The sequence below is a fragment of the Alkalispirochaeta alkalica DSM 8900 genome (genome assembly GCF_000373545.1).
Lineage (GTDB): Bacteria > Spirochaetota > Spirochaetia > DSM-27196 > Alkalispirochaetaceae > Alkalispirochaeta > Alkalispirochaeta alkalica.
The window spans coordinates 1-57,671 of sequence record NZ_KB891698.1 but is presented as its reverse complement, the minus strand read 5'-3'; the positions used below and the strand labels follow the sequence as shown (position 1 = coordinate 57,671).

45 protein-coding genes and 1 pseudogene are annotated in these 57,671 nt (G+C 58.5%); 13 read left to right on the top strand and 33 right to left on the bottom strand.

Features of this window, described 5'->3' with window-relative positions; genetic code table 11:
* Positions 1–59: 59 nt before the first annotated feature.
* Positions 60–881 carry an amino acid ABC transporter permease gene (locus tag B071_RS0105180; RefSeq protein WP_438829586.1) on the top strand — a complete coding sequence of 274 codons (822 nt, stop codon included), beginning with the start codon at positions 60–62 and terminating at the stop codon, positions 879–881.
* Here B071_RS0105180 and B071_RS0105175 read toward each other — a convergent pair.
* Together B071_RS0105175 and B071_RS18275 are read right to left on the bottom strand one after the other, a co-directional pair.
* The gene (locus tag B071_RS0105175; RefSeq protein ID WP_018526044.1) at positions 852–2,333 is read right to left on the bottom strand and encodes an MATE family efflux transporter; all 1,482 of its coding nucleotides are present in this window, start codon (positions 2,331–2,333) and stop codon (positions 852–854) included. The genes B071_RS0105180 and B071_RS0105175 overlap by 30 nt on opposite strands.
* Positions 2,334–2,340: 7 nt before the next feature.
* On the bottom strand, positions 2,341–2,742 hold the full coding sequence (locus B071_RS18275; protein WP_438829585.1) for a MarR family winged helix-turn-helix transcriptional regulator: 402 nt from the start codon (positions 2,740–2,742) through the stop codon (positions 2,341–2,343).
* A gap of 205 nt (positions 2,743–2,947) precedes the next feature.
* On the opposite strand from B071_RS18275, the gene B071_RS18965 reads away from it, so the two are divergent.
* The 6 genes from B071_RS18965 (at position 2,948) to B071_RS0105130 (ending at position 9,404) form a co-directional block, all read left to right on the top strand.
* The gene (locus B071_RS18965) at positions 2,948–3,295 is read left to right on the top strand and encodes a helix-turn-helix transcriptional regulator (RefSeq protein ID WP_245534052.1); all 348 of its coding nucleotides are present in this window, start codon (positions 2,948–2,950) and stop codon (positions 3,293–3,295) included.
* 64 nt (positions 3,296–3,359) lie between these two features.
* Complete coding sequence (locus B071_RS0105150) at positions 3,360–4,832, top strand: Acg family FMN-binding oxidoreductase (protein WP_438829574.1); 1,473 nt, start codon at positions 3,360–3,362, stop codon at positions 4,830–4,832.
* Positions 4,833–5,088: 256 nt separating this feature from the next.
* Entirely contained in the window at positions 5,089–6,360 is a 1,272-nt protein-coding gene (locus B071_RS0105145; protein ID WP_018526039.1) for an ABC transporter substrate-binding protein, read from the top strand.
* Between the two features lie 141 nt (positions 6,361–6,501).
* Positions 6,502–7,419: a carbohydrate ABC transporter permease gene (locus B071_RS0105140; RefSeq protein WP_018526038.1), complete on the top strand. Its 918-nt coding sequence runs from the start codon at positions 6,502–6,504 to the stop codon at positions 7,417–7,419.
* Positions 7,416–8,276, top strand: coding sequence for a carbohydrate ABC transporter permease (locus tag B071_RS0105135; protein WP_018526037.1), 861 nt, complete (start codon positions 7,416–7,418; stop codon positions 8,274–8,276). The genes B071_RS0105140 and B071_RS0105135 overlap by 4 nt, the downstream gene beginning before the upstream one ends.
* Before the next feature lie 54 nt (positions 8,277–8,330).
* Positions 8,331–9,404 carry a LacI family DNA-binding transcriptional regulator gene (locus B071_RS0105130; protein ID WP_018526036.1) on the top strand — a complete coding sequence of 358 codons (1,074 nt, stop codon included), beginning with the start codon at positions 8,331–8,333 and terminating at the stop codon, positions 9,402–9,404.
* Between the two features lie 14 nt (positions 9,405–9,418).
* Here the strand turns inward: B071_RS0105130 and B071_RS0105125 are convergent, their stop codons facing one another.
* Positions 9,419–9,874: a GNAT family N-acetyltransferase gene (locus B071_RS0105125; RefSeq protein ID WP_438829584.1), complete on the bottom strand. Its 456-nt coding sequence runs from the start codon at positions 9,872–9,874 to the stop codon at positions 9,419–9,421.
* A gap of 215 nt (positions 9,875–10,089) precedes the next feature.
* Between B071_RS0105125 and B071_RS0105120 the strand changes: the two genes are divergently transcribed.
* A complete protein-coding gene (locus tag B071_RS0105120) occupies positions 10,090–10,482 on the top strand; it encodes a VOC family protein (RefSeq protein WP_018526034.1) in 393 nt (130 codons plus the stop codon).
* On the opposite strand, the gene B071_RS16030 is transcribed toward B071_RS0105120, so the two are convergent.
* Positions 10,422–10,952: a helix-turn-helix transcriptional regulator gene (locus B071_RS16030; RefSeq protein WP_438829583.1), complete on the bottom strand. Its 531-nt coding sequence runs from the start codon at positions 10,950–10,952 to the stop codon at positions 10,422–10,424. The two genes, B071_RS0105120 and B071_RS16030, sit on opposite strands and share 61 nt — an antisense overlap.
* A gap of 307 nt (positions 10,953–11,259) precedes the next feature.
* On the opposite strand from B071_RS16030, the gene B071_RS18270 reads away from it, so the two are divergent.
* Positions 11,260–13,479 carry a methyl-accepting chemotaxis protein gene (locus B071_RS18270; protein ID WP_083914515.1) on the top strand — a complete coding sequence of 740 codons (2,220 nt, stop codon included), beginning with the start codon at positions 11,260–11,262 and terminating at the stop codon, positions 13,477–13,479.
* 145 nt (positions 13,480–13,624) lie between these two features.
* Entirely contained in the window at positions 13,625–14,413 is a 789-nt protein-coding gene (locus tag B071_RS0105105) for an EFR1 family ferrodoxin (RefSeq protein ID WP_018526031.1), read from the top strand.
* A gap of 18 nt (positions 14,414–14,431) precedes the next feature.
* Here the strand turns inward: B071_RS0105105 and B071_RS0105100 are convergent, their stop codons facing one another.
* From B071_RS0105100 to B071_RS0105035, 12 genes are all read right to left on the bottom strand, one after another.
* Positions 14,432–15,430 carry an aldo/keto reductase gene (locus B071_RS0105100; protein ID WP_026244997.1) on the bottom strand — a complete coding sequence of 333 codons (999 nt, stop codon included), beginning with the start codon at positions 15,428–15,430 and terminating at the stop codon, positions 14,432–14,434.
* 21 nt (positions 15,431–15,451) lie between these two features.
* The gene (locus tag B071_RS16020) at positions 15,452–17,461 is read right to left on the bottom strand and encodes a methyl-accepting chemotaxis protein (RefSeq protein ID WP_051075262.1); all 2,010 of its coding nucleotides are present in this window, start codon (positions 17,459–17,461) and stop codon (positions 15,452–15,454) included.
* 81 nt (positions 17,462–17,542) lie between these two features.
* The gene (locus B071_RS0105090) at positions 17,543–19,114 is read right to left on the bottom strand and encodes an LpoB-related protein (RefSeq protein ID WP_018526029.1); all 1,572 of its coding nucleotides are present in this window, start codon (positions 19,112–19,114) and stop codon (positions 17,543–17,545) included.
* A 92-nt stretch (positions 19,115–19,206) separates the two neighbouring features.
* On the bottom strand, positions 19,207–20,739 hold the full coding sequence (locus B071_RS0105085) for a tripartite tricarboxylate transporter permease (RefSeq protein ID WP_018526028.1): 1,533 nt from the start codon (positions 20,737–20,739) through the stop codon (positions 19,207–19,209).
* Between the two features lie 12 nt (positions 20,740–20,751).
* The gene (locus B071_RS0105080) at positions 20,752–21,225 is read right to left on the bottom strand and encodes a tripartite tricarboxylate transporter TctB family protein (RefSeq protein ID WP_438829582.1); all 474 of its coding nucleotides are present in this window, start codon (positions 21,223–21,225) and stop codon (positions 20,752–20,754) included.
* A gap of 116 nt (positions 21,226–21,341) precedes the next feature.
* Positions 21,342–22,166, bottom strand: a complete 825-nt coding sequence (locus B071_RS0105075; RefSeq protein WP_438829581.1) for a tripartite tricarboxylate transporter substrate binding protein — start codon at positions 22,164–22,166, stop codon at positions 21,342–21,344.
* Positions 22,167–22,467: 301 nt separating this feature from the next.
* On the bottom strand, positions 22,468–23,325 hold the full coding sequence (locus B071_RS0105070) for a tripartite tricarboxylate transporter substrate binding protein (RefSeq protein WP_438829580.1): 858 nt from the start codon (positions 23,323–23,325) through the stop codon (positions 22,468–22,470).
* A 293-nt stretch (positions 23,326–23,618) separates the two neighbouring features.
* Positions 23,619–24,872 carry a HAMP domain-containing sensor histidine kinase gene (locus B071_RS0105065; protein ID WP_438829579.1) on the bottom strand — a complete coding sequence of 418 codons (1,254 nt, stop codon included), beginning with the start codon at positions 24,870–24,872 and terminating at the stop codon, positions 23,619–23,621.
* 527 nt (positions 24,873–25,399) lie between these two features.
* Positions 25,400–26,152, bottom strand: a complete 753-nt coding sequence (locus B071_RS0105060; RefSeq protein ID WP_018526023.1) for a response regulator transcription factor — start codon at positions 26,150–26,152, stop codon at positions 25,400–25,402.
* 1,881 nt (positions 26,153–28,033) lie between these two features.
* Complete coding sequence (locus B071_RS0105050; protein ID WP_169336305.1) at positions 28,034–28,654, bottom strand: ankyrin repeat domain-containing protein; 621 nt, start codon at positions 28,652–28,654, stop codon at positions 28,034–28,036.
* 894 nt (positions 28,655–29,548) lie between these two features.
* Complete coding sequence (locus tag B071_RS20465) at positions 29,549–30,541, bottom strand: sensor histidine kinase (protein ID WP_438829578.1); 993 nt, start codon at positions 30,539–30,541, stop codon at positions 29,549–29,551.
* A 1,428-nt stretch (positions 30,542–31,969) separates the two neighbouring features.
* A complete protein-coding gene (locus tag B071_RS0105035; RefSeq protein WP_018526018.1) occupies positions 31,970–33,001 on the bottom strand; it encodes an alpha/beta fold hydrolase in 1,032 nt (343 codons plus the stop codon).
* A gap of 190 nt (positions 33,002–33,191) precedes the next feature.
* Between B071_RS0105035 and B071_RS18265 the strand changes: the two genes are divergently transcribed.
* Both B071_RS18265 and B071_RS20595 read left to right on the top strand, forming a co-directional pair.
* Positions 33,192–33,701, top strand: a complete 510-nt coding sequence (locus B071_RS18265) for a protein-tyrosine phosphatase family protein (RefSeq protein ID WP_083914511.1) — start codon at positions 33,192–33,194, stop codon at positions 33,699–33,701.
* Positions 33,702–33,795: 94 nt separating this feature from the next.
* A pseudogene (locus B071_RS20595) lies at positions 33,796–34,854 on the top strand (class I SAM-dependent methyltransferase); the annotation flags it as partial.
* Positions 34,855–35,217: 363 nt separating this feature from the next.
* Here B071_RS20595 and B071_RS0105015 read toward each other — a convergent pair.
* From B071_RS0105015 to B071_RS0104980, 7 genes are all read right to left on the bottom strand, one after another.
* Positions 35,218–36,720: a cryptochrome/photolyase family protein gene (locus B071_RS0105015; RefSeq protein ID WP_018526014.1), complete on the bottom strand. Its 1,503-nt coding sequence runs from the start codon at positions 36,718–36,720 to the stop codon at positions 35,218–35,220.
* Between the two features lie 732 nt (positions 36,721–37,452).
* On the bottom strand, positions 37,453–38,553 hold the full coding sequence (locus B071_RS0105005) for an ABC transporter ATP-binding protein (protein ID WP_018526012.1): 1,101 nt from the start codon (positions 38,551–38,553) through the stop codon (positions 37,453–37,455).
* Between the two features lie 9 nt (positions 38,554–38,562).
* Complete coding sequence (locus B071_RS16010; protein WP_094354938.1) at positions 38,563–40,242, bottom strand: ABC transporter permease; 1,680 nt, start codon at positions 40,240–40,242, stop codon at positions 38,563–38,565.
* 146 nt (positions 40,243–40,388) lie between these two features.
* A complete protein-coding gene (locus B071_RS0104995; RefSeq protein ID WP_026244995.1) occupies positions 40,389–41,405 on the bottom strand; it encodes an ABC transporter substrate-binding protein in 1,017 nt (338 codons plus the stop codon).
* Positions 41,406–41,558: 153 nt separating this feature from the next.
* Complete coding sequence (locus B071_RS0104990; protein WP_018526009.1) at positions 41,559–42,908, bottom strand: sigma-54-dependent transcriptional regulator; 1,350 nt, start codon at positions 42,906–42,908, stop codon at positions 41,559–41,561.
* The gene (locus B071_RS0104985; protein ID WP_215730276.1) at positions 42,905–44,302 is read right to left on the bottom strand and encodes an ATP-binding protein; all 1,398 of its coding nucleotides are present in this window, start codon (positions 44,300–44,302) and stop codon (positions 42,905–42,907) included. The genes B071_RS0104990 and B071_RS0104985 overlap by 4 nt, the downstream gene beginning before the upstream one ends.
* Complete coding sequence (locus B071_RS0104980; RefSeq protein ID WP_083914507.1) at positions 44,286–45,206, bottom strand: PhnD/SsuA/transferrin family substrate-binding protein; 921 nt, start codon at positions 45,204–45,206, stop codon at positions 44,286–44,288. Before B071_RS0104980 ends, B071_RS0104985 begins: the two co-directional genes overlap by 17 nt.
* Positions 45,207–45,318: 112 nt before the next feature.
* Between B071_RS0104980 and B071_RS0104975 the strand changes: the two genes are divergently transcribed.
* On the top strand, positions 45,319–45,963 hold the full coding sequence (locus B071_RS0104975; protein ID WP_018526006.1) for a D-sedoheptulose-7-phosphate isomerase: 645 nt from the start codon (positions 45,319–45,321) through the stop codon (positions 45,961–45,963).
* Between the two features lie 142 nt (positions 45,964–46,105).
* On the opposite strand, the gene iolG is transcribed toward B071_RS0104975, so the two are convergent.
* The 10 genes from iolG to B071_RS0104920 form a co-directional block, all read right to left on the bottom strand.
* Positions 46,106–47,119, bottom strand: a complete 1,014-nt coding sequence (gene iolG, locus B071_RS0104970; RefSeq protein ID WP_018526005.1) for an inositol 2-dehydrogenase — start codon at positions 47,117–47,119, stop codon at positions 46,106–46,108.
* A 92-nt stretch (positions 47,120–47,211) separates the two neighbouring features.
* Positions 47,212–48,207 carry an ABC transporter permease gene (locus B071_RS0104965; protein WP_018526004.1) on the bottom strand — a complete coding sequence of 332 codons (996 nt, stop codon included), beginning with the start codon at positions 48,205–48,207 and terminating at the stop codon, positions 47,212–47,214.
* Between the two features lie 46 nt (positions 48,208–48,253).
* Complete coding sequence (locus tag B071_RS0104960; protein WP_018526003.1) at positions 48,254–49,771, bottom strand: sugar ABC transporter ATP-binding protein; 1,518 nt, start codon at positions 49,769–49,771, stop codon at positions 48,254–48,256.
* Between the two features lie 54 nt (positions 49,772–49,825).
* Positions 49,826–50,773 carry a sugar ABC transporter substrate-binding protein gene (locus B071_RS0104955; protein ID WP_026244992.1) on the bottom strand — a complete coding sequence of 316 codons (948 nt, stop codon included), beginning with the start codon at positions 50,771–50,773 and terminating at the stop codon, positions 49,826–49,828.
* Positions 50,774–51,149: 376 nt separating this feature from the next.
* On the bottom strand, positions 51,150–51,998 hold the full coding sequence (locus B071_RS0104950; RefSeq protein ID WP_438829577.1) for a PfkB family carbohydrate kinase: 849 nt from the start codon (positions 51,996–51,998) through the stop codon (positions 51,150–51,152).
* A gap of 130 nt (positions 51,999–52,128) precedes the next feature.
* Entirely contained in the window at positions 52,129–53,220 is a 1,092-nt protein-coding gene (locus tag B071_RS0104945) for an ABC transporter ATP-binding protein (protein ID WP_018526000.1), read from the bottom strand.
* A 60-nt stretch (positions 53,221–53,280) separates the two neighbouring features.
* Complete coding sequence (locus B071_RS0104940) at positions 53,281–53,991, bottom strand: carbohydrate ABC transporter permease (protein ID WP_438829576.1); 711 nt, start codon at positions 53,989–53,991, stop codon at positions 53,281–53,283.
* A 176-nt stretch (positions 53,992–54,167) separates the two neighbouring features.
* A complete protein-coding gene (locus B071_RS0104935; RefSeq protein WP_018525998.1) occupies positions 54,168–55,022 on the bottom strand; it encodes a carbohydrate ABC transporter permease in 855 nt (284 codons plus the stop codon).
* Positions 55,023–55,230: 208 nt separating this feature from the next.
* The gene (locus tag B071_RS0104925) at positions 55,231–56,433 is read right to left on the bottom strand and encodes an ABC transporter substrate-binding protein (RefSeq protein WP_438829575.1); all 1,203 of its coding nucleotides are present in this window, start codon (positions 56,431–56,433) and stop codon (positions 55,231–55,233) included.
* A gap of 360 nt (positions 56,434–56,793) precedes the next feature.
* Positions 56,794–57,633, bottom strand: coding sequence for a sodium ion-translocating decarboxylase subunit beta (locus B071_RS0104920; protein ID WP_083914519.1), 840 nt, complete (start codon positions 57,631–57,633; stop codon positions 56,794–56,796).
* Positions 57,634–57,671: the final 38 nt, after the last annotated feature.

The following is a 57,671-nucleotide window of genomic DNA, read 5'->3' as shown; positions in this document are numbered from 1 at the left end:
GGACTCCCCGGCGGNTCTCTGCCCTGGATCTGCTGCTCCTGTCGTTGCTGGCAGTTGCGGTGGTGCGGATCGGCCTCCCCCTCATTAACGGCGGGGGGNNCTACCGCTGGGACTGGTCCGTGATCGGCCGCTACTCCCTGCGGCGCGATGCCGCAGGGCGACTGGTCCCCGGCGTGCTGCTCCAGGGGCTCTTTACAACCCTGCGCCTCTCGATCTGGTCGGCCCTCCTGGCCGTTGTGATCGGTCTCGCCATGGGAATCGTGGCAACCCGAAGGCGTCTCCTGGCACAGATGGTCACCCGGACCTACGTAGAGTTTGCACGAAACACCCCGCCCCTGGTGCTGGTCTTCCTCTTTTACTTTTTCCTGGGAGAGCAAATTAACGCCATTCTGGGGATCGAACAGTGGGCATCGCGCCTCACCCCCGCAGGAGCACGGGCGGTGAGCATCCTGGCCGCGCCGCCCCGGCAGCTTCCAGCCTTTGTTTCGGCCGTGGTTACCCTGGGGATTTTTGAGGGCGCCTATCTCACAGAGATTATCCGCGCCGGAATCCAGTCGGTTCCCCGGGGGCAGAACGAAGCGGCCCAGGCCCTGGGCCTCACCGGGATCGACCGCTACCGCTACGTGGTGCTTCCCCAGGCCTGGCGCGTGGTTCTGCCCGCCGCGGTGGGGCAGTTTATCTCGGTCATCAAGGACTCCAGCATCGTGGCGGTCATCTCGATCCCGGAACTCACCTTCCAGGGGCTCGAAGTAATGGCCGGAACCTACCGAACCTTCGAGATCTGGATCACCATCGCCGTGATGTACTTTCTTCTGAGTTCCCTCTGCTCCTGGGCAGCCCGGCACACGGAACTACGCCTGAACCGCACCGACTCGGCCTGAGCAGCCCTTGCCCGAGCCATCTCCAGAGGTATCACCACCGGAGGACCTCCCGGAGTGGCCCATGAGCCACACCACGAGCACACAGGCAACAACTTCGGCGATAACCGGGGTAAGCCAGACTCCCGAAACACCCAGCCACAGGGGAAGCAGGAGCACCCCCGCAACCGGCACCACGAGCCCCCGCGCCAGGGCGATCGCCAGGGATTTTCCCGCCTCTTCCCGGGCNGTAAAATAGACCGAAGCGATAATACCCAGGGGCATACACAGCACGACCCAGCGGAAAAAGGAGGCCGCCTCGGCGACAAGTCTCTGAGCCTCGCCGTGACCCGGCAGAAAAAGGGCCGCTATGACCCGGGCGGGAGCACCCAGAGATACCCAGAGGAGAATCCCCACCACAAGAGAGATCGCCAGGGTAGCGTGCAAGGCCCGGCGCACCCGCAGCACCTCCCCCGCCCCGTAGTTATAACTGAAGAGAGGCTGAACCCCGCTCCCCAGGCCGAGTACCACCATCACCCCCAGCATCACGGGATACTGCACAACGGTAAAGGCCGCCACCCCCAGAGCACCAACCACGCCCAGGAGCACCCGGTTAAAAAGAAAGGTCGTAACTCCGCCCGAAAGGGAGTTCAGCAGCTCCGATGAGCCGTTTATGCAAATAATACGCAAGGTCCGGGCCTCCCTCACGGGGCGCCCCAGGGAGAGCCCCGGTTCGCGNCGAAGGGTCTTTACCAGGAANTAGCCCAGAAAGATCAGGGCNGCCCCGGTCTGGGAAATCCCCGTAGCCCANGCAGCCCCGATGATCCCCAGATCCAGGACAAAGAGAAAAAGATAGTCCAGACCGATATTCACCAGAGCACTCCCTGCCATGACCAGGCTCGCCAGGGCGGNCTNGCCGTCGTTCCGCACGGACTGCTCCAGGATAAAGACCAGGATCATTCCCCAGAAGAAGGGAAGCAGCCCCAGGAGATACTCCCTCACGTACCCGGAGAGGACCGGCCCCACCCCCAGAAGCGCCAGCAGTTGGGGAACCAGNGCTGCCGTAATCGCAGCACCCAGAACACCCANAAGAAATCCCAGCAGGAGGATCGTTCCCAGAACCCGCGACGCTCCCCGATGGTCACCCGCCCCCAGAAGGACCGCCGCCCGGGCGTTCCCTCCCGTACCGATCATGACCGCAAGGCCCGCTACGAGCGCTACCAGCGGGTAGAGAACGTTCACCGAGGCCATGGCGTCGGGTCCCAGACTCCGGCCCACCATGATGCCATCCACAATCTGNTAGAGCGCCTGAAAGGCCATGGAGATCACCGCCGGAGAGGCATGGCGAATAATCAGTCTTCCCACGGGCTCGGTGAGAAACTCCCGTCGGGCCGCGCTTTCCTCCCCGGCCGTGGGTCTGGCTGACCCGGCCTGTCTTGCTGGTCCGGCTTGTCTGANTGGTCCGGCCTGAGCCATGCCNTGTCTATCCATCGCTTCCATTGGTCTGATCCATTATTCGCCGCACCAGGCCAACCATCTGCCTGGAGAGAAGAAAGAACTCCCNCCGGGCATCGGAGGGNATCTCCTCAAGATATACCTGAAACCGCGCGGTAAAACGCTCCTCCAGCCGCCCCAGCGTCTCCTGCCCCTTCTCCGTAAGCCCCAGCACCACCCGGCGCCGATCCCGGCCATCTCTGGATCGGGAAACCATTCCCTGCTCTACCAGGGAATGAACCATCACCGACACAGCCGCAGAGGAAACACCGTAAATCCGGGACAGCTCCTTCAGGCTGATATCCTCGCTCAGGGACAGTTCGAAGAGCATCATGTACCGCTCAGCCGTGATTCCCTCCTCCCGGGCCAGGTCCGACGTCCATTTGACCATGGTCTGCCGCGTAAAGAGCGTGAGTGCCGTGACCATTTCCATGATCACCGCAGCCTCACCGGGAGATCCCGAATCATTCATAACAACGCCTCTTTGATAATTAAACTATCTAACTATTAACAAAGCAACTCGATCCTGTCAATCCCCGGGCGTTCGAGAGACCGGAACCCGGGATATGCAAAATATAGTTGCCATAATGCAATACATGAGTTACATTTCTGATATGCACCAGAGGAACAGCCAGGAAAACCGGATCCGCCAGGAGCGGGCTCAACTGGGGATGACCCAGGAAGAGCTGGCCCGAAAGGCAGGAATCACCCGGCAAACCGTGGGTCTCATAGAAAAGGGGGCGTACAATCCGACCCTGGATCTCTGCCTCAAGCTCTGCCGTGCTCTGGAAAAAACACTGGACCAGCTCTTCTGGCCCGGGGATGTTCCCGTCTCCCGGGAAACCCGGGATCTCCCGGAGACCCTCGGGCATCCGGCAGCCCCCCAGGCAAAAATCACCTCTCCCGACCCCAGGGAGGGCTACCCCAGGGAGGAACACCCATGATAACCGATGAACGACTCAAACAGGAAAACCGTCTGATAGAAAGCATCATCTGCCATGTTCTCAAATGGGGGCTCTTCGCCGTACTTCTCTTCCGGTGGACACTACTGGGGCAATCCCTGATCGAGACCCTCGATCTCTTCCTGCTCTGGGCAGGCGCGGGGCTGGCGGAATTCTTTCTCATGGCCCTCCGGGGCATCCCCCTCACCTATCCGGTAGACCTCTCCCGGAGAGAGCAAATTCTCTTCCTGGGGATCGCCCCCCTGGCCTCCGGGGCAATCGCCGTGGGATCGCTCTTCCNCCTGGGAGTCTACCGGGGGGGCTTTCACGCCCTGGGAGTCTTTGGTGTAACGGGGATNGCCGTGCTGATCCTCTTCTGCCTGTACATCTCCATCACCCGCCTGTGGGAAAAGCGCCATATTCAGGAGGAGCACCAGTGACCTACTTCGAAACGGCAGCGGCCCAGCGAAACCCCGCGCTTCTTTCAGCACCCCCAGGGGGGGCACCCTCGTCACGGGGAGAGNCCTCAGGNGAAACTGCCCCGCACTATGCGAGTCTTCTCCGTGCAGCCCTGCTTGCCCCATCGGGACACAATACCCAGTCCTGGAAGTTCCGAACCCATTCGACAGGCATCGATATCCTGCCCGACCTCTCCCGTCGGACACCGGTGGTCGATCCCGATGATCACCACCTCTACGCATCGCTGGGATGCGCAGCAGAGAACATTATGGTGGCCGCAGAAATCCAGGGATTTCGCGGAACCTGCCAGTACGATCCGGAAGCTGACACAGCAACTATTTCTTTTTCCAGGAACTCAACCANCAGTGTTCCCCCGGCCACCACAAGAGAACGCTTTCAGGCAATCCCCCGAAGGCAATGTACCCGTGGCGAATACCTCCCGTCCTTCCCGAGTCCCGACGATCTTCAGGTCCTCCAGGCAGCAGGGAGCGGACCGGGGGTTCATCTGCAACTATTCACGGAAGAGACAGATCGTGAACGAGCGCTGGAATATGTCATCGAAGGCAACACCCGGCAAATTACAAACCCGGCCTTTTGCCGGGAGCTCGAAGAGTGGATTCGCTTTAGCGACCGTGAAGCGATCAGGACTGGCGACGGTCTCCCGGCGCGGGTCACGGGCAACCCTCCCGTTCCCCGCTGGATCGGCACCCCGATATTCCGATTCCTCTTTACCCCTTCCCGGGAGTCAGACCGCCTGGCTCGGCAGATCCGCAGCTCCTGGGGCGTAGCTCTCTTCTCCTGCGATACCGATGATCCATCAGGATGGATAGAAGCGGGGCGCTGCTACCAGAGATTCGCCCTGGCCGCGACAACCCGGGGAATCTCCAGCGCCTTCATCAACCAACCCCTGGAAGAGAGGGCGTTGCGACCCTCCCTGCGTCAGGATTTCTCAGCCCCGGGGATCCGGCCCAACTTTCTTCTCCGCTTTGGCCGTGCCAGGCCCGTCCCTTTTTCGCTCCGCCGACCGCTGGAGTCTCTTCTTCTTCCTCCGGAACCAGAGCGACCTCCGGAACCAGCGTGACCGCCGGAACCAGCGAACGCGCCTGAACCCGAAGATTCCCCAGGGCCTCACTCTCCCCGAAATTACCCTACGGCACGATGCCAGAAGCCGGGATCTCAACGGATCATGACCAAACCTTTTTGTTGACAGCTAAACTAAACCGGTTTAGTTTTGTTTATAAGCGCGTCAGAGAAGACCCGAAGCGGCGGCCTGGCCCCGATCGGCACCACCACACTCGGACGCAGCAAGACCCAGGCGCAACAAGAGGAGGTTTCCCATGAAAAAACAAACAGCCCCGGTGGCACTGGCGCTCCTGTCCATCGCAGCGATCTCGCTTGCGGCACTCTTTTCGGGGTGTTCCCGGGACGACGGAAGAGAAGCAATCACGCTCATGCAGAACAAACCCGAGATCGACGCCATGCTGCAACGCTACGGTTCGGACTGGGCGCAGCGGACCGGAATCGGCGTTACCATAAAATCCGTAGGCGGCGGAACGGGGGCAACCCTCGGGCAACAGCTTCGCGCCGATTACGCAGCAGGGGAGATGCCCGATATCTTCATCATTGCCGGCCCCGAGGACTATCTCGAATGGGAGAGNCTCATTCTGGACCTCTCCGATGAACCCTGGGTAGCCGACACCTCCCTGGCCTTCACCAGAGACGGCCGGGTCTACGGATTTCCCGTGGCCCTCGAGGGGTGGGGCATGGCCTACAACGCCGACATTCTCCAGAANGCAGGGATCGATCCCGAGGAGCTCGTCAATTACGATGCCTACCAGCGGGCCTTCCGGCGCCTGGACTCAATGAAAGCAGACCTGGGGATCGATTCGGTAGTCTCCATGGCCGCCTCAGCTGACATGGGCTGGGTTACCGCGCACCATAACTTCAACTCCCTCCTCTCCAACGGCCTTCCCTACGGAGATCTCTCGGTTGTGGAGGACCTTCTGAACGGNCGGGTGGACCAGCAACGCCTGAAGGAGTACGCCGACTGGGTAGCCCTTCTCTTTCAGTACGCCGACAGAACCGTCCTCACCACGGGCAACTACGACACCCAGGTCGGAGCCTTCGCCACGGGACGCGCCGCCTTTCTGCATCAGGGCAACTGGGTGGACCCCAATCTGGAATCGGCAGGAGCTGACTTCGCCCGAGCCTTCGCCCCCCACGGCTCGCAGCGCGCTGACACCGAGGGGATCTTTGTCTCGGCACCATCGTTTTACGTGATCAACGCTGAATCACCCAACATTGAGGCAGCAAAGCAGTTTCTGCGCGACAAGGTCTATACCACCGAAGGACAAACCTTCATGGTCAACGAGGCCGGGATGATCCCCGCCTTTTCCAATATCGAGATAGGCCCCGCCGGNCAACTCTCGAGGTCGGTTCAGGAATGGGCCGCCCGGGACCAGGTCTTCTCCTGGAGCCAGTACCATTTCAGCAACGATTTCCGCGATCAGATCCTGGCGCCGATCTACAACCGCTTCGCCACGGGCCAGATCAATCGGGATGAGTTTGTTCGTCAGTTAACCTGGGCCTTCGAGACCCGGGAGCCCTGACCCCGATATCCGGGAGAAACCCCGCCCGGTGCGCGGACAAACCGCACACCGGGCATCACCGATCGATCATCAGCCTTCGCGCTGAGAGAAGAGGGTCAGGGCCTGACCGAACAGGCCCCGAGCCCCCGCTCCGGAGTTACCATGACACGAACCAAACATACCATCACCTTCTGGCTCTTTCTTGCCCCGGTGTTATTCGCCTTTGTGATGATCGTCCTGATTCCCTTTTGCATTGGCGTGTACTACTCCTTCACGGACTGGAACGCCACAGCCCGGGCAGGCCAGGGGATATCCCTCGTGGGAATCACGAACTATCGGAACAGCCTCAGGGACCCGGCGTTCCTCTATTCCTTTCTGATAACTTCGATCTATACCGTGGCCAGCGTGGCCCTCATCAACACCCTTGCAATAATCCTGGCCCTGGCGGTGACCAGCACGCTCAAGCTCCGCAACCTCTACCGGATGGGCTTTTTCATCCCCTACCTCATCGGCGGACTGATTCTGGGGTACCTCTGGCAGTTCATCTTCAATAACGCCCTTCCGGCGGCAGGACGAACCGTGCCATTTCTCTCTGCCCTGGCGAACCCCGACAACCTGCTCCTGGGCGAGGTCCCCACAGCGATCATGGCCATGGTTATCGTGGGGAGCTGGCAGTACGCAGGCTACATCATGATGATCTACGTCGCCGCCATCGAGGGAGTGCCCACCGAACTCTACGAGGCGGCCACGCTGGACGGCGCCTCGGAGTGGCAGCGGTTTCGGGCTATCACCGTTCCCATGATCGCCCAGGCCTTTACGGTCACCATGTTTCTTACCCTGGTGAACTCCTTCAAGCAGTTCGATGTGAACTACTCCCTCACCGCCGGAGGTCCGGCAACAACCTTTATGGGCCGTTCGATCTTNGGAACAGAGCTTCTGGCCATGAACATCTATAACACCGCCTTTGTGGGTAACAACCTGGCAGCGGGACAGGCCCGGGCGGTCATCTTTTTCATCGTGATCGTGGCCGTCTCGGTCTTTCAGGTGCGAATCAACAAACGAAAGGAACTGGAACTATGAGCCGCTGCGACCGAAAACGACAGATCCTCTTCGAGGGGATTATGGTGATGTTCCTCATCCTCTTTCTCTACCCCTTCGCTATCGTCCTGATAAACGCTGCCAAGGACTCCTTCAGTGCCACCCAGTTCCCCNTGGCCCTTCCCCATAACTGGGGACAGCTCTTCGTCAATATGGGAACGATCTGGACAAGTCCGAGCGTCCGCTACCCCTCATCCTTCTTCTCCTCCGTGGTAATCACCGCCTCGTCGCTTCTGGCGGTCACCCTTTTCCCGGCCATGGCAGGATGGGTTCTGGTGCGAACCAGNACGANGCTCTCGCAGATCATTTTCCTCACCTTTGTGGCAGCCATGGTGATTCCCTTTCAGATCGTGATGTTTCCCCTGGTATCGTGGTTTCGCCTGGTCTTCCAGTTCACGGGGCTTCGCCTGCTCCGCAGCTACCAGGGGATCATCCTCTCCTATCTGGGGTTTGGCCTCTCCCTCTCGGTCTTCATGTACCACGGCTTCATCAAGAGCATTCCCCTGGAACTGGAGGAGGCAGCCATCATCGACGGGTGTCCTCTTCACGAGGTTTTCAGAAGGATTATTTTCCCCCTTCTCACACCCCTGCACGCCACCATAGCAATCCTGCACGGCCTGTGGATCTGGAACGATTTCCTCCTGCCCCTGCTCGTGCTGGGACGCGGAAACCGCCTCCAGACCCTCCCCCTGGCGGTAGCCAACTATGCGGGAGCCTTTGTAAAACAATGGGACCTGATACTCACGGCCATTTTGATGGCGATGCTCCCTGCCCTGGTGTTTTTCTTTTTTGCCCAAAAGAAAATTATCCGCGGGATGGTATCGGGGTCGATAAAATAGGATCCCTGCCCTATAATTCCCGTACTACAGGATACAGACAGAAACAGCAAACAGATGGGAAGAATAACGATCCGGGCCGTTGCCGAGGCAACAGGCTTTTCAAAGACCACCGTATCTTTTGCCTTCAACGATCCGGCCCGGATCAGCAGGGAGACGCGGGAAAAAATCCTCACCACCGCAACCGAGATGGGGTACGTACCCAACCCGGGGGCACGCAACCTCAGCAAGGGGAGCTACGGAACGATCGGGTTGCTCCTGCCCCAGGTCATACCAAAAGCCCTGGAAAACCCCTATCTCTCACTCATTATTCAGGGCATCGGCCAGGTCTGCGAGCAGGAAGGCCATACCCTGACCCTGATCCCCCCCATCAAGCAGTCCCTCCTCCTGGGGGTACAGAACGCAGCCGTGGACGGACTCATCACGCTGGGGCTGGAGCCCGAGCACGAGGCAGTGGAGCTTATCCAGCGCCGGTCTCTCCCCTTTGTCTCGATCGACGGGAAAGCGGGCAACGGGTTTCCCGTTGTGGGTATCCGCGATCGCGAACTCGCCCGGGAAGCCATGACGCTTCTGACGGAAAGGGGGCACCGCCGGATCGCCCTGATCTCTCTGGTAGATGCCCGGGAGATGAGCGTTGGTTCCCACGTACGATCCGAGCGGCTCGCAGGGTACCGCGAGGTCTTTGAAGAACGCTTCGGCCCCCCTCGGGAACACCCGGCCGCCGGGGCCCCCGAGCTGATCGAGCTCTCGTGTCAGACCTCGCTTCAGGGCGGAAGAGAGGTGGCCGACACCCTGCACACCCTGGAGACCCNTCCCGATGCCGCAGCGGTGATGAGCGACATCGTGGCCATCGGGATGATGGAGCGGCTCGCCGAGATTGGTATCACCGTTCCTGACCAGTTCAGTCTGGTTGGCTTCGACGATATCCCCGAATCGACCATCACCAGACCCCGGCTCACCACTATCTCCCAGCCCGGGCGAGACAAGGGCCGGGCAGCAGCGGAGACGCTCATGAAGATGATCCGGGGCGAAGCGGTTCACCCCGAGCAGGTCCTCCACGGCCGACTCCTCTTGCGGGAAACGGTGCGGCGAGTCCCTCCCGTGGCCCCCCCCCAGGATCACAGGACGTAGTCACCGGCACCCGATCAGGGTGCTGAAGCCTCCGTGACCCGCCGGGAGAGCACCACGGCATCGCTCCCGTCGCCGTACCAGTCCCTGAGAACCGCCTCCCGGGAGAACCCGTTCTTCTCGTAGAAGGCCAGGGCCTTCACCTCTTCCACCCCGGTATCGACGTATATCTTGCGCCCCCCCTGGGCACGGGTCCATTCGATCATGCGGTTCAGCATCTCCGAGCCGATACTCTGCCCCCGCAGCTCCGGAATCAGGCCAATCCACTCGATGGTNGCGGTATCATTCCAGTCCTCGTAGACCACACCGGCCACCCCCGCAAAGCGGCCACCACCGGTCTCCGCCACGAGAAGAAGGACCTCGTCGTCATCCCAGTCCAGAAAATCTTCAAGATCCTGAACGGTGACCTCCTGGGGCTCGTCCAGAACCCGGGCGATAAAGCTGGCCGCTTCGTCCACGTGCCGCTCTTCCATTCTGATTATTCGGGTCTGTTCCACTGAAATACCTCCTGGGGAACGCACCTTTTGAAGGAAAGGCCTCGAGTCCCGGAAAAAGAATAGAGCCGCCCCACAAGAGCTGTCAAGAAACAAGAAACAGGAGCGCCGGGAGATCTGCTCGAGTCTGTTCCCATACCCTGGTGTCGCAAATTTTCAAGACGGGGGAGATCATCGTCGACGATACTTGAGCCATGAAAGCAAAACTTGCCTACGTGATTTTCTTTGTTGAAGACGTGGCCCGGTCCACGGAGTTCTACTCCCGGGCCTTCGGCCTCGCCACCACCTTCATCGCCGAGGGCGGCGACTTTGGTCAGATGGCCTCGGGGGAGACAGCCCTCTCCTTCTCATCACGAAAACTGATGAAAGAGCTGGGGAAAAATCCGGAACGGCCAGACCCCGCAGCCCCGGTTTTCGAGATCGCCTTCGAGGTAGAGGATGTCCCAGCGGCACTCCACCAGGCTATCCAGGCCGGAGCAACCCTGGTGCAGGAGGTCAGGCAGGAGCCCTGGGGACAAACCACCTCCTACGTCAGCGATCCCGACGGATACCTGGTAGAGATCTGCTCCCCCGTGACCGCATCGTAACCGGGAGAAGCGAGCTGGTTCACCAGATCAGACCGGTGAACCAGCTCCCCGGGACTCACCCCGAACCACCGGCGGACAGAACGGGAGAGATGGGCCTGATCGGCGTAGCCCGCCCGGAGCGCCACCTCAACAAAACGCTCGCCCGCGGCCAGATACCTGGCCGCAGCCCGCACACGAACAAGCTGGGTCCAGAAGACGGGGGTCGCTCCCGTACGCCCCAGAAGGAGACGTTCCAGTGTTCGNGCCGATACGCCAAGAAGGAGCGCAACATCGGCGACGCTCGCCGGAAGCGTGGCCACCGCTGAAAGAGCCTCCTCCACGCGACGATCTCTTCCGATCAGCCCCAGAATCCGGGAAACACTCTCGTCGGGATCATCCCCCGAATGGGCCCCCAGTTCGGACAGAACCCGGTCAGAGACCTCTACCCCCGGCGACAGACGGTACCCCACCAGCCGGGTTTCCCGACCCATGGCAGCTGTCATGGCAGTACGCTGGAGAGGCGAGACGGTCCAGAAAGGATCCCGGCCCGGGATTATCCAGTAGAGCAGATCCCGACACCCGTCGGGAAGAATGGAAAGAGTGGCCTCGGNGTGGCTGTGGTAGGTCCAGCGCTGCAGTATCACCTCACCCTGCCCGGGATTATTCCCTCCGTAACTCCCCATTCCCTGAAATCTATCCCCTTCGGTTCCCCTGAACAAGGTAATTTCTGCAGTTTTTTCTTTCTCCCAAAGACCGAAAGCGGCACACAATACCGCAAAACTTCAGCGGGTCCGCCCTATGGTCTGGACAATCTTTCCCTCGGCGATACACTTTCTGCAGGGGCCCTCCCCGCAATACACAGACTCGCAACGAGGGCCTCGAAACCGGAAGCGAAGAGAACATGAAAACCGGACAGACAAAAGGAGTATCTCTGTGAAACTGAAACGATCGATCCCCGGCATGGTCGTGNTCTCCCTCCTGATAGGGGTGATCGCGGCTCTCCTGATCGGGCTGGTTCCGGCACGGCGGCAATTTGCCGACCAGTCCTACCGGACCTTCCCGATAATTCTGAAGGCATCCCAAGCCGATATTCAAAGCGAACTCGCCCGGGGATGGGATATTGCGCTCTCGATCTCGCGTAGCCCCTTTCTCATAGACTGGATGGAGGGAGCCGAAACGGACCAGGGCCTTGGAGAGNGCATCGAAGCCATGCTCCTGGAGGTAATGAACCGCCCGGGAGTGATGTCGGGATTCACCGCCACGGCCAGCACCGGAAATTTCCGCGTAGGCGACCGGGTTCTGAACGTTCTGGACCCCAACCGTTCCGACGACAGCTGGTTCTTTGACAGCCTCAGGGAAACCCGGGAGGTCATGCTGAATCTCGACTTCAACCCCGAGCTGGGCGAAACCCTCCTCTGGTTTAACGCGGCTGTCATCAGTGAAGGAGACCGGATCGGTATCGCCGGGATCGGTCTCTCCATCGATGAAGCCGTGGAAAGTTTCCAGAACGCTGTCCCCAGCCCCGGAAGTGTCCTCTCTCTTGTAGACACGACCGGGCGAATTCTGGTGTCCTCCGACACCACCGCATTGGACAGCTCGATCTCGGAGTACCTGCCCTCGGAAAGCCAGGTTGTTCCAGGACACCCCGGGATACACAGGTATCACTCTGCCGCTTCGGGTACCATGATCATGGCAGAGTCTGTCCTGGAGGGCACCGGCTACCGGATGATTCTGCTGGCACCGGAGGAAGAGTTCGTTCCCTCCTTTCTGGACTTTGCAGGGCTCTCGCTCCTCTTCATGATCCTCTTTGTCGTGGTTGCCTCGTGGCTCACCTACCTGCTGATTGTGGCCAGGCTTCGTGGTCTGGAAACCCTGCGGGGAATGCTCCAGGATATCGCCCAGGGCGAGGGAGACCTGACAAAGCGCCTGGTAGCGAACCGGACCGACGAGATAGGAGAGCTGGCCGAAGGNTTCAACCAGACCCTCGATACCTTCAGTCACCTGGTGGGAATTATAAAAGTTCAGGCCCACAAGCTCTCCGGTCTGGGAGGGGATCTGGCGTCGAACATGACCCAGACAGCGGCAGCCATAACCGAGGTGATCGCCACCATCCAGAGCGTCAAGAATCAGGTCCTCCGCCAGGCCGCCAGCGTGGAACAGACAAGCCAGACCACGGGGGCCATCACCAGCTCGATCGAGGATCTGAACGCCCGAATCGAGCAACAATCCAGCAACGTTACCCAGTCCTCGGCGGCGATCGAGGAGATGCTCTCCAGCATCCAGTCCGTAACGGGGACACTCGTAAAGAACAGCGCGGCCATCCAGAACCTGACCAGCCTCTCCGAACAGGGCCGCGAGGCCCTGGAAGCGATGGCCTCGGATATCAAGATCGTGGCTCTGGACTCGGACAGTCTGCTGGAGATCAGCCAAGTCATTCACGATATCGCGAGCCAGACCAACCTCCTCTCCATGAACGCCGCCATCGAGGCAGCCCACGCCGGGGAATCGGGCAAGGGTTTTGCCGTGGTAGCCGAGGAGATACGAAAACTCGCCGAAACCTCCGGTGAGGAATCAAAGAAAATTGCCGCCGTGCTTGCCAAAATCAAGACCTCCGTGGACGGCATCACCGCAGCGACCGGGGAAGTCCAGACGCAATTTGAACACATCTATTCCGAGGTAAAGACCGTGTCGCACCANGAATCGATGATAAAAAACGCCATGGAAGAGCAGAATGCCGGGAGCCAGGAGGTCTATACGGCGATCAGCGAGCTCACGGATATCACCGAGTCCGTGAAGGATCGCTCCCGGGACATGCTCCAGGGCAGCACAGAGGTTACCCGGGAAAGCAAGAACCTGAAGACCATAACCGAGGAGATCACCCACAGCATGAACGAGATGAGCCAGGGCGTTCAGGAGATCACCCAGGCCGTTTCCTTCGTGGACGAGATGACCAGGGAAAACCAGGGCAGCATCGATGCGCTCCTGGCCGAGATCGGGCGTTTCAAGATCGAGGAATAACCAGAAAAAACAGGGCCGGCCCCCCGGGCCGGTCTTCACAGAGGCCGTGATTATTGTAGACTCCAGGCGAAGGAGTCGAGAGATCAATGCCACCACACCCAGTTCGTTTGTATTCTCCCCGGAATTTTTCCAGACTGGAAGAGCCATGATCACGCTCTATTTTTCCGGGACGGGTAACTCCCGCTTTGTGGCCGAGACCTTCTCCCGACACGCCGGCGGGGCCTGCCACTCCATAGAGGAACCACTGAATTTCGCCGCCCTCCTGGCCCGGCAGGAGAGGATCTGTTTCTGCTATCCCGTCTACGGATCGTGCGTGCCCCGGATCATGCGCGACTTTGTCCTGCTCCACCGGGAGTACCTGGAGGACAAAAAACTGGTGATCCTGGCCACACAGTTTCTCTTCTCCGGCGATGGAGCCAGGGCCTTCACCGATCTGCTTCAGGCCGGACACTGCCAAGTAGTATGCGCCGATCACATTCGCATGCCCAATAATATTTGCAACTTCCCTCTTTTCCCGGTAAAGGACGCCAGCCGCTGTGCCCGGCGACTGCGGTCGGCACAGAGACAGGTGGTCCGTGCCGTGCGGTGCCTGGAGTCGGGAGTTGTTCGCAGAAGAGGGTTTTCCGCAGCATCACGCCTCCTGGGGTTTCTGACCCAGCGACTGTGGTTCCTGCGGATCGAGGATATGGCGGGCCGCGATGTCCGCGTTACCGAGGCCTGTACCAGCTGCGGCATCTGTGTGCAGACATGCCCCAGGGACAACCTCTTTCTCACCTCTGGCCCGCCAGCCCCGAACTCGTCTGCCCCTGGCTCCGTCAGGGTGGAGCAGCGGGGCCGTTGCACCCTCTGCTACCGTTGCGTAAACACCTGCCCCGAGATGGCAATTACCGTCCTGTGGCACGGCCCGGTGCGTCGGCAGTACCACGGCCCCTGAAGATGCACGCCCTGCGGGCTACCACAGATGATGGACCGCCGGTCGGATATACCGATCGTAGACCCCCTGTACAGCCTCCATCTCCTGCCCGGTAAGCGGCTCCTCCTGAACAGCCCGGACGTTCCGCTGAACCTGCTCGGGTTTCGATGCTCCGGGGATGATGCAACTGACCTGATCCCACATGAGGATCCACCTGAGTGCTGTCGCAGCGAGATCGGCGCGCCCGGGCAAAACCTTCTTGAGCTCCTCCACAGCCGTCAGGGCTGTCTCGTACGGTACTCCGCTAAAGGTCTCTCCCTTGTCAAAGGCGGCCCCATCACGATTAAAGGACCGGTGATCCTGGGGATGAAAGCTGGTTTGGATGGTGTATTTCCCTGCAAGCAGACCGCTGGCCAGGGGAACCCGCACAATTATTCCGACCTTCCTCTCCCGAGCCATCTNAAAAAACGTTTCTGCCGGTTTCTGGCGGAACATGTTGAAGATAATCTGCACCGAGGCAACGTTGGGATACAGCAGGGCCGTAACCGCCTCCTCCACCTTTTCGACGCTTACGCCCAGATGCTGAATCTTCCCTTCTCTCTGCAAATCTTCAAAGAGGCTGAAAATTTCCGGCCGGCTGTAGACCGCCGAGGGCGGACAGTGGAGCTGAACCAGATCGAGCGTCTCCAAGCCGGTGTTTCTGAGACTCGCCTCGACGTGGGACCGGAGCGCTTCGACGGTATAGTTCTCATCGGTGTGGGGCTGAACCCGTCGCCCGCACTTGGTGGCAAACCGGACCTGCTCCTGNCCCCCCCTGTTTCGCTGTCTCACCACCCGGGCTACGGCGGCCTCGCTTCTTCCATCGTCATACACATCGGCGGTATCGAGGAAGTTCACGCCCTGGTCGATCGCAGCGTTGATAATACGATCGGCTACTGCGTCATCGAAGTCCTGGCCCCAGCCACCCCCAACCTGCCACGTTCCAAGGGATATCTCCGAGACGGAATAGCCCGTTTTTCCCAGTATTCTGTACTTCATGCTCTCCATGATACACGAAGGTCAGAGATCCATCACCGCCCCTCGCTGTTCCTCGTCGGCCAGGGTGATCCCCAGAACAGCGCGGTCTGACTTCGGAGGTTCCGGGCGGGAATCCCGGGAATCATCGCGGAGCCTGAAATATGCGATGGACCGCTCCAGCGACCGGGCCTGCTCCAGGAGCTCATCCGCAGCCGTAGCAAGATTTTCAACCTGGGCTGTTTGTTCCTCGGCTGTGGCGGCGAGCTCCTCCGAGGAGGCAGCGGTCTGCTGAATGACCTCATCGAGCTGGTTCACTGCCGAGTTCACCTGCCGCGTACCGGTATTCATCTCGCGACTTGCAGCAGCAATCTCCTGAACGAGCTCGGCCGTGCGCTGGATGTTGGGCACCATCTCCTCAAGCTTGAGACCGGCCTTTTCGGCTACCTGAACCGAGCGTCCGCTCAGCTCGCTGATCTCCCGGGCGGCGGCGGCGGAGTTTTCCGCCAGCTTGCGAACCTGGGAGGCCACCACGGCAAAGCCCTTGCCGTGCTCCCCGGCCCGGGCCGCCTCAATTGCGGCGTTCAGGGAGAGCATATTTGTCTCCCGGGCAATATCCTCGATGATGCTGACCTTTTCGGCGATCTGCTTCATCGCCTCCACAGTTTCCCGCATGGCCTGGCCGCTCTCTTCGGCATTGGCCGAGGACCGCCGGGCGATCTGCTCCGTGGCCTGGGCATTGTCCGCACTTTGCTGCACACTGGCCGCCATCTCTTCCATCGAAGCCGAGACCTCTTCGGCCGATGCGGCCTGTTCGGTTGACCCTTGAGAGAGCTGCTGCGACATCTCCGATATGGCACTGGATCCCCGGGCCAGCTCCTGGCCCGAGATACTGACACTCTGACTGGTAGCAGAGAGCTCTTCCGCCCCCTGGGTTATTCCGGCCACAACATTATGGATGTTCTGCTGGATCTTCTGGAAGGCTCGGGCCAGAGCACCCAACTCGTCGCGACGGTGCAGAAAGCGCTGTTCATAGTCTGTTGTGAGGTCTCTGGTCATATCACCCACAGCGTATTCCTCGGCCTGGGCAACGTAGTCGCGCAGGACCGTCACAAAGCGCCGGGAGAAAACCAGAATTACCAGCAGGATACCACCGGCAGCAATCAAAATACTTGTTGCAATGATATACACCAACCGCACGACGGGCGCATTGATATCGCTGTGGGGCAATAAATACGCCACGGACCACCCGGAATTGCCCGGCACCGGCCGGTACACGGCCTGAAACCGCTGCCCCTGGGGAGTGGTGTAATCCCGGGTCCCCCCACGACCAGCCAGGATATCCCTGGCAATCGCGTCCATTCCCTGGTATCCCGGAGCATTGGAAATGTTGAGGTTCATCCGTATTTCCCTGCGGGAATCGCCGATAACCAGGCCGGAAGCATCCACGACTGAGCCCAGGCCGTCACGGCCGAACCGCATCTCCCCCGCCAGCTCGCTCAAACCAGTCAGCGTGACCGAAGCGGCCATGATTCCCACCAGTTGCCCCTGGGGATTTCGCACCTCGTGAGCCACAGGAGCAATGGCGTTCCCTGTGGCAGCGCTGATCACCCCACCGCTTACCGACGAGGTCTGACCCCGCTGGAAGATCGCCTGCACGTAGTCACGATGCATGACGTTTCCCGTGAGACCGCCACTGGTTATGAAATCACCCTCGAGATTTACAAAGAATATGTTCTCGTGATCGGGATGGATCTGATCGTGACGCCCCTGCAGATCCCGGGCGATCTCGTCAAAATCACCCCTTGCGATAATCACCCGCTGGCTCATGGTGCGAATGTTTTCCACATGGCCGGCCAGCCAGCGTCCTGCCTCGGCCGTTCGTGCCTCAACAATCTGCGTAGCCATCTCTTCCACCGTCTCCTGCTGGGTTCTGGCCACCTGCCAGACCATGAAAACCGAGACCAGCATCAGGAGACCAATGGAGACCCCTCCAAAAAGGGTCATAAAAAGACCCTGAAGAGACCGAAACCCCGTCATCTTTTTTGTTTTCACCCCGTTACCCTCTATGATTAATGGTAGGCAATGGCCGGGACGAATACCATGGGTTCTACACCGATAGTGTCAAGAGCTGGTTTATTCTCCTCTGCTCTCCCGGGTCTGGATAAAATAGGGCGTAACGGTGATATTGCCGAGCCGGGCGATCTCGTCTCTGGTAAGGAAGAAGACGCCGAATTCTGCCATATCGCGGCGGGAGAGCCCTTCCAGCCCGGCAAGCAGCTCGTCGTGCTCCGGGCCCAAGCCGAACTCGATGACCCCCGTATGGGGGTTCATCGATCGGGTCTCGAGCAGAATTGTCGCGATGATCCGGGGCTGGGTGAGCCAGAGGCTGTTGCTCAGGGCCCCGCGGGCATTGGTGGTTCCAAAAAAGGCGTAATAGGGCAGGTTCAGGTGCCCCAGCGTCTCTATCCTTTGGCCGTAGCCCGCCAAGCCGGTCTCCCGGGCAGGGGGAAATTCGCCGTAACGGGGAGAGAAGGTGTTACGGGTTCTGGTACTGTAGAGTTCCCACAGGAGGTCTCCCTCCCGATCTTCCAGGGAGATCTTTGCAAAGCCGAAGTAATTGTCGGTCTCTATCATGGTGTCGGTGAACCTGATCTGCAGGGAGCGGGGAAAGGCCCGGGGATCGCGTCGTCGCGCCCGACGGGTATCTCTCAGGGTCTGCAGCAGATCGCGCCTGTCGCTCTCGCTGATGTAGGCGTGGTTCTGGATAAAGTCCTCCAGGAAATCGAGGTACTCATCGCGAACAACCATCTCGGCCTGGAGCGCCAGGCCAAAATGCTCGCCGTCGCGGCTCTCTATGTGAGGTTCCCCAAGGTATTCCACCCGGTAGGCCTGGGCCTGGGAATAGGCGATGAAACTGCTGGTCAGGTTCCGGTAGCGCAGGCGCCGACGCACCTCGGCATCGGCCGCTGCAATCGCGGCGCTCCCGTCTATCCCCCCCCCGGGGGAGGGTTGCAGCTCTTCCAGCTGCTCCCGGGCCGGGGTAAAGAGTCTGTTTTCTGCCAGCAACCGCTCCAGGAGCTCCCGGGCCTCCTGGTCCTGATTCTGCTCGATCAGTTCCTCGGCCCGATAAAACCGCTCCATGGAAGTGGCGTCGGGTTCGTAGTCCCTGGCTGCAAGCTGGGAACTGCTCAAATTCACGTTGCTGAAACGCAGGAAATCGTAGAGTAACCGCTCCTGCATGGCGTATATGTTCTGGCGGGGTTCGCGCAGGTGAAAGGAGCGCAGCGTCTCCGCCGTTTCTGCGTCCAGAAGGCGGGCGTTCAGGAAGATCTGGCCCTCCTGTTCGTAATAATCACCGGAGAGGATGTAGTCGGCACTCAGCATTCTGCCCCGCTCGATAGTCTCTTCCGTGAGCCCCGAGAGGGCCGAAAATTCCTGTTCCTGCAAAACGGTGCGCACCTCCTGGCGGGAAACCACCCGGACAAAATCCAGAGCCGTCAGCTCGGAGATAAGAAAATCCGTGACCGACCGCGATAGCCAGTCGAGATCTGATTCACCACTCGAGGTGTTCTCGAAATAGTTAACAACCAGGACCCCGCTCAGGGTTGGCTCCCGGGGCTCATCCCCGGAAAAAGCTCTGTCAGGAGCGGTCTGGCAGGCAAGAAAAGAGAAACACAGCCCTGTGAAGATAAGTATCGCTTTCATAGGCAGACAATGGTACGGCATCCCCTCGGGGAACGACAAGACGCAGGTCCGCTCCCAGCCTGAAAAACCAGGGGCGGACCTGTCGAAACGGTTTATACTTCGCTCTCCTCGGTGCCCGAAAGGGGAACGGGAGGAATCAGCTTTCCTTTCTGCTCGAGCCGTTTGAACAGGACCGTCAGAGCAAGGCTCACCACGGTAAGGAGCACCAGCCCCAGGGAAAAGGGCCTCGTGAGAAAGGGCATCACGTTTCCGCCACTGGCCATCATGGCCGTCCTCAGAGACCGCTCCATGATCGGACCCAAAATGAGCCCCAGGATCATGGGCGTCAGGGGAAACCCCGTGTTGAGCAACAGATACCCCAGACCGGTAAAGACCACCATCACCCATAAATCGTTCACGCTGTACCTGATATTGTAGGTTCCGGCGATGGACATCAGGACGATCAGGGGAAGCAGAATTGTCTTGGGGATTCTCAGGGCCCACTTGAAAAAGCGGATCATCACGGTGTGCTGCAAGATGAACATGAAAATGTTGGATACAAAGAGCCCGATAAATATTGCGTACACCAGCTGAACTTCGTTGCGGAAGAGCGACGGCCCCGGGGATATACCGTGAGTGATGAGCCCCGCGAGAATTACCGCAGTCACGGTGTTCCCGGGGATTCCCAGGGTAATGGTGGGGATATAGGCGCCCCCCGAGACGGCGTTATTTGATGTCTCGGCCGCGACAATTCCATCGATGACGCCCGTTCCGAACTTCTCGGGGTGTTTCGATGCTTTTTTTGCCTGATCGTAGGCAATAAAACTGGCGATCGTGCCTCCTGCACCGGGGAGCATCCCCAGCCCCAATCCAATCAGTGACGACCGAATCGCATTCTTTGCCTGACCGAGAAGGACCTTGACCTCAAGCTTCATGGAGTCAAGTTTGGCGGAGAAGAAGGAGTATTTCTTATCCACATCGGCTGTCTGGGCAAAAACTTCTGTCATCACAAAGAGACCGATCATGGCGACCAGGAGCTCCACACCCCCGCGGAGGGCCCGAAACCCGAACGAAAAGCGTGTAACCCCCGAGAGAGGATCTCCTCCGATCGTGGCGATCATCAACCCCAGAGTTGCGCTGATCAGACCATAGATAACAGATTTCCCCGTCGTACTGGACACCACGGTCAGACCGAAGACCCCAAGCAGAAAATATTCGTAGCTCTGAAACCGCAAGGTCACGATCGAAAGAAAGGGAGCAAGAATGATCAGGGCCATCAGACTGATGAGCCCCCCCGTGAAGGACGAAGCGATGGCGTAGGTCAGCGCCTTTCCGGGATACCCCTGCTGACAGAGGGGATAACCATCAAAGGTGGTGGCGATTGACGAGGGCGTGCCGGGCATATTCAGGAGAATTGCCGGGATCTTGCCACCCGAAACACCCCCGATGTAGAGGGCCCCCAGGACCGCCATACCCACGGCCGGTTCCATCCCAAAGGTAACGGGAAGGAGCAGTATCAGAGCCAGGGTCGCCGTGAGACCCGGGATCGCTCCAAAGATCAGACCGAGAAAGGTTCCCAGGAGCAGAAGTAGCAAGACCGGCCCCTGAAAGATGATCTCGGCACCGAGCATAAGATTTCCAAACACTTCGGGCCCCCTTTAGTTTATGAATAATCCGCGCGGGAGGTAGATATTCAGAATCACACCGAACACAAGGTAGATGATTGCCGTAATTCCCGCAGAAAACAGAACAGATGTGCCGAACCGCCGTGGTGTACGTTCCCCCAGAAAGAAGATCGCCAGCACCATAAAGATGAACCCGCTCTCAAAATACCCGATCCGGCGAATAAGAAAGACGTTCAGGATCAGCAGGGAGAACATCATGGAGATCCGGAAACCGGCCCGGCGCATATCGACGAAAATCTTGAGATCGTCTCCTTCAAAGAGCCCCTTCCGGTTATCCAGTATGGACCGCCCGATACCCAGAACACCCAGGACCATCAGAAGAANGCTGATGAACCGTGAGTACTGATCGGCCCCGATCACCTGCTGAAACCCCCGGGCTACATCGAAGGATGCAAAAAAGAAGGCGCACCCGATGAGTGTCACCAGAATATTTACGGAAAGCTTCATCACAAAGTTTTTGTTCAAAGCCGCCGACGTCACTTCATTAGACATAAAAACCTCTTGCTCAGTCTCCGTCGGGCTGCGCCGTCTGGCGGCGCAGCCCGCGGACAGCCCCGGAGGGGTCAGTTCAGACCGAACTCCTCCACAAGGCCCATGATGATCTCCTCGTCGCGGTCAAAGTCCCGACGAAGCCCCTCACCATCCTCGAAACGGACAAACAGACCATTCTGTGCTGCCAGTTCCCGGAAGGTATCGCTGTTGACCACCATCCCGAAGAACTCGGCGATCTGATTCACCAGTTCAGGATCCATTCCGGGGGGGCCCCAGACACCCATGCGATGGCTTGTCTGCAGGGGGATCTCGTAACCCAGCTCACCAAAGGTGGGAACATCGGGAAGGGAGGACACCCGTTCAGCCGAAGAGACGGCCAGAATCTCGAAGTCACCCGAGAGATGATCTCCCAGAACGGTGGGAAGCTGGGTGAGACCCATCAGATCCTCACCGGCGAGAATTGCCGTGGTCATGGGACCGCCGCCACCATGGGCAACGTAGCGCAGATCATCGCGAATCCCGGCGGCCTCCAGGAGCATTTCACCCATCAGATGGGTTCCCCCACCCAAAGAGCTTCCGGCAAAGGTGGTTTCCCCGGGATTGGCCCGCACGTAGTCGATCCACTCGTCCAGATTTTCCCAGCGGCCGGGAAGGGCGAAGGCTGCCTGGGGAACCTCAAAGAGCATGGCGATAGGGGTGAACTCTTCGTGGCCCCAGTCCCGAACACCCAGCGCCTTGTGGGAGATAAAGGACGTGTGATGATGAAGCAGCAGGTACCCGTCGGGCGGGGCTGCTACCACCTCTTCCATGGCGTTTCCGGCGCTGGCACCGGCTATGTTGGTTATCACGAAGGCCTTCTCGAGCAGGTTTTCTTCACGCACAGCCCGCTCGATCATGCGAGCCGTNACATCACTCAGCCCTCCGGGTGCGTAGGGAACAACATACCGGACATCCCGGGACGGCCAGCCCGTCTCTTCCTTGGCGCCTCCTGCGAAGGCCCCCAAGGCCGGCCCAACCAAAAGAGCTGAAAGGATCAGCGCTGTCATTGTCTTCTTCATTTCGAATCCTCCTTGTGTCTGTTTCTCCTGTTTCCACTCAACCTGTCGCTCCGGAAAGCGACTCTCTCACACCATAGGCACCACACCTCCCCCAACAAGGTTATATTGATCTGCTCCTGGTCACGAACCCGGCCCCGCGCTACAGCCCGAGACGGGGAAGCGTCTCCTGGAGAAACCGCTCCTGGTTGTGCATATATTCCAGAACATCCTCCGAACTCATGTAGTGCAGGGATATCTTTCGCGACCGCGCATCCTCCTGATGCCCGGGATGCTCATAAGCCCGGAGAAAGGCATCATGAAGAGCACTGACTATGTGGGGGTGCGTCCCGGCGGGAACCGCGATGGCCCGGGCCGAACCCATCTGTACGGGATACCCCGCTTCCCTCAGCGTTGGAACCTGGGGGAACCCCTCGTGCCTGGACTCTGTAAAGAAGGCAAGAACCCGGAACTCGCCAGAGCGGACCCCCTGGACAACCTCGCTCACCTTGGCCACCGAGGCATCCACATACCCCTCATGGAGGGCACGCAACATATCGGAGGTGCCTCCAAAGGGAACGTGGGTCAGCTCGATCCCCGCCTCCTGCTCGAGCAGGGCAGCAGCGATATGGTTGGAGGCGGCGATCCCGTTGTTGGAAACGGTCATTTTCATGGGATTTGAGCGGCAGTACTCGAGCCACTCCCCCAGCGTATCCCAGGAGCTGTCGGACCGGACAACAAGAACGGCAGGATCCAGAACGTAGTTCGCCACGGGAACCACCTGCCCCACCCGATAGGAGGTCTGGCGTTGCGCCGGCAGGCTCACAAAGGTGGGCAGGTTGATAAAGCCGATGGTGTAACCATCGGGACGCGCCCGGGCCAGAGCAGCGTAGCCTACCTCCCCGTCCTTGCCCTCAACATTCCGGACCACGACGGGCTGCCCCGTCTCGCGCGACAGGTGTTCTGCGAGCACACGGGCCCCGATGTCNGTCCCCCCACCCTCCTTGAAACTGACGATCATCTCTACAGTTCGGGAAGGGTAGGCTGCCACGGAGCGCTGTTCCAGGACGCGGCGCAGGGGAAGGTAGACCAGGGGCGAGATCATCAAAAGAGTCAAGAGAACCGCCACCGTAACCCCGCCGCGCGGATGACGCACAATAACCTCCGCTTCCTTTGTGCCACACTATGTTAAGAAATCGTTAAGANGAATTCTACCACGAAGAACCTCTTCAGACAAGGAAAAAAATTATTTTCTTTCCGAGAATGGAAATAAGTACAAGAGAATTCTGGGCCCCAATAAAAGAGAGGTTTCTGTTAAGATTTTCCGGAATATTCTGAAGAGGGAAAGGCCAGGAGGAAGCACGACCCCCTGCCGGGAGCGCTGGTCAGGGAGATCTCTCCGCCGAGCTCGCGAACAATATCCTGCACGATCGTCAGCCCCAGACCGGTACCGGTCTTTTCCTTNCCCCGAACTTTCTCGACCCGGTAAAAGCGCTCAAAGACCTTCTCCTGTTCGGCTTCGGGAATACCGATTCCCGTATCCTCAACGGAGATGCGAAACGTCCCGGACAGAGCCTCGAGGCGCAGGGCAACTCTTCCCCCGGAGGGAGTGTACTTGATCCCGTTNTCCACCAGGTTCAGGAGCATCTGNCGAAACCAGTCGGGGTTTCCTGTCATCCAGACCTGTGNGAGCTCCCCTGCGAGGGACAGGTCGATCTGATTCTCCCGGGCGCGTGCCTCCATCAGGGAGATGACGTGACGAACTTCCTGATCCACGGGAAAGGTNCANCGATACGATCGGGTTTCGATGTTCTCTATTTCAGACAGGGTAAGGAGATCATTGATCAAGCGNGTGAGGCGCTTCGTCTCCAGATCGATCACCCCCAGGGCGGTGCGGCGATCNGAGGCNTTCAGGGTATCCCAGGCCTGGAGGGTCTCTACAAATCCGGCGATCAGCGTCAGGGGAGTTCGCAGCTCGTGCGTGACGTTGGCAACAAAGGTGCTCCTGATGTTTTCCAGCTTTTTTATCTCCGTGATATCCTGAACCAGCAGAAACACCCCCGTGACCTCTCTCTTCGGGGCGGGGGTTTTCATGAGAGACGTTCTGGCCCGCACGATCCGGGGNGTTTCTGCGGTTCCGGCCGCAACCTCCCTGGTAACAGCCTTCGCTCCCTCCAGAGTTTCCTTCACCAGGGCGGGAACCTCCGGTGCGCGCGAAAAAATCTCTTCCAGTTTCTCTCCGCAGGAATGTTCCCCGATCCAGGGAAAAAGCCTGCGGAACTCCCGGTTCACCAGCAGGATTTCACCCCCTCCATCCACCGCCAGGGCCCCGTCGGTCATTCCCGAGAGCATGGAGTCCAGTTCTGCGTTCTGCTGCTGCATGGTGGTTATGGTCCGCTCAAGCTGAAGGGCCATATGGTTGAACGACCGGGCCAGCACTTCCAGTTCATCGCCGGTACGTACCTCGATGTGGGTAGAGAACTCCCCCTCGGCAACATTCCGGGCAGCCTCGGTCANCTTGTTCACAGGTTCCACAATGCTGCGAATATTGGCCAGGGCCACGGCCATCGCGAGAATAAGACCAAAGAGGATCGACAACAGAACATATCCGAGCAGGACCATAATCTCTTCAAGAATATGCTCGATTGTATCGGCGAGGCGCAGCACCACCGAATGATCTCCCAGTTCCAGAGGGGGCAGGGCCAGAAACATCGTCTNCTGGTTGGTGTTCTCGTCAAAACGCTGGACTCCCCGGATCTCGTTCTTCAGGGCGTGCTGGTATTCGGGCTGGGCCGCGTGATTCTGGAAGATGATGCTGTTATCGGCGGAATCTGCCAGAACCCGACCTTCNCTGTCCAGAATCGTGACACGCACACCGGTTTGCTCGGCGTATTTCTGGCTCAGAAGGAAGAGATTCCGGGGATGGCCCGAAGAAAATTCGACCTGGAGACTCTCGGAGATCAGGTTTGCGTAGTTTACCAGGGCCAGTTCGGTGTTTCGAAGGGTATTATTGCGGATGAAGCTGAACGAGAGCCCTCCCGTGGTAAGGGTTCCCACCAGAAGAATGACGATATAACTGGTGAGTAACTTTCGCCTCACTCCCCGCCCTTTTTTGCCCGATACCCCACGCCCCGGACCGTTTCGATGTACCGGGGATTCTCGTTCTGGTCCCCCAGTTTTCGCCGNATATTNCGGATGTGCACGTCAATAACCCGCAGATCTCCGGACTGACGNTCACCGGACTCACCATCGCCGGAACCGGATATCTCTGCGAGCAACTCTTTTCGGGATACCTCTTCGCCGACCTTCAGGACGAGTCTGCGCAGAATCGCGAACTCGTTTGGTGTCAGATCCGTGACAACATTACGCCGCACCACCTGGTGTCGGTTCTCGTCGATAACCAGATCCTGGACCACCACTTCACGGGATGATGCCCGGGCGGGATCGACTGTCCCGGAAATACCATGCGTCGATGGAGATACACGCCGCAGGAGGTTGCGGATCCGCGCCTCCAGCTCACGGAGTCCGAAGGGTTTCGTGATGTAATCGTCAGCTCCAAGGCCCAGTCCGATAACCTTGTCGGGTTCTTCGCTGCGGGCCGAGAGCATCATTACCGGTATTGCCGCTGTGACCGGGTGAGCGCGGAGGTTGCGCAATACCTCAAAGCCGTCAAGATCGGGGAGCATGATATCCAGGAGCACAAGATCGGGGACGACAGAAGAGGCTGTCTCCAGAGCCTCCCGGCCTGTCCAGGCAGAGAGCACTTCGAACTCGCTGACAGGAAGATTCATACGAATGAGCTCAATAATATTGGGCTCGTCGTCAACAATCAGAATTCGTCGCTGCACTGCCCTGTCCTTATATGGGTGCCAGGAGCTGATTACTGCCAGACACCGGATAGCTTCGTCAGCCCGGTACGGACCCACTTTGACTATAGGAGAGGAACCGGAAAATCGTCAACAAGAGAACAAGAGAAGAGGAGGTGACGGAAGACATCACCCTGGAGGCAGTTGCACCCGGACAAGGTCCTCTGCTGCAGCTGACGGCACTGGCTTCGCCGGATTGCACACAGATAGTACCACTCCCGCATAGCGACCAAGCGTGGGCCGGAGAACCGCGCCCTGCGGCACCACTTCCGGTGAAGGCTGTGGTGCCCTGAGGGACACGATCCGGCAACGCAGGCTCCAGGCCAGGAGAGCGGGTTACAGTTTTCCCCGCATGGCAGCGGCAACGGCCCTGGCTGCGGCGGAGCGCTCGGTTGAAAAATCCCCTCTCCCTTGATCCACCAGATCCCGGACATGATTGCTGATCGCCACACCAAGTCTGTTGGTGTTCTGACCCAACCTCAGGTGTTCGTCCCAATCATCTGTGAAAAGCGGGTAATACACCACTGCACCGCCTTCCCCGGGACGGGCAATAACATGAGGCCCCCGAATCAGGAGGATGCCATCGATTTTCTGCTCCAGTTCCGCAAGGGATGTGATGCTTGTAATATCCTCGTCGGTTGTGTCTCTGACAAAGGCTCGCATCCTGCGGATGACTGGCGCCATCGCCTCGTATTCGCTGGCAGTCATATCCACAATGCGGTATTCGCGAGCTCCCCCGAACCCATCAAGATTCAGGCGCTCTTCCCGCTCGTTGTACAGGAAGTTGTAGGAAATGGAATGGGTGCTTGTGCTCTCGTGGTTTTCGGAAGCAATTTCACTACCGTTGCTCAGGTCAATGAGCCTGGCGGCAACGTTGTAGCGGTGCGTGAAGCCCCGGGTTGCCCTTCTGACNACTTTTCCGCCTTCCACCATGGGGGTATTGGAGTTGTCCACTACGCTCCCGCTTCCNTTATCCACATCCATATAGATCAGAAAATCGTGACTGGAACTGAACCTGTCCCGCGCTTCCGGGAGCGAGTGATTCGCCTGGACGAGATCGATAGCAACATAGGTTTCCTGGCTGGACAAGGTGCCCTCGACCAGTTTCAGCAGCTCGCCGTAGGCATCGCTGTTGGCCGTGACGACAACCCTGGATACTGCCTGCTCTCTGGCCTGAGCCATCTGGTCGTTCAGATCCTGGTACCCGGGAATGGCCTCGGCTGCTTTCGTAAAGTGCTCTACGGCAATCCGGGCGTTCCGGAATCCGCCTGCACCCAGGGCTTCAACGCCGGCGGCGTACCGTTCAGCGGCAGCAGCCTCCCGGGCTTCTGCAAGAGGTTCAGCGTACGACTTGACATCGAAGGCCTTGCTGTAGGGCGACGCTGCCACGGCCCGGTGCATCTCCTCGAGGGTAGCATAGACCTTCCAGATACCATCCCAGCGGAAGGGCTCCGACGAGGCTTTTTTCTGCTCGATGGTGCTTTCATAGGTGGTGGTGCCTGTTCGGAAGGCTTTTCCCAGCAGGTCCCTGGCTTCCTCGAAATCAGGGTTGCTCTCAAGGGCGTTGAGGGCGTGTTCAACGGCNTCGGCGTACTTCCCTTGCTCGAAGGCCCTGTCGCCGGCCCGGAAGGCGCCGCCACCCTTTGTGAANATATGAGCACAACTACCCAGAAGGAAAATTCCGAGAATCAGTACTGCCAATCCAAATTTTTTGTTTGTCGTCATCGGGTGTTTCTCCTTTTACCGAATTCGTCCGCCGGCGAGTATACCTACCCACTCTTAAATCAATATTAAATCCATCCCGGCGAAGGGGCGTGACCATCGTTGCGGCATGAGAATTCTGGAGAACCGACCCTGCGGGCCTTACTGCGGGGGTACCCCTTCCTCAAGAAGATTCCGGATCTTGCCGGAGTGCTCTCCGTCCTGGTCAAGAAAATCCAGGGCCCTTCGGCCGTGTTCGTCCTGGAGCCGGGGATCTGCTCCGCCATCGAGAAGCGCCTTCAGAACACCGGGCGAGTCGTTGTACCGAGCGGCAAAAAAGAGAGCAGACCACCCGTAGTCGCGATCCTCTCCGGGGGCCGGTTCATCAAACGCTCCAAGGCCGTCAAAGAGAACCATCTTCCCCGTAAACCGCGCGAATCCGTAGCCTGCTACCCAGGCATCCCTGGTACGACGGTTCGGGTCCGCTCCGGCATCGAGAAGCACTTCCAGAACCCGGGGATCGGGGTTGAAGGCTGCGGCAAACATCAGGGCGTCCCAGTCGTCCAGACTCCGGGCGTTCAGCTGCTCCCCCCGGTCAAGGAGGATTCTGACTGCAGCGGGGTCGGGATTATGCGCTGCGGCGAGCATGAGCGGTGTCCAGTGGAAGGCGTCCCGCTCCAGCGACCGCCGGATGTACCCGAGGTTTTCTTCTATCTCCTCGGGAGTCCCTCNGGCGAGGATCTTCCGGGGATCAGCCCCGGCCNCCANGGTTGCCANGGCCATCACNGCGAGGGTCACGGCGAGAAAGCAGCTCTTCATGATTTATTTTTCGGCACGTCCCGGANAGAGATGAGGANCCGGCCNGGCCGAAAGGGGTGTGGAGGCCCTTCCCGCGCTAGCGCGCTAACTCCCGAAGGTTGAGAAGATCCATGGAATCATCGCTCATGGCCAGAGCGTAGATCCCGTGACGGGTCAGAAGCNCCACCTGATCGGGGGTCAGATAGAGGGAGCTCATGATCGGGATGATCTCGTAGCCGGAATACTCGGGGAAATAGTCNGTTACTTCCTGGTAGTTCCCGGCAAAGACGAGCACATCCTGCTCCCTGAGCCTGGATTTTGTCTCGTTCAGAAAAACCCGATTGCCCGCCACGGCAACCACGTCAAACTCCCGCCGACGTCCNGGATCCTGGGGGTGCTTCTTCCGGGGCCGCACCATCAGCAGGTCGGGCTCGTCTACCCCAAAGTGGCGGGCCATNATTCCAGGGATGTTGGGTGCCACAATGTCCTCGATAACCGTNCCCAGACGGTTGGCCAGCTCTCCCCAGCGCTTGTTCATCTCCCGGGACTGACGACGAGACTCGTCTTTGAAGTCTTTCATCTCGTCCTTGAAGTCTTTCATCTCGTCCTTGAAGGACCTCATCTCGTCTTTGAAGTCTTTCATCTCGTTTTTGAAATCCTTCAGTTCATTCGAGAGTTCTTCCAGAGACCGTTCGGTGCGCAACTGCGCGTAGGCGAGTTCCTTCAGAGACAACTCAAGATTCGAAACCCGTGGCTCGAGCGCTGTGGACATGAGGACCTCCTGTCTCAGTATACACCAACCCCACCCCAGGTGTCATTAAAAGCGCCCTCTGGCTTGGACGGCCCAAGAACCCTCCAGGCCGGAAAGGTTTTACCCCTTCAGCCACAGAGCACGGGCTTGGACCTCTTCCGTTGGGGGATTCTGATGAATACTGCTGTTCCTCCCGATGGGGGAGAATCTATGGTAAGCGCCCCCTCCAGCTGCTGGACCAGACTGTCGATCAGAACCAGCCCCAGAGAACATCGCTCCTGGATGNGGTGATGATATTCGGCCAGGGTCATCCCACAGCCGTTGTCGGCGACCTGGACGGTCATTCCCTGACCTTCCATGACAACATCGATCGTGACCTGGGGATCTACCGACGAGGGACAGGGATCTGTAAAGGCGTGCTCGCAGGAGTTGCTGACCAACTCGTTGATCAATAGGCCCAGGGGCAAGGCTTCATCGATATCGAGATTCACATCGGGAATGGTATCCGAAACGCGCAGGATGATCCGCTCATTACAGAACTGATTCAACTGCCCGATCAAATCGGAGATATACCCCTGCAGAGGTACCAGCGCGGCAGTATCGATGGTATAGAGCTGCTCGTGCAGAGCTGCCATGGCGTGAATGCGCAGGCGGGTCTTTTCTGCAAGCACCGTAAAGTCCTTGCGGTCAGCCTGGGTCATTTCCAGACTGAGCATGCTGGCGACGATCTGCATGTTGTTTTTCACCCGATGATGAATCTCCCGTATCAGGACATCCTTGGTCATCAGGTTCTCCTCCAGCTGCTGTTGCAGGCAGATCAGTCTGTGGATGTCGGTCTGAGTACCAATGGCGCGCAGAGCTTCACCGGCGGCGTTCCGTTCCACCACCATCCCCTGATCCAGCATCCACCGATACGATCCGTCGGCGCAACGCTTGCGGGTATTCAACTCGTAGTGACTCCTGCGATTGGTGCGCATCTCCTCCAGTGCCGATAGCACCCCAGGCACATCATCGGGGTGGATCAATTCCAGAGCGTCACCTACCACAGATATCCGGGAAGATACCGGATAACCCAACAGGGAATACCAGCGATCCGATACAAAGAGAGCGTCCCGAACCATGTCCCAATCCCAGACCCCGCTGCGCCCCCCCTCCAGGGCAAACTGCCACCGCTGCTCGCTCTCCATCAGTAACTGGTGCTGGTGTTCCTGACGCCTTCTCCCCCAGACAGCCATGGCCAGCAAGAGCACCAGACTCAGGAAGAGGGTCGACAGAAAGAGTATCTCCAGGCGGTAGAGGTCCCAGGCGGTCTTCCGACGGTTCAGCCATATTACATCAATCCCCGTTTCCCTGACCGCCGGCATGAGTCCCCACTCCTGCACCACCCGATAATCCAGCATCACCCGCGATGCAGGGTAGAGGCCGGAATCGGCCCGGGGCAGCTGACCGGTCTGAAAGTACCTGCGGGCGATATCCGCAACAGCACGCCCCTGATCCTGTCCTCGCAGAACTTTCCCCCCCAGAGCATGGCCTTCGCCCAGGAGGAAATCCCAGACCACAAAGACCGGCACTGGCGAGGCGGCAGCCACACGTTCCAGTCCCCCGGTGTAACTGTAGAGCTCGCCCGAGGTTAAGCGAATGTAGGATACGTAGAGAACAGCACTGTTCGGCGATAACCGCTGTAACCGCGAATGCAATTCGGCCGGGGGCAGATCCTGTAGCAGCTCAATCTGGAGGGGGCGGTCCAGTGAAAGGGTCTGGAGCAGGCGGAGGTTGAGATCAGCGGTCACCGTCGCATCGGTTACTACTGCCAGACGGTCCAGGCCGGGCAGGATCTGCAGAGCCAGATCGATTGTCCCCGAAAAATCGACCTCCTCGATAATGCCCGTTGCCCACCCCCGGGAGAGGTTCTGTACCTCCTCTTCGTTGCGGTTGATACCGGTGTACAGCACGGGAACCTCCGGAAAGACCTGGTCNCGATAGCGCACCAGAAAATNNAGCGCGTTATCATCGGTNGCGATGACCAGCTCCGGCTGCCGNCCTGCGTACTTGCTCCGTAAAAAGTCAGCCTGGGCAGGGAAGAGATCNTGGGGGTCCCACCGCTTGGTATCCAGAAACTCCACATAGAGCGTCTCGGCCGCAGCCTCACGGGAAAACTCCCTGGCAATACCCTGAAGGATCTCTTCACCCCAGCGCATCAACGGGTGATAGCTCTTCAANACCAGAATGTCATACGGGGCCCCGGCTTCTGCGGGAGCCTCGNCAGGCGTGCATATCACACCGACCAGAAAGATCGAAAGCACCAGCAAAAGCCGCTTTCTNCTGTGAGACGCCCCCCGATGTCGCCGGGTCTGCACCAAGGCGACGCCGGTCCCTCCCGAAAANCGATCGGGAGCCGGCGCAGACGCTGTGGACATGGCACCCCCTNNCCGCCCAGTCTAGACTATTCCCGTTGCGATTTCCATTTGGGGGACTTCCGGGAGGTTTGTACCGAAATTCGCCCTCGCTGTACTGCTGGCGGGGATGATTACCCTCTCTGAAAACCGGAGCTACCTGCCGGCCAGTTCGTCCCTGATGTCGGTAAAGAGCTGCTTGCGGATGGACCTNNCCTCATAGTGGAGGCCGTGCCGGGCACCGGGGTATGTTTTGATCCTGACTTTGGGAAGCTTCTCCCTGAGGAAATCCAGATTGTATTTCCAGTCTACCACGGAGTCGCCGGTTCCCTGAAAGACAAGGGGGCTCAGGTTATCATTCGCGGGATAGCATCGGTTCCGGGAATCCCAGCTACGCAGCGCCTCTACCCANCCCGTGGGAGTCTCTTTGCCCCGCAGAGGGTCTTGTTTGTGCCGTTCCCTGATGGCCTTGTCCCGGGTGGGGGGGCTCCCCCGAAGGTTCGGAACCTTCCCCCCCATGAAAGAGTCCACGAAGCCCCCCAGGATATCGAAACCAAGGTACGAGAGATCCCATTGGGCGCTNCTGACCAGGGGTGCCAGGAGGATACAGGCACGGAACATACACCAGGAGGCCCCACCTGATACTGTTCCTGCCNTACCCGATGCCAGGGAAGCGTCAATAAANCCCGAGCACCCGGTGCTATGGCCGATAAAGAAGTACGGAGCTGGCCAGTTCTCNTTCAGCCACAGGCTGAACTGCACAAAGAGATCGCTGTAGCGGGAAAAACTGTCGATGTNATGCCTGGGGCCCTGGCTGAGTCCGTGCCCGGGAAGATCCAGGGAGAGGACCCGGTATCCCTGACCGGNAAGAAACTGGATAAGCTCTGCCCCGGTGCCGGTATGATCAAGATAGCCGTGGAGCCAGAAAACGGTTCCCCTGATTTCGTTTTTGCCCGGACCTTCAAANAGATGCACCGCCAGGTTGGTGCTNCGGAAGTTCCAGGAAAAACTGTAGGCGAGCCCCNCCTGGGGGAGTTCACACCTGCNCCGATACCGCTTCCAGCGGGAATCATCGGGAAGGGTCGCGCTGAGACCACGGCGTTTTTTTTGTTGGAGTTCTGTATAGACAGCCCGGTCGTAGGGGTGCAGTTCCCGGGCCAGTTGTACGCGGCAATTATGGACTCTCATAATGTTCCCCAACACACCAGGAAATTGCCACGAGGCCTGAACACATTCACCCTCTTGCCTGGGCCCCGTATCCACCCCCGCAGGGCACAGCAGCGTCCCCTAGTTTTCGGATAGATTTACGGAAAATTCAAGACCGGGTCATGGCGGGTGACTCCGCCACCCCCTCCACCATCTGGTATACTCTACGGGAATGACCATGAGAAACTGGAACAACAAGCTGTTTATGGATGCCATGCCGGGGCGATATTCACCACTCGACAGATGGATCGCCGAGATTGCCGAGAACCAGATCGATATTGTTGTCTGCCTTGCATCGGACGGGGAAATCAGGAAGAAATCACCTGCCTACGCAGCGCTCCGCGAGAAGAANCAGATNNTCNCCGATCAGATGAGGCTCCCTGTGGGGGATNGGGGGGTCGTCCTGAAGGAACTGCCCATACAGGATTTCGCTGCTCCGGCTGCAGACGAGACAGATCAGTTCTGGCTCCTCGCCACTGAGCTTGCCCGCAGGATCGACGAGNGGTTCCGTGTCTTTATTCACTGTGCCGCCGGTATCGGACGGACGGGCCTGCTGGCCGTGGCTGTACTGATGATGACGGGCATGGGCCGTAAAGAAGCGTTGGAGGAAATCGCCCGGGCCGGTTCGGGCCCGGAGACGAGCGAGCAGAAATCGCTCCTGGAGGCCGGATCTACGCTGTAATCGCGATAATGCCCCAGAGCTTGGCAGGATTTACGAGAAGGCCGGTGTCACGCACCTGCACCACCTGATCACGCTGTTACGTCCCGGCGACAAGGTGCTCGACGTCGGTTGCGGTACCGGCCGCGACGTGGCGTGGCTGCGCGAGCACGGCTACCAGGCCGAGGGCACCGACCCCTCAGAGGAGATGCTCGCCGAGGCCCGTCGGCAGTACTCGATCCCCGAGGGAGTACTCCAGGGTGATTCCTTGCCGGGTCTCGAGTCGGTTGGCGGATCCTTTGCNGCGATCACNTGCATACACGTTCTCCATCATCTCGACGATACCCTGCTCCTGGATTCCTTGTACCGACTCCGCTCGCTTCTGGCACCGGGCGGATTTCTCCTCATCAGGATTCCGTCGCACCACCCATCGGTCGCCGACGGAATNCACGCCGATGGCAGACGCTATATCCTCCGNGACCCGGGAGAATACCGCTTTTTCCTCGAGCGGCTGGGTCTCCGACTGACCGCACAGATCGATGATCACCACGAAGAAACCAGGTCCCTCTGGCATACCCAGGTCTACACCACTCCCCTTTCTGCAGGACTCAACCCGCTGGAGACGGTCGAATCGATCCTCTGGGACGACCGCACGGTAAACACCTACAAGTTTGCCCTCCTCCGGGCAGTCACCGATCTGGCGGTACACGCTACGAGGAGCGGCCGGTGGACCAGGGATGGTCGCGTTGCGGTCCCGATCAACCTCGTGGCCGAAGGGTGGATCGAGTATTACTGGCCCCTCGTCGCGGTCGGCGCTGGTACCGGCGACGAGATCCTCCCGGGCCAGCGCGTTTCGGGCAAGCAAGACATGACCTTCCGCAGGAGCCTTTCCAGCCTCACCCAACGGTGGGAACCAACCGGTGGATACGNTGCCTTTCGGGCAGCCCTGGACAGAGGAGCCTTNTCACCGGAGCAGCAACAAGAACTGAAGAACGTACTGAACGATATCGGCCGCGGCATCCGCCAGCCCGTGCAGTACGCCGGCAACGCAAGAACCGGAAAAAAGCTCTTTGAGATCGCAGGCGGGGAACTGTACATCGGCGGAACCCTCTGGACGGAACTCGCCCTGATGGGCCGGTGGATCGAAGACTCGATCCTGATCCGGTGGGCGGAGTTTGTGGCGGACCTGAAATACCAGAAAAGCCACGTGACCCCGGAAACGGTTCTGGCACTTCTGCTGAGACCACGCCGCGACGATCGTGACACCACCATAGCCCGAGGTGTTTACGGGACAGCCCTGGTGGAAGCAAGCCGGAGAAGGATCCTCGGGAACTGGGAAGCTCTCTGGACGGCGGAACCGGCGATGTTCGGTGCCCACGCCACACGGCTTCCGGGAGAACCCTTTCATGATTTCGGGAGCACCAAACAGCAGGAACTGTTTGATGTGTTCAAGAACTCGATCGAGTTTACCGCTTCAAACCGCGNGGTGGAACGGTGGGAGATCCAGGGTTTGCCCTTTCACCCTTCCCGGCTGCGGGTGTCAGGAGCGATGCAGGAGCCCGGCAGCCCGCTGGAGGTGTGCCTGGCGGGTGGCGGGGGCCATTTTGTCGAGCATGCGCGGCATCATGGACATACGGTGGTTGGCAGCGAAGAGCTCACGGTGCTGGTGAATAAAATTCCAGTACAGGGCGGTCCAGTCGTCCTGCCAGGGACCAGGGGGATAATCGGACATCTTGCGCAGGTAGTTGCCACCGCTGATGTAGGGTTTTGTGGCAAAGAGCCCGCCATCGGCGAACTGGCTCATGCCGTAGACGTTGGGTACCATGACCCAGTCGAAGGCATCGATAAACATTCCCATGAACCATTCATACACCTGGTCGGGGTGGGTGCCGGCAAGCAGGAGATAATTGCCGGTGACCATCAGGCGCTCGATATGATGGGCGTAGCCCCAATGCAGGCTGCGCTGAATGGCGGTGTCCAGCGGGGGGAAACCGGTGTCGCCGCTCCACAGTCCGGCAGGAAGCGGACGGCTGTGGCCGAAGAAGTTCCGGGTGCGCAGGGCGCGTCCATCCTCTTCGTAGGCGGCACGGATGAACTCGCGCCAGCCTATCAGCTGCCGGATGTACCCTTCCAGCGAGTTGATCGGGATTGCGTTAACCGGAGAACNGTGGCCCCCGGCGCGAGCCAGNACAGCGTCAAGAACCTCGCGGGGGGACAGAAGCCCGATGTTGAGATAGGGCGACAGGGCTGAGTGGAATACCCGGGTATGGGTCTGGCTGATAGCGTCCTCGTAGCTGCCGAAGGGGGCAAGACGCTCCGAGAGGAAGCNCTCCAGGGCCTGGCGGGCATGTTCCGCGGTCCAGCCACACCATATCTGGCTGCTGCCGTAGTGTCGGCCGGGGATTTGGGCCNGCCAGGCCCGGGCCTGGGCGATTTCCTGATGTTCCCCGGGATTCCGGGGATTCCAGGGCTGGATATCGGTCGGGAGCGNGAGGTTTCTGGGGAGTTTTTTGCGGTTCTCCTGATCGTAGCTCCAGAGGCCACCGACAGGCTTCTGGTTATGATCTGTCAGAATGTGCCAGTCCTTACGCAGACGCTGGTAGAACCGGGCCATATGTCTTTTTGAATCGCCATAGCGTTGAACCGCCTCGGCTTTCGGGAGCAGGAACAGCGGGCTTTCGTACCGTATGAGCCCGATGCCGTGCCGGGTTTCCGCCGAGGCCAGGGCACGCTCGAGGTAGTCGTCGGTGGTGTCGGCCACATGGAGGGTGGTAATGCCGTCGGCCGTGAGCTTCTGCCAGACCGCATCGGTGCTGTTAAGGCTGCGCAGATCCAGATAACGGACGACGTGGCCGAGCTGCTCCAGCTGCCTGGCATAGGCCTGCATGGAGAGCCGGTGTAGCAACAGGCGCTGCCGATGAGACGGATTGTGGGTCAGGATGAGGGGTTCCTCAACCAGATAGACCGGCCGAGCCGGTTTCAGTACCGGGTGGTGCCGGGGGTCATAGAGCTGGTGAGGGTAGACAAGAGCGGCGCTGATCATCGGGGGAATATCTGCCTGGTGTCGAGCTGTTTCTCCCGGGCCGGGATAGCAGCCCAGGCGAGGGTCAGGGTTTTGCCTGGCAAACTCCAGGGGGCGTAGCGGAGGATCCCCCTATCATCCCTCATCATTCGCCGAACCGTCGTGGAGGACTTCGCCCGCATGTTTGGAGATCAGGAGCACGCGAGAGCTCCTGAGCATGAGTCCGTCGTTCCCGTCGTTCCACGGCGCAACCATACACCAGCAAGGCTCTTCAGGCTGACTGAAATGTGGATATTCGCGGGGAGCCTCCGGTAGACACGAAGTGAATCCGGTTGCGAGGTGCATCCCTGCCGCGCAATGGCACGGGCAACAGTCCTGCCGATTAATGGAAAGAGCTTCACCCGGATCTGACGGAATAGTCTTTTCATGCTTCCCCCTTGCTATACGCTACCGATGCTGCCCCGGAACCAGATAAAAATTCTCTGCGGAACAGCGCAATCCCACCAGATCATGGTAACTCATTATTGCGGGAGAGGTGCGACAAAAACTGTCACACTCCACTCCCGCTGGTATTCTCCAAAACCCGGCGAGATGCCGCTCGGAGCCTTCTGGTGATCTCCACTGAACAGAGAGGGCCCGGCCCGGAAGCAGGCCCCCCGCCAGAAGATCTCTCGTGAGGCACGAGGGAACACCCGAAGGGGGCCTGGATTCCACCGCCGGAACCGCGCCTGACGATCAGACCTCGCCCCTCCTTTATTCTATCGGGATCAGATGAGCTGCCTTCTCCCCAAAATCGATCTCCACGGACTCCCCCACATCGATGAATCCCTCCTCGACAGGGTTGAACGTGACCGCATGTATCGGTGCATCCATTCCTTCCACGACGATCTCGTACTCCACCGTGGCACCAACATAGACCTGCTTGTCAACCACGCCCCGCAAGAGCCCCTTCTCGCCAGCGGAAGATGACTTTCGAAGACGAAGCGATTCCGGCCGGACAACGGTGTAGGCTTGATTTCCCACGCTATGGAGGCCATGGGAGCTACCCACGGAACCTACACCATTCTGGTATTCTACCTGTAACGTCCCGGCATCCTCGGAAACAACGGTGCAGGGGATAAAGTTGACTCGCCCGATGAAATCGGCCACGAAGTAGTTGGCTGGCCTTGAATAGATCTCGAAGGGGGTACCAACTTGCATGACCTGGCCCTTGTTCATAACCACGATCCGATCAGAAACGGTCATTGCTTCTGACTGATCGTGCGTAACGTAGATACTGGTTATTCCAAAGGTTTTCTGGATTCGACGGATTTCAAGCCGCATCTGCTCCCTGAGCTTGGCATCCAGATTTGACAAAGGCTCATCAAACAAGAGCACCTTTGGACGGTTGATAACGGCCCTGGCCAGGGCAACCCGCTGTTGTTGTCCGCCAGAGAGTTGATCGGGCCGACGATGGTAGAGGTCGGTAAGATTCATGACCTCCATCACCTCCATCACAGACTCTTTCACCTTCTTTTTATCCATTCCCCTCAACTCAGGCCCGAACCCGATGTTCTGTCCCACCGAAAGATGAGGGAATATGGCATAGCTCTGGAAGACCATGGAGGTATCCCGCTTGTTTGGAGGCAGGTGGCTTACTTCCTTGCCACCGATCCAGACGTTCCCCGAGTTCGGAGCCTCGAAACCGGAGACGATGCGGAGCGTCGTTGTCTTTCCACAGCCCGAGGGACCAAGAAATGTTACGAGCTCACCCTCGGCAATTTCCAGCGACATATCAGCCACCGCCACTACGCGCTTATCGGGCTGATCGGGATCAGAAAAATATTTGTTGATAGATTCCAGACGTACACTCATGATTTTCTCCTAGACCTGCAGCAGCTTGCCGTGGTATCCACTGAAACCTTTTGCCAGGATCAGACGGATCANCAGCATCGCGATTAAAATGATAGACACCAGCACCACACTAAAGGCCGATGCAGCACCAAACCTTCCGGACTCAACCTGCGCCATGATCTGAACCGTCATGAGGTTCCAGTTTGCAGAGACGAGAAAGATTGCGGCGCTGATCGCCGTCATGGCCCGCACAAAGGAAAAGGTGAGACCCGAGAAAAAGGCGGGCAGCATGAGCGGAAGAGTCACCTTGCGAAAACTCATTCGCGCATCGGCACCCAGATCGATCGCCGCCTCTTCGATAGAAGGATCTACCTGGCGAAGAATAGCAATTCCAGACTGAATCCCCACCGGGATATAACGAAAAATGAAGTTCAGCGCCAGGATGGCAAACGTTCCCGTAAGAACCAGAGGTGGAGTGTTAAAGGCCAGGATGTACCCGATTCCGATAACCGTCCCGGGAACAGCAAAACTCAGCATTGAGCTGAAGTCCATGAACTGCCGGCCGGGGAACCGCTTTCGCACAACCAGAAAAGCGATCACCATGCCAAGCACCCCGGCGACAGGGGTCGAGACGCCCGCGATGATCAGAGTGTCGCGCACGGCACTGAAACCAACACCAAAGACATACTGGAAATGCCGCAGCGTCAGGGTGGTCATGTCGTGTCCCCAGACCCGGGCAAAAGCGGCCCAGAGGATGGTGGCATATACCAGAATGACCAGGCCTGCCACAACAAGACAAAGGCCAAATAGCACCCACTGCACCGGAGGGCTGACAAGCTTGATGTTTGAGCTGGTTGGTTTTCCGGTGATCGTTACGTACTGCTTTCTGCTGACCCAATACTTTTGGATAAAGAAGGCCGTAATCGAAGGTATCAGCAAGATAACCGCCAGGGCTGCCCCCCGGGGGAGGTTAAACATTCCCGTGATCTGCAGGTAGGCCTGCACTGAGAGTACGGGGAAGCCGCTCCCTGCAAGAATGAGGGGGTTTCCGAAGTCAGACAGTGTCTCGATGAACAGAACAAGCATCGCGCTGGCGATCCCCGGGTAGGTGAGCGGCAAGGTTACCTTGCGGAAGACGTTCCACCGCGAGCCCCCAAGATCAAGCGCAGCATCTTCCAGGGTGGGGCTGATCGATTCCAGAACGCCCTTGAGGGTGATGTATGCAACAGGAAAAAAGGTGAGAACCTGTGCAAACATGAGCCCCCAGAACCCATAGATATTGAGGTTTCTGATGCCGAGGAGCTGATATGAAATCAATCCGTTTCGCCCGAAGAGCATGATTATTGCCATGGCGCCAATAAAGGGGGGCGACACGATAGGAACGATGGCAATAATGCTCAGCATCTTCTTGAACGGCACCGATGTGCGGGTGATCGTGAAGGCAAACAAAAACCCGACAGCACTACCGGCAACGGCTGTCGCTACTCCCAGAAGGAGACTGTTTCGCAGTGCATCTCGCTCATGCCGGGAAGTAAAGAATCGCTCGAAAGGCTGAAGACTCCAGTTTCCTGAAGCATCACGAAAACTTGTGATGAGGACCTTGAACAAGGGATACAGAATGAACACAACCAGTAAGGCAAGAATTGCAAGAATCGTGATCAACAGGATCGGATCACCAGCAAGGCGCCGGAGAGCTCGCACATTCTGCATTGCCCGGTTTTTTACGCCCTTTTTCATTATATACATACTCCTGTGAGATCCACTTGGGGAGGCTCGCTGCACGAGGGACAGATGGAAGGCCGCACACGCCACCAGGACGGTAGCGTGTGCGGATTATATCAAGAGGAAATGGTCCCCTAGTTCAGGGGCAGTACTTCATCTTCCCACCGCTCGACAAGGCGCTGTCGCTCTGCTCCGGCCCACTCCGGATCTACAGAAATCGTGCGCAGGCTGTCAAAGGAGGGCATTCCGGGACCAAGCTCGGCAGCAGGGTTCACGGGGTAGAAATAGGTTCGCTCGCGGGTCAGGACGTTCTGGCCATCGACCGATACAAGCCAGTCAACAAGCTTCTGGGCGGCCTCGATATTGCGGGAGCCCTTCAAGATGGAGACCGCAGGTGCTTCGAACCCAACTCCTTCGGAGGGAAAGATTACTTCTACAGGAAAGCCCTCATCGGCAGCCTGAAAAAAGGCGGGGGTAAACTGGAGACCCACCGGAGCCTCACCGACAGCCACGGCAGCAGCGGGAGCTGTTCCCGACGAGGTGTAGGTCTGAATATTGGGGCTCAGTGCTTTGAGATACTCGAAGGTCTTCTCCTCACCCCACTCCATGGTAAGGCTGGTAATCACATTGTAGGCTGTCCCGGAGGTTGCCGGTGAGGGCATCTGGATCTGTCGCCTGTACTGGGGGTCCAGCAAATCTTGCCAGGAACTGGGCATACCCAGCCCTTCACGCGCCAGGGCGGAGGTGTTTACGCCAACTCCCATGGGATTCATGTAAAAAGAGGTCCAGTAGCCGTCGGGGTCGCGGAACACCGGATCCAGTGCCAGTGTAGCCTCCGATGTATAGGAAACGGTGAGCCCCCGCTCTTTGGCCGTGATATGGTTCTCGTTGGGAGCTCCCATCCATACATCAGCCTGGGGGTTGCTGGCTTCGGCCGTCATGCGAGCCAGCGCAGGCCCGGTGGAAAGATGAACAAAGCTCACCTCGATTCCTGTATCAGCAGTAAAGGCGTCAAGAATTTTCTTCGCATTCTCTTCATCAACGCTCGAGTACACAACCAATCGCTCACGGGTCTCGGAGCGTCCCCCCGCAAAAGCTGCAGCAGGCAGAATCATTGCAAGAACCATCATCCCGATACATACACGTTTCATGGAAACACCTCTCTTTTCGGAAAAATCTACAGATAATAAGCAATTTCCGTGCCAACCAGGAAAACAGGCCCTCCGGGGAGGTTCAGAGGGGCAATCGGTTCGATATCGTGCAAGACCTGCACAGGGCTTGCACAGTATTGTACAGAATGCACACTAGCGGATCTCCCCGGANAAACCGTACTTCTCAAGTCGGTAGTAGAGGGTACGGCGCGACAAACCGAGTATACGCGCTGCATCGCTCTTGTTTCCCCGTGTCCGCCGGAGCGCTTCAATGATCAGCTCCTGTTCATCTGCCGGACTCCGGGAAAGGGCGCGCGGTTCGATTGGCGAAACCTGCAGCTCATCGCGTACCATGTCAGCATCNATCTGCTCGGGGCGATTGAGAACCACAATTCTCTCGATGAGATTCTGAAGTTCCCGGACGTTTCCAGGCCAGGAGTGGCGGTCCAGAACGGAGAAGGCTTCTTCCCTGATCTCCGGCATCGGGAGCTGTTCCCGCTTGCACGTACGGGCGAGGATATCCCCCACCAGTTCAGGTATGTCCGAAGGGCGATCCCTGAGAGCTGGTACTTCTACCGGAATAACGTTCAGCCGATAATAAAGATCCTGCCGAAATGACCCTTCCTCAACCAGGCGGCCCAGATTCTGGTTGGTGGCAGCGATGAGACGAACGTCGACGTTCACGTAATCGGTACCGCCTACCCGGGTGAACTCCCTCTCCTGAAGCACCCTCAGAAGTTTTACCTGCACCTCCGCCGAGACTTCTGATATCTCGTCAAGAAAGAGGGTTCCCCCGTCGGCAAGTTCGAAAAATCCCTGCTTTCGATCCAGGGCTCCCGTAAAAGCGCCTTTCTCGTAGCCGAACAATTCGGACTCCAGCAGAGCGGGGCTGAAGGCCGCACAGTGTACAGGAACCAGCGATGATCCTGCACGCTGACTTTGTGCGTGAATTGCTCTGGCGATGAGTTCCTTGCCGGTACCGCTTTCTCCGGTAATCAGCACGTTGACATTGCTGGCCGACACAGCAGCGATCTTGCGGAAAACCTTCTGCATTGCCGGGCTGCTTCCCACAATTCGATTCGTGTGGACCGTGTCTACCTTTACTTTCGACAGGGCCTGCCGGAGAACTCTCCGTAACCGGTCATAGTCCAGAGGTTTGGTAAGATAATCGTATGCCCCGCCCTTCATGGCATCTACTGCACCCTGGATCGTCGCAAAGGCTGTAATGAAAACAAACCGGAGCTCCAGTCCCTGGGACCTGAGCATGGATGCAAGCTGGAGACCATCGATATCATCCATCCTGATGTCGCACAAGACGAGATCCGGGCGGTCCTGAACAGCTCTTCTGTAGCCTTCCCGCCCTCCCTGAGCCGTAAGGACCTCGTATCCTTCCTCCGAGAGGAAGGCCTCCAGAACGGTGAGGATGTTCTTCTTGTCATCGACGATGAGAATTTTTTGCTGCTTTTTTTGGTTCCCGCTTTTTTTTGCAAGGGCCTTCGTCATAGCACCAATCCTTGAGAAGAAGCGTTTGATGTACTCAGTGGAATCCGTATGCAGACTCTCACACCCTGGGGATCCCTGTTTTGCAGGGAAATCGAGCCATTGTAGCACTCCAGCAGGCTGCGGCACAGCGCCAGGCCCAATCCGAGACCATGGTCCCTGGAGCTCACAAAGGGATCAAAGACGTGATCGATGATCGCCTCAGGAACACCAGACCCACTGTCGTCGACCGTTATAACCGCAATATCGCAGTCCCCGGCGGTGCGTAGCTCGATCCCGTCCCCCTGTGAACAGGCCTCGATCGCATTCATCAGAACATTAACCAGGACACGCTTGATGTGACTTCGGGAAGCGCAGATCGTCAGCCCGGGGTCGGAGCGTTCGGCTCGAAGATGAATTGCCTGTTGCTGCGCCAGGGGTGTCACCAGAACCATCACGTCCTCGACCAGGTCGTCGAGAGCGAATATTGTCTCCGATGCAAGATCGAAGCGTCCGTATTGCGTGAACTCGGAAACATAGCGGTTGAGCACATCCACTTCCTCGCGGATAATCGCGAGAAACTTTTCCTGATGTTCGCTTGTCTCTGGTGCCCGCCGAATCATTTCGACGGCGCCGCTCACGGCTTCAAGAGGGTTACGGATTTCATGGGCCAGGGAAACCGATATCTCACCAAGAGTCCGGAGTCGCTGGACCGCTTGTTCCTCGCGATAATACGTCTCCAGACGAGATCGCATTGAATCGATAGCGCTGGCAACGGTCCTGATCTCGCGGGCAACACCCCGCCGGAGATGGATAAGCCCTGTGATCTCCCTGGTCTCGTCGGTGATTAATGTGTCCGACACACGTTGCAAGGGGCGGAGGACCTGGATGTGCAGATACAGGCCGAAGGCGACAGCCACCGCGATGAGTGCAATCAGCGCAAGAATCAGAACAAAACTCGTCTGACCAAGACGCCTGTTCAGAAAATCGAGTGAGAGGTCTACCTCGGCATAGCCCAGGACGGTGGTGCCGAACACTATCGGAGCACGGGCATTCAGGCTCTTGGAGTTTGAACTGAGGCGAAACAGGGGAGATTCCTCTGCGAAGCCGGTGCGGATCCAGCCCTGATTCCCTCTGTTTGTATCGGCCACAATTCGACCATTGCGGTTTATGATTCGTGCAAACAGTACGCCTGAGTGTGCCTCCAGAGAGTCCACCTGCCGTTCGAGCCTGTCAAAGTGCCCACTGAGCAGGGGGTCAAGTGACATTTCTGCCAGCATTGATGCCAGGACAAGCGCCCGCTCCCGGGTTTCGTTCTGCAAGAGCCTCCTTTGTCCAACCAGCGTATACACACCGTGAAGGAGGACGATGGAGAAAAAGGCAAGAAATGCCACAGTCACCTTAGTCTGAAGAGACATGACCGTTACCATCTATCAGATCGAAGGCCTTCACTGCCCTGCGAAACAAGGGAGAATCGGGAAAATTCGCGCTCGGCGATGGGCTATGGAACTGTGGCGTAGCGGAAAGACCAGACTGTCCCTTATCGCCACAGCCGTAGCTGAGCAGCTCGGCAACTACCTGGCGGTGAGTACGTCCAATCGAATCGCTTCGCCCGACCACAAACCATGGAGGGGCTTCATCGCTCATATGGATCACCCTCACCCGTTCAGCAAACTCACTCAGCTCCGGGTCTTCCAGGTGATGGCTGCTGATCAGCCCTACCCCTAAATGGCTGTAGGAAACTCCCTTGAGAATGCTGTTCTCCGTATCGGCGTACTCGAATCTGGGCAGGGGCAGGCCGATGTCCTTGTAGATGAGCGAGGCAAACGCAACCGCTGAGGGGTGCGCAGCCGGCGCCGGGACGCTCACGGCGAGTCCTTCTGTATGGTGAGGGAGGAAAAACCGTGACCTCGCGGGAACGATTAACGCGAACCGCCGTACAGATCCGGCCTCCCCGGCACAGCCACCAAAGGTCACTTCGGCAAGGAGCTCCGTGTCGACGTGCCGCGATAAATGGTACGCCGATATCGGATCAAGAATCGCAAGATCCAGTCTTCTGGTTCGCAGCCCCTCAAGAAGCGAAGACTGCGAGAACTCGATAACCAGACGTATATCCCTTTCAGTGTGCCCTGCGATTTTGTCAATCATCGGCCTCCAGAGGGTGTAGACGTTCCTCCCGGATTCCAGCGCCGGCACTCCGACAAAGAAGGGGGCCTCCCCCTGAGCTGAGAGGCCGGGAAGGGTTCCACAGCAGAGTATACCCGCCAGTACGAGGACCTTCACGGCACGACAGGTCCCTTGGGAGCCTCCAGATAATAGCATAGTGGCACCATTCTATAACCCAAACCGAAAGCTACCAAGAGCAATCTGGAAGAACTTGTACCCCGCACCGCTCCTGCGATACCATGAAGGCCCTCGACGGGAGAAAAATACAATGAGCACTACCCAAGCTACACCGTCCCTTCACCACCTTCTGGAACGCTATCCTCTCCTGGCATCGCTCGAGGAGGATATACGGGCCGCTTTTTTCATGCTTGAACGCTGTTTTAGAGAAGGGTCAAAACTGTTAATTTGCGGAAACGGGGGGAGCGCCGCCGATGCCGACCACATCGTGGGCGAGCTCATGAAGGGGTACCTGAAACCCCGCCCTGTCCCGAGTCACATCAGGGAAGCACTGAAGAACACCAGCGGGAACCACGGGGAGTACCTCGCCGATCACCTCCAGGGAGCTCTTCCCGCTATTTCACTCACCGGTCATCCCGCTCTCGGGAGCGCTTTTTCCAACGACGTTGCGCCTGATATGATCTTTGCACAGCAGCTCTACGGCTACGGCCGCCCCGGGGACGTGCTCCTTGGGATCAGCACCTCGGGTAATGCTGTCAATGTGTTGAACGCCCTGCGTGTTGCACGGGCGTCAGGTATACAAAGCATCGGGCTGACCGGTGAGCAGGGGGGGGCCCTCGCCGAACTTTGCGACCTTGCCATCAGGGTTCCCGAGACGCTGACTCCCCGCGTTCAGGAGCTCCACCTGCCAATCTACCACTGGCTGTGTGAAGCTCTTGAGCAGTGTTTTTTTTGAAGAACCTTCATAGCGCCGAAGCAGCGGCTACCAGAAAAAATGGCGAGAGGTCGCAAGGGGGAACAAACGACCTCTCGCCCCGATTGTTTTAAAGCCCATTCTTTCAACCGGGGAGCTCCGGGAGCCCCGGGGTCCACGGGAATCAGAACTCCAGAAGCTGCCCTGTCTCGAAGGCTTCCTTGCAGCGATAGGCGATCTCGGTGCATTTGGTTCCATCGTAGACCGATACCGAGGGCTTTCGCCCCTCCCGGATGCAGTCCACAAACTCCTGAATCTCCCGCACATAACTGGACTCAAAGCGATCCAGAAAGTTGTCGGAGCATTCCCGGCGAACGCCGTAGGAATCGAGAACCTCCACCATGTTTTTCTGGGGCACCGAGGCGATCCTCAGGATCCCCGTGGTACCGATGATTTCGGTCTCCACGTTGTACCCGTGGGGCGCTGTCCGTCCCGCAAAGAGAAAAACCATGGTGTCGTTCTGAAACTTCATGAGACACGACACGTTGTCACCGTCGTTGTACTGACCGAACTCGGGGTGAGCGTAACAACCACCGATGGCGTAGACGTTTTGGGGCTCGCTGCCTACAAACCAGCGGGCCAGATCGATGTCGTGAACGGCCATATCCAGGAACTGCCCGCCGCTGTGGCCAGCGTACTTGATCGCTCCCTCAATGCAGCTTTCCGGATCCTGGCTATAGGAACGGAAGAGCACGGGTTTGCCGATCTCGCCGCGCATCACCTTCTCGTGGGCGTACATATAGGATTCATCAAAACGGCGCATGAAGCCGATCATGAAGACCCGATCGGGGTGAGCCTCCACGGCCCGTTCCGCTACCTTGCATTCCTCCACGGTGACCCCCAGGGGTTTTTCCGTGAAGACGTGCTTTCCAGCCTTCAGGGCCGCCTCGATCTGGGCGGTATGAAGTCCCGAGGGAGAGACCAGCACCACCGCATCGATCTCGGAATTCTGGATCATCTGGTCGAAGTCGGTATACCGCCAGGGGACTCCCAGCCTGTCCGCTGTCCGGGCCAGGAGATCCTCGTCCAGGTCGCAGAGGGCGTGCAATGACGCCCCGGGGATCTTGCTTGCGACGTTCTCGGCGTGGCGCAACCCCAGGCGACCCAACCCTACCGATCCGATTCGTATCTTTTTCATGCTCTTCCTCCGGTCTTCTTGATCCCTGCGGGCGCCTTGCTTCGCAGCAGAGACCTTGCTTCGTACCTGGCCCTTACTTCACAGCGGGCGCATTAATCCTTGCGGGCGTTTTTCCGCATGTCTATGATAACGGCCACGATGATGATCGCGCCCTCCGTGACCTGCTGCCAGTAGGCGTCGATTCCCAGGAGGGTAAAGCCGTTTCGCATCACAGCCAGAACCAGTGCCCCCACGAAGGCTCCCCAGATCGTTCCGATTCCACCGGAATGGCTCGTTCCACCGATAGTGGTGGCGGCGATCGCCGTGAGTTCGTACATCTGGGCCGCCCCGGGGTGTACACTCCCCACACGGCCGGCAAAGACCACCGCAGCAAGACCAGCCATGAGTCCACTGTAGGCGTAGATCATGATCAGGTTCTTGTCCACATCCACACCGGAGACCTCGGCGGCCGTGGCGTTTCCACCGATGGCGTAGACGTTCTTTCCGAACTTGGTGTTGTTCAGGAGAATCCAGCTCAGCACGATCGCTCCGGCGTAGACCAGGATCGGGATCGGGATCACCCCAAAGACGCGCCCTCCGATGACGGTCATGGACTCCAGGTTACTGATGGGGCGACCATTGGTATAGATCAGGGCGAAGCCCCGGGCGATCGTCATCATTCCCAGGGTAGCGATGAAGGCGGGTATCTTGGTCTTGGCGATGAAGAAACCGCTCACGGCACCGCAGGAGAGGCCGATCAAGAGCGCCACCAGAATGGGGATCAGCAGGGGAAGCTCTCCCAGGTTGGGGTAGTACTTGTTCGTTGCCAGGGGAGACTGAGCCAGACTCGCCGCTACGACTCCCGCAAAGGCCAGGATCGAACCAACCGAGAGGTCGATACCTTTGGAGATAATCACAAAAGTAAGACCCAGCGCCATGATCCCGAAAATGGAGGCCTGAGTAAGAATATTGAAGATGTTTGTTCGTCTGATGAAGTTGGGCTCGGCGAGAGTGAGACCAACAATCATCAGAAACAACACCACCACAATGCCGTATTTCTTTAACTTTTCCTTGACCCATTCAGTCTTTATTATTCCAGCGCTCACCATATGTGTATCCTCCAGTTATCGTGCGGGAACATCGTACCTGGCCTGTTCAGGCGGTTTCCTGGTTCATCGTGTTTGTTGCGTAGGCCATGAGCGTGTCCTGGGTGAGGTCGGGGGTGTTCTCCACGATTCCCGTGGCCACTCCCTTGCACATCACCAGAATACGATCGCTCATACCCATTACCTCGGGCAGCTCCGACGAGACCATGATGATGGTCTTGCCCTGTCCCGCGAGCTCGCTGATTAGCCGGTGTATCTCTGCCTTGGTTCCCACATCGATTCCCCGAGTGGGCTCGTCCAGGAAGAGAATGTCCGGTTGTGTCATGAGCCAGCGCGCCACCAGAACTTTTTGCTGGTTCCCGCCGCTGAGGAACATGATCTTTTGCTCCAGGTTCGGGGTCTTCACGTGGATGCTCTTCCGGTATTCCTCAGACTTCCGGGCAATCTTCTGTCCACTGAGCAGCTTTACCCTGTTCATGAACTGGCCCATGCTGGCGATGGTCATGTTAAATCTCACCGAGAGCATGGGGAAAATCCCCGAGGTCCGCCTGTCTTCCGTGAGGAGCGCCATGTTTGCCTTTATGGCATCCTTGGGCGATGAGATCTCTACTTCCTTGCCATCGATCAGAATGGTGCCCGAAGCTTTTTTGTAGATTCCAAAGATTGTCTGGATCAGTTCCGTTCGACCCGCCCCGACAAGGCCGGCAATTCCCAGGATCTCTCCCCTTCGGGCCGTGAAACTTACGTCCCGAAAAAAGCGGGCGTGGCTGAGGTTCCGCACCTCCAGCTTGACCTCGCCGATGGGACAGGGGGTTTTCGGAAAGAGCTCGTCCACATCACGACCAACCATCATGTTGATCATCTTCTGGACGGGCAGATCCAGTGTCCGCTCCGTTCCAATGTAGGTGCCATCGCGGTACACCGTTACCCGGTCGGTTATTTCATAGATCTCTTCGAGCTTGTGAGAGATGTAGATGATGCTTTTTCCCTTGTCGCGCAGGGCCCGGACGATCCTGAAGAGCTGCTGGATCTCCTTGTCTGTCAGCGCCGAGGTGGGTTCATCCATGATGATCAGTTTTGCGTCGTAGGAGACAGCCTTGGCGATCTCGATCATCTGCATCTTGGCTACCGAGAGGTTCTCCATCAGGGTACGGGGGTCTTCCTGAAGGTCGATCTCGGCGAGCACCTCTTGTGTTTTTCGGTACATGGCCTTGTGGTCTACCAGGCCGAATCTGTTCAGCGGTTCCCGGCCAAGCCAGATATTTTCCATGATCGACCGGTGAACAACGGGGCTCAGCTCCTGGTGGATCATGGATATTCCCCGATCCAGGGCCTTTTTGGGGGTGAACTCTGTTATATCTTCGCCCTTAAAGACGATTCTCCCTGAAGTTGGCGCCTGTATTCCAGCGATACATTTTACCAGGGTGGATTTCCCCGCGCCGTTTTCCCCCATCAGGGCGTGGATTTCTCCCGGTGCTACCTCCAGCGACACGTTGTTGAGCGCCAGGACACCGGGGAACTTCTTCACCACCCCTATAACTTCAAGAAGATTACTCTCTGCCGACATCGGTACTCCCTTTCACACACGGCGGGGAGGGGTCACCCCCTCCCGCCTATCTGCTTAGTCTATGAACTGGTCCAGGTTGTCCTGGTTGATCAGCACAAAGGGAACCCAGGTAACCTGCTCCACGGACTCGCCCTTCAGGATCCGGTGAGCAAGGCGCGCGCTTCCACCGCCCTGGCCGACCGAGTCCTGCAGAACTGTGGCGGCCAGGATTCCCTGCCGCACTGCCTCCAGCGCGTCGGGGATCGCATCGACACCCATGACGGGGACGTCGGTCCGTCCGGCGCTGCGCAGAGCTTCGGCAGCTCCCAGGGCCATCTCGTCATTGTTGGACAGGATCCCGTTCAGACGGTCACCGTAGGCGGTAATCCAGTTCTCCGTGAGAGACATTCCCTGATCACGCTGCCACAGGCCCGTTTCTTTTGCCAGAACCCGAATGTTGGGGAACTTCTCGGCGACTACTTCCTCGTTCCCCTCGGTGCGGAGAATTGCACCCTCGTTGTCGAGGCGGCCCATGAGAATTGCCACACCGCCTTCGCCACCCAGCAGTTTTCCCATCTCTTCCATCTGCATCCGGCCCGCCACGATCTCCTGGGAACCCACATAGTAGACGTTCTCCGGGGGAGTTTCGTCGCCAAAGGGGTTGCGATTTACAAAGATCAGGGGAACGTTTGCCTCACTGGCCGCGCGGATGATGGGGGTCATGGCGCTGGTGTCCACGGGAACCACGATCAGGGCATCTACCCCCTGGGTGATAAAGGTGTTTACCAGGTCCTGCTGCCGGATCACGTCTTCCTGGGCATCCTGGAAGGTGATCGACACATCGTCGACCTCGACAAAATAATCCCGGGCTGCGTCCATAACGTAGGTCTGAAACGTGTCGTTAAAGTTGTTGCACACGTACCCAACCATGTATCCGTCCCGTGTCCTCTCCTGTCCGCCTGCGGCGAATACCAGTCCTGTTGTGGCCAGCAGTACCGCCAGCACTAAACCAATCCTTTTCATTCCGTACCTCCCATCGTTTTTTCTCCGGTTCCATGAACCGGCTCGCGTCAGCCTGGAGGGCCCGCTTGAACGAGCCCCGTGCATTCGATTCTGTTTAACCTATAATCACATTGTCTGATCATATCATAAGCTGACTTTTGAGCGAGCGCAAGAAAAAAAACGGTCCGGAGCCTACTTTTTTTATTGTAGAACTCCGAACCGCTTTCTTCAAACCGATCAGCCCTTTCGGGAATGTCTGTTTTTCAGAGATGCCAGAACCGGGGCGGAGATGACCGCGCCCGAGGAGATAGATGACCGGGGCCTGCAGCGCCAGTGGCGTACAGGCCCCGGGGGGTCAAGTTGGCTGTATCAAGCTGGTTGTATCAGACCGCTTGCATCAGACGATGCGGTCCAGCACGTCCTGAACGGTTCCCCGGAAGACTCCGGGAGCCTCCATCTTGATGCTCACCAGGGCGGCCGCGTAGGCCAGGGCTTCTTTCCGGGGATGCGTGAGCTGGCGGGCCAGGTACGCGGCAAAGCAGGTGTCGCCCCGGCCGGTCCGACCCGAAAGATTCCGGGGGGTCAGGGGAGAGCGAAATCGCTCCCCGTCCCGGGTTGCGATAAGAACCTCCGTGTTGTGGGTGATCATTACTTCCCGAGCCCCCATCTCCAGGAGTTTGTCGGCGGCGACGTCGCGGTCGCTGGTCCCCGTGAGCAGTTCCGCCTCGGCGGCGTCGGTTTTCAGGAACTGGACATGGGGGAGATACTCCTTCTTGGCTTCCCAGTCCCGGAAGATCATGTCTCCCTCCCGGGAAAAGCGGACCACCCCCTGGGCGTCGATCGCCACGGGTGCCCGCTGGGCCAGATCCTTGATCAGCGTTTCGGGGATCTCTCCCACAAAGAGCCCTGCCAGGTGGTAGATTTTCACCGTGTCCTGCGGAACCTCTTCCAGTGTGAAGGGTGTGGCCGAGGAGAGAAGCGTCACCGTTCGCCGCTCGTGGTCCGAGGTCTCGTAGAGATTGTGGATCGAGGTGGTCTCGGGACTGTCCAGGACCGTTACGGTGGCACCGCACTCGTGAAGAATCGCGAGTTTTTCCTGATCCTCCCGGGATGCCTTGGTCACCACGTGAACCGAGGCTCCCGTGCGGGTTGCCGCAGNGGAGGAATAGATCACGGGTCCGCCAAAGACGCGCTGGACTCCTTCGGGATCTTCGATAATGTCCTTGGAAACGTGGCCAATCATCATAATGTCGTGCATGGTATCCCCTTTAAAAAAGGACGGGACCGCTGTCCCGCCCTGTGTTTAGTTTATTTTCCCCGGCCGGGGACTTCTCCAGTCCCGACCGGGGGCGTTCCGGCGTCTCGGGTCCAGAAACTCAGGTCCAGAGCAGGGAGAGGCCCGATTCGGGGTCGAAGAACTGAACTCTTTTCATGTCGATCTTCATGCCCACGTGGTCTCCCAGATGAACCGTCTCGCCCGGTGCAGAGAGGAACTGGAGGCGCTGACCGTCCACGTCGCACACAACCAGATTCTCCCGGCCCATGGACTCCACAAAGGTTACTGCCGCGTAGGCGTCGGAGGTTGCCTGGGGTTCAAGGAACACGTGCTCGGGACGAATGCCGAACTTCACGGCCCTGCTCTCACCGGAGAGTTTGGGTATCCGGTCCTGGGGAACCTCAAGTTCCACCTTGCCCCCCGCCAGAATCACCGTGGGTTTGCCCTCTTTCATGACGAACTCTGCGTCCAGGATGTTCATCGAGGGACTCCCGATAAACTGGGCGATAAAAATCGTCCGGGGGTGCTCGTGCAGCTCTCCCGGGGGAACGTAGGCCAGGAGGTTTCCGTCCTGCATGACCGCTACCTTGTCGGCCATGGACATGGCTTCTACCTGGTCGTGGGTAACGTAGACGCTGGTAATGCCCAGTTCGACCTGGAGACGCTTGATCTCTTCCCGCATGGACATTCTCAACCGGGCGTCCAGGTTGGAGAGGGGCTCATCGAAGAGGAGGAGCTTGGGTCGCTTGATCAGGGCCCGGGCCAGGGCCACGCGCTGCTGCTGGCCGCCCGAGAGCTGGGACGGCGAGCGGTCCAGAAGGTGCCCGATCCCGAGCATGTCGGCCACGCGCTTGGCTTCGCGCTGCATCTCGTCCTTGGGCCGTTTCTTGAGAACCAGCGAGAAGACGATGTTCTCGTAGGCGCTCATGTGGGGATAGAGGGCGTAGCTCTGGAAGACCATCCCGATATCCCGCTCTTTGGGCTGGAGTTCGTTTACCCGCACCCCGTCGAAGAGGATATCTCCCGAGGTGGGTTTGTAGACTCCGGCGATGTTCAGAAGGGTTGTTGTCTTTCCGCAGCCCGAGGGACCCAGAAAGGCAGCCAGTTCTCCGTGACCGACTTCCAGCGAGACATCCCGCACGGCAACGGCGTCACGGAAGGTTTTATTCAGGTTCACCAATTCCATTTTCATTGTTGTATCCCCTAATTCCTTTTCTTTCGTGTTAGTTGCAGATGATCATCCCGCAGGGGATCAACCGCCACCCTTCATGCCGCCGCCAAAAATTGTGAGGAGGTATTTCTGGGTAAAGATGTAAAACATGAGAATCGGCAGGAGCTGAAACAGCGCGACTGCCGAGACCAGGCCATAATCGATCGCTCTGTCCCCGCTGGTGAGCAGGTTCAGATAGGTGGACATAACCGAGGTTCTGTCGTCCAGCATGAAGGTGTAGGGAATGATAAAGGCACTCCACCCGTGCATGAAGGAGAAGATTCCCAGGGCGGCGATGCCCGGACGAATCTGGGGAATCAGAATCTGCCGCCACGTACGAAATCGGGAGCACCCGTCGATCAGGGCAGCCCGTTCCAGATCCCACGAGACGTTGTCAAAGAATCCCTTCATGAGCCAGATGCCCAGGGGCAACAAGAAGGAGATGCTCACCAGGATAACACCACCCAGAGTGTTGTATCCGAACCCCCCGATGATGGGTATTCCCCGACCGATCACGGGTATACCAGCGATAAAGCGGAGCACGAAAAAGATCGCGATCAGCAGGGTCACGCTGGGAAAGGCGTGAAGGACCAGCGAGAGGGACAGATAGGCCTTGCGTCCCCGGAAGGTCATTCGCGCCAGGGGGTAGGNAGCGGCACAGGAGATCAGAAGGATTCCGATGGTCAGCCCCGACGCCAGGATCAAGGTGTTTCCGGCCAGCCGCCACAACAGGGGGTCCCTGATAATGGTCATCCAGTGACGCATGGTGAAGCCACCAACGGGGCGCATGCCGTACATGTTCACACTGAAGGTACGGATGAATACCCAGAGATAGCCCAGAAGAATCGGCGCCGATATGACCAGAATCAGGGCGATCGGCACAGATTTGAAAAATAATGTCTTCGGCCTCATTATGTTATACCTCGTTTCTACAGCACATCGATCTTCGGTTCCTGCACCAGGTCATCGAACCGGAAGTACCGCATGTATACCAGCGAAAACACGAGCCCCACCATAACCAACATGGTCGTGATAGCCGCTCCCATGGCGTACTGAAAGTTTCCGTAGTAACTGTTCAGAGCCAGGTTGAAGGACCAGAGCGCCCAGACCTCGGTGTTGAAGTTCCCTCCCGTGAGAACCAGGATGTGTTCGTAGGAGGTCAGCAGCGAGAGCGTCTGGTAGGTGGTCACAAAGAGCATGGGCCATTTCAGCTGCGGCAGAATGATGTAGCGAATTCTCTGGAGGATCGATGCTCCGTCCACGAGAGAGGAGACCATTATGTCTTTTCGTATCGATTCTATTGCCGAGGTGAAGATGATCATGCCGAAGGAAGCACCGACGAATCCGTTCATGAGAACAATGAACAGGAAGGGATGCTGGGGTATCAAGTTAGTTGTTGAGCCGCCCAGGGGCGCCAGGATCATGGATGTGATAATCCCGTGAGGGGGCGCGGCAGCCATGATCTGCCACATGAAGGCGTAGACTACCACGGGGGTGATCCGGGGCAGCAACCAGACAGCGCGAAAGAAAGCACCGGCTTTTTTCGGGATGTGGGTCGTGATGAGCGAAATGACCAGGGCCATTCCAACGTTGAAGAACACCAGCGTGAACAGTACGTAACGCAGGGTTAACCAGAACTTCCTGATCGTATCGGGATATCCCAGAATGCGCCGGTAGTTGGCAAGGCCCGTCCAGCTCCACCCATCGAGTCCTGTGGTGGTACTCATATTGGTGAGGGAGATCAGAACTGTCAGCACAACCGGCAGGAAGTAGAATATCAGCATGATCAGTGCCGATGGCAAGAGAAACCAGAACCATGCCCGGCTCGGTTTTCTTTGGGTCCTGGCAGGAAAGATTTTTGACATCAACCCGCCCGGCGATTTGGAGGCTTCCATGTTTTTTCCTTTGGAATAAGATGTCGGCACCCCGCCCGCCCCCGGACGGGGACGGGCAGGATACCGCAAAGTTACGATACTCGCGTCTTGCCGAATCTTACCGGACGACGAGAGCGTCTCCCAGTTCATGCTGCAACCGCTGAACTGCTTCGTCCACACCCTGCTGGGGAGTGATTTCGCCAGCCTGTACCGACACCATGGTGCGGTAGACTACGTCGAACCACTGACCGTAGGAGGGATGGTTCGGGGCAAAGTAGTTGTAGTCAGCCATGTAGCTCACGTCGGAGAGGAACTCCGCCGCCAGGTACTCGGGATCATCCAGCTGAGAGTTCAGGATAGCTGTATGAGCACTGATCACGGCGTGGCGCGTGTTCAGGTCGGTGTCGGTCATGTGAGCCATAGCGCGGATGGCCAGATCCTGGTTGCTCCGACGCGTTGCCCGCTCGCTACACGCCATGTACACCACGGGGTGCGACAGCGTGACACCGGGTTCCCCGGGGATGCCCGAGGGCTGCAGCGCGTAGCCGAACTTCTCGAAGAGTTCTGCTTCGCCACCGGCAGCGTTGTTCACGGCCCAGCCAGCCCAGGACCAGACACCAGCGTTGAAGAAGAGCACATCGTGGTTCACAACGGTGTCGTGCCAGACGTCCCAGCTCGTACCGATGAAGTTCTCGGGAGTGATTCCCGTGGTCACGACACGGCGGTGGAAGTCAAAGAACTTCCGCAGGGGCTCGCGGCTGATCACCAGCTGATCGGTGTCAGCATCGTAGATCTCGCCACCGTAGGCAACGTAGAACTGGGTGAAGTCACCACCAGCCGAGGGCCGATGCCAGTAGCCGTAGCCCGGCTTCACCACACCCTGGGCGATCCCGTCCTGGGCCGTCTTGATCAGATCGTCCAGGGTGAACTCACCCGATCGGATCCGATCCGGCAGGGAACTGATCTCGGCGTCGCTCCAGCCCATTTCCCGCAACAACACCTTGTTGAAGTACATGGGGCGGGCTTCCGTGTCCTGGGGAACACCCCAGATCTTGCCGTTCCACGTAACGGAATCCCAGAAGGGCTCGATCACGTCGGCAAACTGGGGATACATGGCCTGGACCTCGGCAACGGAGTCAGCCACCGGNACGATNTACCCGGACTGGGCCCAGAGCGCCACGTCGGTGTGCCCCGAAACAACGATATCCGGAGCCTCTCCCGCCTCGGCAGAAAGGGCAAAGCGCCGCTTGAACTCGGTCCAGCCAGCGGGATCGCTCACCGCGTCGGCGACCAGGGTGATCTCCCGGCCTTCCTGGCGCATCTCCTCCTGCATTCTTTCCAGTGCAGTGATCAGGTTCAGCGCGCGATACCGGTCCGGCCCGTCGGGAGGAGCGTTCCCCGCCCACAGAGAGATGGTTACCCGCTCGGGGCCGGCATCCCTTTCTCCAGCACCACCGGCAAAAGCCATTGGAACAACCAGCGCAACCAGCAACGCACTAATCAGTGCGTTCATTAAACAACGTTTCATAATTACCTCCTATAAACGTATCATCACATTGTCAGATGTTCATGATAGAACGACATTTGGTATAAGGCAAGGAAATATTTTCCCTGTTTTTCCTGCCCTGCCTTCTATCTATCCTCTCCGACTTTCCTGGACCGGTCATCCCGACTCGCTATCCTAACCGGCAAGGGCGAGCAACACTCCTGCGGCCACGGCGGATCCGATCACACCGGCCACGTTGGGGCCCATGGCGTTCATGAGCAGGAAGTTCTTCGGATTCGCCTCCTGCCCCACCTTCTGCACNACCCGCGCCGCCATGGGAACGGCCGATACTCCCGCNGCACCGATCATGGGGTTTATCTTCTTNCCCGANACGAGGTACATGATCTGGCCGAGGCCCAACCCGCTGGCGGTGCCCACACTGAAGGCCACCACGCCCAGCACGATGATCANAAGNGTNCCCACCGTCAGAAACTGCTCAGCCGACATCTGGCTTCCCACNGCNACGCCCAGGACGATCGTCACAATGTTGATCANCTCGTTCTGCGCCGTCTTGGACAACCGNTCCACAACCCCGCTCTCNCGGAAGAGGTTCCCCAGCATCAGCATCCCCACCAGGGGCGTCGCCGCAGGAACAAAGAGCGCGCAGGAGATCGCCGTCACAATGGGAAAGACGATCTTCACCCGCTGCGGCACCTCTTTCACCTCGCTCATCACGATCTTCCGCTGCTCCCGGCCCGTCAGAAGCTTGATGATCGGCGGCTGGATCACCGGCACCAGCGCCATGTACGAGTAGGCCGCCACTGCAATGGGGCCCAGCAGATGCGGCGCGAGCTGCGAGGTCAGGTAGATCGCCGTGGGGCCGTCNGCTCCCCCGATAATCGCGATCGACGAGGCCTCGGCGAAGCTGAAGCCCAGCAACCGCGCTCCCAAAAGCGTCCCGAAGATCCCGAACTGCGCCGCTGCACCCAACAGAAAGGTGTAGGGCTTGGCCAGAAGCGGCCCGAAGTCCGTCATCGCTCCCACACCCAAAAAGATCAGGGGCGGGAATATCC

Coding starts and splice junctions, on each gene's coding strand:
- B071_RS18965 (WP_245534052.1), top strand. CDS start 2,948: ATGAGTTACATTTCTGATATGCACCAGAGGAACAGCCAGGAAAACCGG.
- B071_RS0105120 (WP_018526034.1), top strand. CDS start 10,090: ATGAAAGCAAAACTTGCCTACGTGATTTTCTTTGTTGAAGACGTGGCC.
- B071_RS0105105 (WP_018526031.1), top strand. CDS start 13,625: ATGATCACGCTCTATTTTTCCGGGACGGGTAACTCCCGCTTTGTGGCC.
- B071_RS0105090 (WP_018526029.1), bottom strand. CDS start 19,114: ATGAAAGCGATACTTATCTTCACAGGGCTGTGTTTCTCTTTTCTTGCC.
- B071_RS0105075 (WP_438829581.1), bottom strand. CDS start 22,166: ATGATCGAGCGGGCTGTGCGTGAAGAAAACCTGCTCGAGAAGGCCTTC.
- B071_RS0105005 (WP_018526012.1), bottom strand. CDS start 38,553: ATGAGTGTACGTCTGGAATCTATCAACAAATATTTTTCTGATCCCGAT.
- B071_RS0104995 (WP_026244995.1), bottom strand. CDS start 41,405: ATGAAACGTGTATGTATCGGGATGATGGTTCTTGCAATGATTCTGCCT.
- B071_RS0104985 (WP_215730276.1), bottom strand. CDS start 44,302: ATGTCTCTTCAGACTAAGGTGACTGTGGCATTTCTTGCCTTTTTCTCC.
- B071_RS0104980 (WP_083914507.1), bottom strand. CDS start 45,206: ATGCTATTATCTGGAGGCTCCCAAGGGACCTGTCGTGCCGTGAAGGTC.
- B071_RS0104975 (WP_018526006.1), top strand. CDS start 45,319: ATGAGCACTACCCAAGCTACACCGTCCCTTCACCACCTTCTGGAACGC.
- iolG (WP_018526005.1), bottom strand. CDS start 47,119: ATGAAAAAGATACGAATCGGATCGGTAGGGTTGGGTCGCCTGGGGTTG.
- B071_RS0104965 (WP_018526004.1), bottom strand. CDS start 48,207: ATGGTGAGCGCTGGAATAATAAAGACTGAATGGGTCAAGGAAAAGTTA.
- B071_RS0104960 (WP_018526003.1), bottom strand. CDS start 49,771: ATGTCGGCAGAGAGTAATCTTCTTGAAGTTATAGGGGTGGTGAAGAAG.
- B071_RS0104955 (WP_026244992.1), bottom strand. CDS start 50,773: ATGAAAAGGATTGGTTTAGTGCTGGCGGTACTGCTGGCCACAACAGGA.
- B071_RS0104945 (WP_018526000.1), bottom strand. CDS start 53,220: ATGAAAATGGAATTGGTGAACCTGAATAAAACCTTCCGTGACGCCGTT.
- B071_RS0104935 (WP_018525998.1), bottom strand. CDS start 55,022: ATGCTGATATTCTACTTCCTGCCGGTTGTGCTGACAGTTCTGATCTCC.